A 55,257-nucleotide genomic window follows, 5' to 3' on the forward strand; every position below is an offset into this window, starting at 1 on the left:
TGCCAGCCTTACGGCTGACCAAACTCGAAGAGGAAAATCGCAAAACCCAATGCGCAAGGGGACTGTATTATAGTTAATTTATAGAGGAAAGATACAGAAAAATATTCTAATTCCTACCGTTATCCCGGTAAATCCTAGTATTAATAGTTAATAATAATTGATGAGACCACATATATGGAACACGTAAACTTCAAACTTTTCAAGATTCCAAAGTGGTATAATGGCTATTCGATTTAAGGATTTAAAATTCAAACAAATTCAGTTGGCAAGGTATAAAAAAGACAACCATTAAAAGGCCGCTATTTTTATAGCTTAATCCCACATCACGCTGAAAATTAAATCATGGAATTACATTAAAACTCACTTTTATTTTTCAGAAGAGCAGCAATTATCGCCAAGCTGAATCGGCGGACATTTTACGGTACCATAACTGCAAAATACGCAACAATCTCCGTTTAGAGGTTTTAGCCGAGTGTGGCATTCTTCACACTCATAAAAATACTGGCAAGCATCAGTCGGCATTATTTCCTCCTTTTGATGATTACATACTGGGCAGGTAAGGGTCGATTCTAGTATTATTTTGTTAGTTGACATCTGAAGTTATTTTTTTACTTTATACCCGGTTTTATTTTCAATGATCATTGCTAGTTGTTGTCTTGAAGTTTTTGTGCGGTCAAATTTTATAGTTGATCGTCCTTCATCATAAGAGGTTGAAATTTCCTGGACACCTTCTTCATTTTTTACTGCTTCGTTAACGTGGCCTTCACAGGCAGCACAAGACATACCATCAATCACTAAGATAACTTGCTCCAGATTCGTGTTTTTAACTGAAGAAGCCGCCGTCGTATGATTCCGAAAATACGGTTCATAATAAGGGAAGGAAAATAGTCCAATAGAAATGACTGTCACTATCCATAGAAAAGCCTTCGATTGCATTGGCCTTTTTTTTGTATCGCAACCACAATCGTCTTTTTTTACCGGTTTATAGACACGATAAAAAGCTAAGCCTAACACTAATGCTGTAACAAGCATTAAATACGGCCTTAAGGGTTCGATCCAACTAAACATGGAGAGTGCGCCACCTGCGGCACCAAATAGTGCCAACAATGGGCCGATACAACAGAGTGATGAAGCCAAAGCAAGTATTATACCTGATCCTAAAAGTTTTGTATTATTTATTGGTTTGCTCATGTTATCCGGTTTAAAACTCCTTGTTTATTATACTAAAAAACGGTTGGAGCAACTTTAAATGTACTTTATTTAACGAGTAGTAAATAGTTTGGCCTTCCTTTCGAAAATCAACTATGGTGCCATCTTTAAGCTTGCGCAAATGCTGAGAAACCGCCGGAATACTGATTTCAAGTATATCACTGAGATCACAGGGACATAACTGCTTTTCCCGATCGAGCAAGTAAAGCAATTTTAAACGAACATCACTTCCCGCCAAGGACAGAATTGCGGATAATTGGGAAAATGGAACTTCCTTATCCTTCAATTTTTCCTTACACGCTTTGATTTGAACCGGGTCTGCCTTTTCCCGGATACATTGGTTTGCTGTACTCATATTTTAACGATTGCACAAAATTAAAATATCTTAAGCATTTAAGCAAATACTTAAATACTTAAGATCTCCAGATTTCGCTAACCCTGAAATGAATATTTAGCACCATTAATAAGCCAGCCTAAGCATATCGGCTAGGGAAGAAGGCAACAAGCTTTGTTCCAAGGTAATAGCAGCTTTTTCAATATCATAGTCAAAGCGCCTGAATTCTATCTGGATGCTTTCGCTGTTCAAGGCTGAGCTTTCTTCACTAAGCGTGACCAGAACATAACAACCTCTTGGGTCGCCATCTTTGGGTTTGCCTACAGAACCGGTATTGATGACATGTTTGAACTTATTATCGGCGGCCTGGATAACCCTATGATAAGGCTTATGGGAATGTCCTACAAATAACAAGTCGGCGTCAGCTTCCAGCATCATGTCTAAAACATAAGCTTCATCTGTATCAGCCAATACATACTCATCAACCTTTCGTGTACTACCATGCGCCAATACCAGGTTTAACTTATCACTGTTTTGCTGGTATTCTAATTTAATGTGTGCCGGCAGGCTTTTTAAATAAGATCTGTTACCGTCATTGATAATATGGTAAGCATATTTCTTGCCGCCTTCTTTGAGGTCCTGCTCTGTTGTCTCCAGGCCATGAACTTTTAGGTCGTGGTTACCGGCAATGGTCGCAATATTACGCCTGCGAATTTCAGCGATTACTTCATTCGGCCAGATGTGATAACCTATGAGGTCACCCAGGCAATATACGGAATCAGGCTTTTGCTGGTCCATATCCTGAAGCATAGCTTCAAACGCCGGAAGGTTGGCATGTATATCGGAAAAGAATGCGATTTTCATATTAAGCGTTACGAAGCATATCAGCGTATTCATTGGGCAACGGGCTGTCTTCAACAGCTTTAGCAGCCTTTTCTATTTCATAATCAAAGCGGATGAATTCAACCTGGATGCTATCCTTATCTTTTACAGAGCTGTTTTCATTTATCGTAAGTAAAACGTATCCACCGCGCGGATCTGCGTCTTTGGGTTTACCAACCGAACCGATATTGATTGCATGCCTGTAATGAACATCCTCTGTAATTTCAGTAGGAAGAACTCTATGGTAAGGTTTATGTGTATGGCCGAAACACATTACGTCAGCATCTGCTTGTTCCATAATACGCAGCATACTTTTTTCGTCCCGGTCTTCAAATAAATATTCATTTACCTTTCTCGGACTGCCGTGCACGAGCAAAACATTTAGCTTGTCATTATTCAACTGGAACTCCAATCGGATGTGGGCCGGCAAGGTTCTCAGGTAAGCACGCTGCTGGTCCTTTACAATTTCATTTGTGTAAGCGATGGAGATCTTACCCATTGCTTTTTCTTCGTCAGTCTTGTAGGCGCAGCCACAATCATCACTAGAGCGACCTATGCCAAAATCGTAATTACCCGCTATGGTAGGTATTCCTCTTTTCCGGATCTCGTCAATTACCTCGTTAGGCCAGATATTGTATCCTACCAAATCACCCAGGCAATAGATAGCATCGGTATTGCGGGGTTCAACATCTTTAAAAAAGGCTTCCAATGCTGGCAGGTTTGCATGGATGTCTGAGAAAAGGGCAATTTTCATGTTTTTGGTTTTAAGTTTTCTGTTATTTCATTTATTGTACTTCTTGCAGAACGGCCCACGCCTATAAGTGTTGCAGATGCAAATCCGGTCCAATTTCCATAGCCTACAAAGTATAAACCATCTATAGCTATTGATTTTGTTTCTGCTCTAAACTTATCATCCAAAATACCCAAAGGTTCCAGGTACTGGGTTGCATAACGAAAGCCCGTGCACCAGATAATGACTTCAAAATCTTCCTTTGTTCCATCAGGCCATATTACACCAGTTGGTGTAAGCGCAGTAAATGTTGACCGGTATTGCAGTACACCGAGGTCTCGCGCTTCCAGAACAGAAGGCACCATCACAATATTACCCAGATTGTACTGCTTCGGGTCAAATTCCTTGCCGGATTGTAAAGCATGGTATTTGGCGGATGCGAGTTCAAAAAGTACCCTTCCATCCACTTCATCTGGTAAATATTCCGGCTCTTGCTGCACAGCCCAGGTGGTGTCTGCAACTTTTGATACCTCTGCAAGGATCTGGGCTCCAGAGTTGCCATTACCCACAATAAGTACTTTTTTTTAGCTAATTCCGCTGCATTTCTATAATGTGCGGAATGGATTTGAATACCCTGATATGATTCTATTCCTGGTACAGGGGGGAATAAATGGATTTTGCCAGGAGCCGGTAGCAGATATTACGACCGTGCTTTTGAACTGCCCTGCCGAAGTCTCTACTTCAAAACCAGTTTCTGTCTTGTGAACCGCCCAAACTTTTACCGGCCTTTGCACCTGTATTTTATAGCGTTCTTCGTATGCATGAAGGTATTCGATCACTTCCTGCCGCGAAGGGAATTTACCACTGGATTTCGGCATCATCCAGCCTGGCAGGGAGCTATATTCAGCAGGAGAGAAGAGTGTAAGAGAATCCCAACCATGCTGCCATGCGCCGTCACTACTGGGCTGGTCATCTAAAATCAGATAACTTAATGCGGTGCGTCGTAAGAAATAGGCACAGGCCAGGGCACTTTGCCCTCCCCCGATGATCAGTACGTCATATTCATTCATCGTTTTTGATTCTTGCTATTTAAATTATTCAACGGTCACCTGGCTTTTATAATATTTCTTTCTCAGCCAGAAAGCTACATTTACCAGCGCAATTAATGCGGGTACTTCCACCAATGGACCGATAACGCCGGCAAATGCCTGTCCACTATTGATGCCAAAGACACCGATAGCCACGGCAATAGCCAACTCAAAATTATTACCGGAAGCTGTAAAGGAGATCGCTGCATTTTTAGAATAATCCGCTCCCATACGTTTGCCTACAAAAAAGCTTACCAGGAACATAATGGCAAAATAGATAACCAAAGGAATCGCAATTCTTACAACGTCCATAGGAATCTGTACGATCAGCTCACCTTTCAGGCTGAACATAACTACGATTGTAAATAGCAATGCGATTAAGGTAATTGGAGAGATCATAGGCACAAATTTGTTCTGGAACCATTCTTCTCCTTTTAATTTGATCAGGCTATAACGGCTGATTATTCCCATTGCAAAGGGTATCCCTAAATAAATGCCTACGCTTTCAGCAATCTGACCGATCGAAATATTAACATCAAGCCCTTTCATCCCAAACACAGGAGGCAGAACGGTGATAAATATATAAGCGTACACGCTGTACAATAAAACCTGGAAAATGCTATTGAGAGCGATAAGGCCTGCAGCATACTCCCTGTTTCCCTCTGCCAGCTCATTCCATACAACGACCATTGCAATACAACGGGCCAGCCCGATAAGAATAAGGCCGATCATATACTCAGGATAACCGTGAAGAAATACTATAGCGAGGATAAACATCAAAATTGGCCCGATACTCCAGTTCAGGAGCAAGGAAGCACCCAGGATCTTCGTATCCTTAAAGACTTTGCCCATATTTTCATATTTCACTTTAGCAAGTGGTGGGTACATCATCAGGATCAGGCCTATGGCAAGTGGAATATTGGTAGTTCCACTTGAAAAAGAATTGATAAAATCAGATGAAGAGGGGAAGAGGAACCCAATAGATACTCCGATAGCCATAGCCAGGAAAATCCATAGGGTAAGGTATCGGTCAAGGAAACTCAATTTTTTCCTCTCATGTGCTGGGGCGCAGTTGTTGGCTGACATATTTTTTGTGTGTTAGTGGATATGTTTATTTATCGAGATTTTCATTTACAAATTCTGCGCTGTACGTTTTGATGAGATCACGTACCCTTCTGAATTCATTTATAACTTCTTCATCCGTTCCGGTCGCTTTTGCCGGGTCGGGAAAATTGTAGTGTAGCTTTTTAGCTTTCGACGGAAAATACGGACAGCTCTCTTTGGCATTATCACAAACCGTAATTACATGATCAAAGTCTATATCCGCATACTCATTCACATTATTGGAGGTATGGGCAGAGATATCAATGCCGGCTTCAGCCATAACCTGGATGGCTTTAGGGTTAACCCCATGAGTTTCTATGCCGGCGCTATAAACCTCGGCACGGCTACCTGCGAAATGCCTTAAAAATCCTTCTGCAATCTGGCTGCGGCAACTGTTGCCGGTACAGAGTACCAATATTTTTTCCATTATTTGATGTTTTGATTTCTTCTTTCCAATAAAATAGTATCCCGCCAGATACCGTTTATCTTACCGATTTTTTCCCGGTAGCCCACTTGCCGGAATCCGGCTTTCTCATGCATTTTGAAACTACCAGTGTTTTCTCTAAAGACACCGGATTGTAGCGTCCATAATCCATACTTTTCACTTTCTGCAATCAGTGCCTGAAGTAGAATTGAGCCATAACCTTTCCCGGATAAAACCGGATTGATATAAACACTCACTTCAGCAACACCTGCATAAACGCAACGGGAGGATACCGGTGATAGCGCCGCCCAGCCCAGGATATTTTCTACTTCGTCCAGCACGAAACGACAAGTGCTTAAATGCGATATGTCCCAGTCTTCCCATGAAGGAGCAGCGGTTTGAAAAGTGGCATTGCCGGTAGCAATGCCTTTTTCATATATTTCCTTTACGGCAGGCCAATCACTGGCGACCAAGGTTCTTACTTTCATATGGAATGATTAGCAGCAGCCGCTTCCTGGTGTACAAGCCGGACCTTCTGCAGCGAGATTTACCATTTCTAACTTTACTAGTTCTGCTTTTGCAGCTGGTGTACAGCATTCTTCGCCTTCTGAAGTAGTGCCACAGCTTCCGCCTCGGTTAATGGCTTTGCACTGGGTAAAGTCGGGAGTAAGGTTAACGATCAAATCTTCTCCGGATACGGTAAAATTACCCGGGTACATTTGGCGGGTGTCGAACTGTGAATTGCCAAATTCAATTTTTACAATCGCATTGGGATTTAACGGTAACTTCTTTTCCACGATGTCCACAATAGACATAGCTTTACTTGCCTGCATCGCACGGCCTTCTTCCGTTTCCCTTGGTTCCCATAATTGGACAATGATCTCTGTCCAGGAGTTCATTACGCCACCACAATCGACAGATACGATCGGGGCTTGTTTGATTTCTGTGATATGGTAGGAGGGATCTACCCATTTGCCTTCTGCATATTCAAATTGTAAAATTTGATTCGGATTTTGCTGGAGTTGCGTTTTAAACGTTTCCCAGTTGATAAATTCTGAGTTGTTCATGTCATATTGCAATTTAACGATTAATTGGTATAAATTTTTTAGCAACAGCTTGCGTTCTCGTTATAAGAAGCAAAGAAAGCTGCCAGATTTGTTTTTAATAATTTCCAGGCTTTCGGTTCAATGCAATAGCATACCCGTACACCCTCAATAGTGCCCTGGATAATACCCGCATTCTTCAATTCTTTAAGGTGCTGGGAAATAGTTGGCTGTGCCAATCCTAATTCCTCGACCAGATCACCGCAGATGCAAGAATTTGTACGGATGATAGATTGAAGGATCGCAATACGGGCAGGATGGCCCAATGCTTTGAGCATTGTGGCGAGCTGGTTCTGCTCCTCTGTGAATATTTCTGTCTTAGTAAGTCCCATAATGATATTGCAATATTACGATTAATATTTTGAATTGCAAAATTGAATTTAAAAAAATAACGCTGGTCCCTTACCGAAATTAATTTCGGTAAGGGACCAGCGGAACAATATCTTCTCATAAATCGAGTTCTGCATCAATAAATTCTTTTGCGCCTTTTGGACCCTGTAATAGTCAGCCAGCAAAAAGAATCAGTGTTACTCGTTTTAATCGTAAAATCAAAGAAATCACAACACTGTCTTTCTGTTTTTACAAATTCATTCAATTCGTCCAAAATGGAGTCACTTCCCTTGAATTTGTTGGAATAGCCGTTGATTACCTGTTTTTTTTCAACAACTTGTTTCTTCAGGCTTGAAATGACCGTAGCTTTCCTTTCCTGCAGATCAGGGCTTGTTAACTTACAGGCTAAAATCTTCTTACCATAATTATCAGTGCAACTTGCATCACAGCTAAATTGTTTTTTTGAGTTAGTTTTTACCTGGCTATATCCGATTATGGAAATTGCAATAAGAGGGAACATTAAAATGTATTTCATTTTTTATTGGATTTGACGTGGTGCGTAAAATATAATGCATACCCCAACCAATGCAATCAGGGCGCCGATAATATCATAACGATCTGGTTTAAATCCGTCCACTTTCCAGGCCCAGAATAAGGATAAGACAATAAAAATACCACCATAGGTAGCATAGACTCTTCCAAAATTCGCGGATTGTCAGGTTGCCACTACCGCATAGAATGCCAGGATAATTGCCCCTATTATGCCATACCAAAAGGACTTGTCTTCCTTAAGCCAGTGCCAAACCAGGTAACCACCTCCGATTTCACAGATGCCGGCTAAAAAGAATACAAGAAGAGATTTAACTACTGCCATATGTTTAAGATTAAAAGTATATTTACAAATATAAACCATGGAGTATAGTCTATGGTCAAGTAAAAACTGAATATTTTATGTTAATAGGTGAACTGTCTTCTAAATCTGGACTTTCGCGTGATACTATCCGTTTCTATGAGAAGCAGCAGCTTATTGCTGTAACAAGGAAAGAAAGAAGGGGTAATAATTACAAAGAGTATTCCGAGGAGGTGCTTGCAAGGCTTTTGGCAATAAAACGATTGAAGAACTTCGGATTTACGTTAAATGAAATTGCTGATTTACTGGAAATGATTGAGCAGAAGGAAGCAACCTGCAATAACGTAAGTGAGTTCATTGAACAGAAAGTTACATTGGTAGAGGCAAAGATCCTTGATCTGATAAACCTGCGTAATCAATTAGTAAGTGGTGTCAACAAATGTAAGGACTGCTGTAATCCGGAGCAACCGGAAGAGAATTGTCCCATTCTGGTTACTGACAATTTCCTTGAAAGTTAGCTGTGAAAATTATCAACGATTTCAGCCAATTTAGTAGGTGATATAAAGAAAGAATTACTAATATTGCATTTGTGGAATACATTGCTCTGCTTCTGTCTATTATAGTGATTACGCTTTCGGCTGTACCGTGTTGTGGAGGAGAACATGAAGCAATGGAACTTTCTACATTGAAGCAGCAGAATACTTCCCATCATTCTACTCGGGATGAAGACGATTGCTGTAAAAATTGCTCCCCTTTTTATTCCTGTGGGACATGCGTAGGGTTTGTAAGGTCTAGCATTTTTGTTTTGAACACAACCATTTTTCCAAATAATTACCAAGTTCATTTCCCGGCCTATCTTCAGGCCAGTCAACAAGTATTTACGACACAAATCTGGCAGCCCCCCAAACTAAGTTAAAACGAACGCCACTATCGGCAAATGATCTATTGTTTTAACTTAATCACTTTTTAAAAATGAAAAGAATTGCTGTGCTGTTGGCAATGCTGTTTTCTGCAGTGTTGGCCAATGCCCAATATATTTATAAAGCCGTCGTGAAAGACGCAAACACAAATGAGACATTAGCTGGAGCTACCATTAAAGTTTTAGGAACTGCACTGGGAACAAGTACAGACAAATCCGGGGCGGCAGTTATTAGCGGTATTCCACAAGGAACACAAATTATCCAGTTTAGTTATGTTGGGTTTGAAACAAGAACAGATACCATGGTTTTTCCGCTTACTTTGGATACACCGGCTGTTATATTGCTGCAGGCTGCTGAGGAAGAAAGCGAGTTGGAAGAGGTGCAAGTATCGGCAACTAGGAGTACTAGGACCATTGCGAATATTCCGACCCGAATAGAAGTTATTGCAGGAGAGGAGCTGGATGAAAAGGGAAATATGAAGCCTGGCGATATCAGGATGCTACTGGCCGAAAGTACCGGTATCCAGACCCAGCAGACTTCGGCTACCAGTGGAAATTCCAGTATCCGTATTCAAGGTCTGGATGGCAAATACACGCAAATTATTCGTGATGGTTTTCCACTCTATTCCGGATTTTCCGGCGGTTTGGGATTATTGCAAATTGCACCGCTCGATCTGCAACAAGTAGAAGTAATTAAAGGCTCTTCATCGACCCTATATGGAGGAGGAGCTATTGCCGGTTTGGTAAATCTGGTGTCCAAAAAGCCAACAGAAGAACGCCAACTTAATTTTTTATTGAATGGTACTTCTGCTCTGGGGCTTGATGCCAGTGGTTTTTACGCTCAAAAATTAAAAAAAACAGGATTTACTGTATATGCAGCATACAATCACGGAACAGCTTATGACCCTTCAGATATTGGCTTGACCGCAATTCCAAAATTTAACCGGTTTACCCTAAATCCTAAACTCTTTGTTTATTTCAATGAGAAAACTACCCTTTCTGTGGGACTGAATACAATGACTGAAAAGCGAATAGGTGGGAACCTGGAGTATATCAAAGGTAAAGGAGATGCTGTGCACAGTTATTTTGAAGAGAATCAAACAGGGCGTTACAGCTCACAGACGGAACTAGATTATAGATTAAATGATAATGAAAAATTTGTTTTCAGAAATAGTGTAAGTTATTACGATCGGAGTATAAACCTGCCCGGTTACCGGTTTTCAGGTTTACAGATTTCTACTTACTCGGAAGCTAATTATTCCCGAACCGGAGAGAGGGCCGAATGGGTAGCCGGCGTAAATTTTTTGACTGATAATTTTTCCGAAGATAAGAACAGTACCTTCCCGTTAAGGAATTACAACTATAATACTTTAGGTGCATTTGTTCAAAATACATTTAATGCCTCTGAAAAGATAACGCTTGAATCCGGAATAAGGGGCGACTATCACAACGATTATGGTTTCTTCTTTTTGCCCAGAATTTCTGCTTTATGGAAAATCAATAGCCATTTTTCAACCAGGCTTGGTGGTGGGCTTGGCTATAAAGCACCTTCGGTCTTTACAGAAGATGCGGAAAGAATCCAATTTCGTAATGTCATGCCTATCAATGTCAACGATACGAAAGCGGAACGATCGTATGGAGCCAATTATGATATCAACTATAAAACAGCATTGTTTTCCGACGAGGTTAGCTTTAGTATTAACCAGATGTTCTTTTACACACGCATCAATAACCCTATTATGCTGACTGATTTACCGGGAGGAAATTTGCAGTACGTTCAACCTCGAGGAAATTTAGACACAAAAGGCATGGAGACTAATGTGAAACTTACCTATGGAGACTTTAAATTGTTTGTAGGATATACTTATGCCGACGTCAACCAGCATACGGAAGGAAATACAACTACATACCCATTGGTATCCAAACATCGGTTAAATAATGTATTGATGTATGAAATTGAGGATAAATTAAAGATTGGTTTGGAAGCTTATTATTTCAGTCCTCAGCAATTAAACGATGGGGGTAGAGGGAAGAGCTATTGGACTGCAGGTCTGATGACTGAGAAGATCTGGGAGAAGTTTTCCATTTTTGTCAATTTGGAAAATCTGACTGATACAAGACAAACTAAGTTTGATTCTATTTATACAGGAAGTATTACGAACCCTACTTTTCGTGATATCTATGCACCAGTTGATGGATTTATTATTAACGGAGGCATAAAATTGAAATTCTAAATTTACTTAATAAAAGGCTGGTACTACCAGCCTTTTATTTTCACGGTCCCAATCTCCACGCGTAAAGGCCCTGTCTTTACTTGTCCGAATTAACTTATTCTCACCACGCTGACCACAACTTTTCGATACAGTACTTGAATTTTTCCATCACACAGGGTTTATCTTGATTGTAAAAAATCCGCTTTCTTCGACTAGTTTTTCAGAAATTTTTTTGCAAATTATTCAATAAGTTTTGAGATGGAAACTAATAACCGGAGATATCATTCAGAAATAAAGGAAGAATATATGAAGGATAACCTACCCTTTGATATAGTTAAAACTATTCCTCGTTCTATCAGAAAAAGGTGGCGGGAGCAAGCTGAAAAAGATTTTTGGATGCCGGTTCCGGTTGAGGATAATATTTCAGATGAGTTGACCATACGACGTCTGCAAACCGAAAATAAAATACTAAAAACTAAGGTCAGAGCACTTTTTATCTTGTTGTTCTTTACCGGGAGCTTTTTAAATTTATGGCGTTAAGGTCTTATCATGTCTTGAAAGTAAAAAAGAATGTAGGACTGCTTTTACATTTTTGCCTGGAGCATAAACTGGAGAAATTTGTTTGGAAGCTGTTACCCTTCTCTTTCAAGCAATGGCATTCATGGGACGGGCTAAAGTCATGTCAATTTTCGTTGCAAGGTTATTGTCGTAAACAAAATGTAGCACAGTTGTCCCTTAAGGAACAACAGGATAAGGAGCTTGGCTGTGCTGAAAAAAGAGTTAGGATTTGGACGTTGGTAAATGTCTACTATTATTTGCTGCGGCTGAAAAAGGTCTATTTCAGCCTGGGCGCTTTTACAAATATTGCCGACTCTTGAAAATTACAAAAAGAAAACATACAAGACGGAAAAAATATTATCCTATTGCTGCTACAGCCCCCTTTAAAATTCTTCATCAGGATATCACCATCATTAAAACTTTGAATGGCGTTAAGCACTATGTTTATATTATTAAAGACAATTTTAGGAAGGCCGTTTTAGCATGCAAAGTAACAACAGAGTATAGCAGTATTGTTGCAAGAGAATCTTTCGAAGGAGTTCTGAAAAGGTTTGGTCTTCTTCGTAATCAAAGCTTTTTAATAACGGATGGAGGGGTGGAAAATAAGGTGGAACTCGACCTTTACTTGAACAGACCTGGCATGCTTTGGCAGAAGTTAACAGCGCAGCTTAATATCATTCAAAGTAATGGCATGATAGACGCAGCAAACAGGTTAATCAAACAAAGATATTTACTTTCAAAAACAGTCGATAACACTACGAAACTCAAAAGGGAATTGGAGCAGGAGGTAACCAACATGAATTCTATGCCCAATGGTCAATTATTTGGTTATTCTCCCAATGAAGTTCTGAATCGTGCTATTCCTGATCGAATCCGGTTTAAACAACAAATCTTCGAGGCTACAACTAATCGAATGGAAGAGAATCGAAAGTTTAATTGCAAATTATCTTGTCACTTATGTAGCTGAAGACAGAATGAATTTTCTTCCAATATTGTTTCCCAAGGAAAGCTATAGGAAGAACAATGTTGTAACTTAATTTATGAAATTATTTTTATACGAGAAGCTTCTGTAATAAAGCGTACGCAAACGCGTACAGTAACCTATAAAATGCTCATGAACGGTGCTTGTTAATATACGGAGTCCCAACCTCAGTCAGGTATCCCAGTACAGGGTTAATCAGATATTCTAAACAATATACTAGCGACAGGCTATCAGATTCGTCTATGTGTATATTTTGTAAAATGTACAATCGGCTGACGTTTTTTATTTGTTTTTTAAAATTATTTATTACTTTTGAAAAAAAAAAGAGTGAGGATAACAAGTTTGTTTATAGCTTTCCTGGTTTTGGTACTGAGCTGCATTCCATGCAGAGACGTATCAGCTATGGGTAATAACATTCCTGTTACCGCCATTTCCCAAGGCCAGCTAGCCCATCATCCTAACAAGGGGGAGATCGGAGATTTGTGTTCTCCTTTTTGTACTTGCTCATGCTGTAAAGTTATGAGCGAAGTGTCCCTTTTACTACAGCTTGAACTTATCAAACCTGTAGTTTCTGTCGAATATAATATCGCTGTTGCAGGCGAGGTCATCTCTTTGTCGCTTTCTGTCTGGCAACCTCCTAAATTAGGTTAATTCAAATTGTTCAATGTGTATTCTCCCTTACCAATCAGATTGGTATGGCGGTTTCTGCATTGTTTTTTTTGTTTTTAACTTAATTTATAAGAATAATGCTTCAAAAAATTATTCAGTTCTCCATCAAGAACAAGCTCATTATTGCGCTGTTCACTTTGGGACTGATTGCATGGGGAGTCTATTCCCTTAAGAAACTTCCGATTGATGCTGTTCCCGATATTACCAATAATCAGGTGCAAGTCATCACGCTCAGCCCTTCCCTCGCAACACAAGAGGTTGAAAGACTTATTTCCTACCCAGTAGAACAGACCATGTCCACTATTCCTGAAATTGAACAGGTGCGTTCCATTTCGAGGTTTGGTCTTTCCGTGGTAACAATTGTCTTCCACGACGATGTAGATATTTACTGGGCCCGGCAACAGGTCAATGAAAAACTGGCTGAGGCCAAAAACAACATCCCCCAGGGACTTGGTAATCCGGAGATATCCCCGATATCAACAGGCCTGGGAGAGATTTACCAGTATGTCGTGCACGCGAAACCAGGATTTGAAAAGAAATTCGATGCCAGAGAGCTTCGCAGTATACAGGACTGGATAGTAAGAAGACAGCTTCTTGGTACTCCTGGTATCGCAGAGGTGAACAGCTTTGGCGGATTGCTGAAGCAATATGAGATTGCACTTGATCCTAATAAACTAAGGAGCTTGAATTTAAGCATTAGTGATGTATTCAAGGCGCTTGAAGATAACAATGAAAATACTGGTGGTGCCTATATTGACAAAAAGCCCAATGCCTACTTTATCAGGAGCGAAGGGCTGGTTGGCGATATCGAGGACATCAATAAAATCGTTGTCAAGAATAGCGAAAACGGCGTGCCGCTACTGATACGTGATATCGCGACTGTTCAGATTGGTAACTCGATCCGATACGGGGCTTTGACCCGGACTACAAAATCCAGCGATGGTGAGGCTGTTGGTGGGATTGTGATGATGCTCAAGGGAGCGAATGCAAATAACGTTGTTCAGCAGGTAAAGGCTAAGATAGCGAGGATCAATAAGACCCTGCCAGAAGGTGTGATCATCGAGCCTTTTCTGGATAGAAGTGCCCTGGTGGACAGGGCTATTGGCACAGTAGCGAAAAACTTAATTGAGGGTGCGTTGATTGTGATCTTTGTACTGGTGTTGTTCCTGGGCAACTTCCGCGCGGGTTTTATTGTAGCATCAGTTATCCCGCTTGCCATGCTTTTTGCCATTGCAATGATGAATCTGTTCGGAGTCTCTGGTAATCTAATGAGTCTTGGGGCAATTGATTTTGGTTTGATCGTAGACGGAGCAGTGATTATCGTCGAGGCGACGATGCACCACCTAGGGATGAGGTCCGCAGGAAAACTTACACAGCAGGAGATGGATGAAGAGGTTTTTGAATCTGCTGTAAAGATCCGTTCTGCTGCGGCATTTGGTGAAATCATTATCCTGATTGTGTACCTTCCTATTCTAGCACTGGTAGGGATCGAAGGCAAAATGTTTGGCCCAATGGCGCAAACTGTATCTTTTGCCATCCTGGGTGCATTCATACTCTCGATGACCTATGTACCGATGGTGTCGGCCGTATTTTTAAGCAAGAAGATCACCCATAAAAAGAATTTTTCAGACCGTATGGTGGACTTTCTCCACAGGCGCTATCTTCCTTTGATTAAAGGTGCCTTGAAGTGGAAAAAGACAGTAACAATCACCGCGGTTGCGCTTTTGGTGGTAAGCATTTTTATCTTCACCAGGATGGGCGGCGAGTTTATTCCCACTCTTGAAGAAGGGGATTTCGCTGTTGAGACCAGGTTGCTAACCGGAAGTTCACTTTCACAGACTTTGGACAAGGTCGACCAGGCTTCCAGAATACTGGTAAACAAATTCCCTGAAGTAAAGGAGGTGATCGGAAAGGTTGGTGCAGCCGAAATTCCTACAGATCCAATGCCTATGGAAGCCTGTGATCTTACTATCATATTAAAAGATAAGAAGGAATGGACAACTACCCATAGCCGCGAGGAGCTTGCAGAAAAAATGAGCAAGGCCCTTGAAGATATACCAGGTGTTACCTTCGGTTTCTCTCAACCTATCCAATTGCGTTCCAATGAACTGATTTCTGGTGTTAGGCAGGATATAGGGATAAAGATTTTCGGGGATGACTTACAGACTCTAACCGAGCTTTCGCAGAAAATTGGGAAAATAGTCTCTTCTGTCCAAGGTGCAAAGGATCTTTATCTTGAACAGGCAACAGGTCTTCCACAGATCGTGGTCAACCTAAATCGTGACCGTATTGCCCAGTATGGGCTAAGTGTAAAAACTGTAAATCAAGCTATTAATGCAGCTTTCGCGGGACAGGCCGCAGGACAAGTTTATGAGGGCGAGCAGCGCTACGATATAACTGTGAGGTTCTCCCAGCAAAATCGACAGGGTATCGAGGATGTCAAAAATGTGTATGTCACGGCGCCCAATGGCAACCAAGTGCCCCTTGAACAACTGGCAGATATAAGCTTTAAGATTGGTCCAAACCAGATCCAGCGCGAGGATGCCAAGCGGCGTATCATCGTTGGCCTTAATGTTCGTGGAAGAGATATTCAAAGCGTGGTCGAGGAGATCGAGAGCAAGATCAATCAGCAGATAAAAATGCCTGCAGGCTATTACATCACTTACGGAGGCCAGTTTGAAAACCTGAAACAGGCCAGTGATAGACTTTCGATTGCCGTGCCGGTGGCATTGCTTCTGATATTGCTGCTGCTTTATTTTTCTTTTGGTTCATTTAAACATTCCCTGCTAATCTTCTCGGCAATCCCAATGGCTGCTATTGGAGGGATTTTTGCATTACTATTAAGGGGTATGCCCTTTAGTATTTCTGCTGGCGTAGGCTTCATCGCCCTGTTCGGTGTAGCAGTGCTCAATGGCATTGTATTGATTACCGAGTTCAACAGGCTTAAAAAGGAGGGCAGTTACACGATTGATCAGATCGTACTGATGGGTACAGAGATCAGGTTACGTCCTGTACTGATGACAGCAACCGTGGCGTCGCTCGGCTTCCTTCCTATGGCACTCTCTACAGCAGCTGGAGCGGAAGTTCAGAAACCGCTAGCTACGGTTGTAATTGGCGGGCTTGTTACTTCGACCATACTTACCCTAATCGTTTTACCTGTATTGTATACCTATTTTGAAAATATCAAATTAGGAGGTAAAAAAGGTGTGAACAAAGCTGTTGTAACATTACTTGCCATCACTGGACTGAGCATTGCAGGTAGCAGTGTTTTCGCTCAGGCAAAGCCAGATGAGGGTATCGGTCTGCAGCAGGCGATCCAGGTCGCAGTGTCCAACAACCAACAGATCAGGTCCTCGAATCTCAATATAGGCCGACAACAGGCCTTACGTGGTAGCGCATTGGATATCGGAAAGACTAATTTCAATTTGCAGTATGGACAGTTCAATAGCATTAAGCGCGACAACAATTTCTCCGTAACTCAGAGTATTCCTTTCCCTGGCCTTTTTGCCAAACAAAGGAGTCTTTATGATGCGCAAATACAGAGCGCGGAACTTGGCCTGTCAGTGGTGCAGAAAGAAATCAGTTACCGTGTAAAATCTACATACGGGCGTATAGTATACCTCAATGCTCTCAGGGATTTGTATCTGAGTCAGGACAGTGTCTACAGTAATTTTTACAAGGCGGCCGCTGCAAGGTATAATGCGGGAGAGACCAATTTGTTAGAGAAAACTACAGCGGAGACACAGTACAATGAAGTGCGCAACCGCATTGCACAGAATCAAGCCGACATACTGGCAAATGCAGCAGAACTTAAGCGATTGATGAACACTAGGGACAGCGTCCGTTTCCTATTCGTGGAACTAGAACCAGAACAATGGAACATTACCCAGCGTGATACCAATTCGGTAGGTACCAATCCAGTGCTGGCCTTCCAACGACAACAGATTGAAGTTGCCGAAAGGCAGGTCAAGGTTGAGCGAGCCCGGTCTGGGCCTGACTTTAATGTGGGCTATTTCAACCAGTCTATAATTGGATTGCAGAATGTGGATGGCCAGGACCGTTTTTACAGTGGCGGAACGCGTTTCCAGGGGATAACCGCAGGAATTTCGATACCTGTATTTTTTAAACCATATGCTTCCCGTATCAAGGCCGCAAAGATTGATAAACAGGTTGCGCAGAGCGAGGAGGCCCTTTCAAGGGCCAACCTGCTTGGAAGTTTCGAACAGGCCTACCAGGAGCTTAGCAAGAATGCCAAGAGTATCTCCTACTATAAGGCTAGCGCCTTGCCTAATGCAGATCTTATCCTTAAACAGGCTCAAGTAGCCTTCCAGGCCGGGGAGATCGGTTATGTGGAATATCTGCAAGGGATCAGGACTTACTCAGAGATCCGTCTGGGATATCTTGGTGCCATCAATGACTTCAACCAATCAGTTTACACACTTCAGTACCTCACAGGTCAATAATAACTATCAGTAAAGAAATGAAAAAAGCAATCAAGGTTATCAGCCGCTTATCCTATATATCAGTCATTGCTGTTCTCCTGTCAGCATGTGGCGGCAAAGAAAAAACAGACGCAGGGGCCGCAACACCTCCGAAGGAGGCCAAAGAAGAAACCAATGGGGTAGAACTTACCCAATCGCAGTACAATGCTGCAGGTGTGACGATCGGCAGTCCGGAGATGCGGGCGCTCAGTGGCATGCTGAAGGTAAACGGATTTATCGATGTGCCTCCTCAGAACTTGGTGAGTATTACAACACAGATGGGAGGTATTGTAAAATCCACACCATTGTTACAGGGGAGCAAAGTTTCCAAGGGACAGGTTATTGCCGTACTACAGAATCAGGACTACGTTCAGTTACAGCAGGACTACCTGGAAAGTAAGAGCCAACTCGAACTTTCGCAAGCTGAATATAAGCGTCAGCAAACGCTTTCGGAACAAAATGTTAATGCCCAGAAGACCCTTCAGCAGGCAAAGACCACCTACCAGGTAAATCTTGCAAGGGAAAATGCGCTACGGCAGCGGCTTGAACTGATCAATATTGGTGCCTCGAGCCTGACACCAGGTAACATCCGCAGTTCGATCAATATTTATTCACCCATCAGCGGCTACGTTACCAAAGTCAATGTAAATACAGGCAAGTTTGTGGCCCCCAATGACGTGATGTTTGAGATTGTAAATAGCTCAAACCTGCACGTGGAACTCAATGTTTTTGAAAAGGACGCGCAGAAGGTCCGGCCGGGTCAAAGGGTAAACTTTACCATGGCCAATGATTCGGTAAGTCGCTCGGCTATTATTCAATTGGTTGGTGGGGAGATCAAAGCAGACAAAACGGTTACCGTGCATGCGGTTGCTGGTGCAGGAAATAGCTTTATCCCCGGTACCTACCTCAAGGCAGAAATAGAGACTGGTAGCAGTCGTGTGCTTTCTTTGCCACAGGTTGCAGTTGTTGACTTTGAAGGCAAAAAATACATCTTCCTTGAAAATGGTAAAACAATGGTGAAAGCTGAAGGTGATACAACAAACAGTGTTTACCATTTTCAAATGGTAGAAATTACAGTGGGAATTACCGATGGAGAACTTGTAGAGGTTTCGCTGCCTGGAGGATTGGATTATAACGGAAAGGTTGTTTTGAAAGGAGCTTACGACTTGTTATCGAAGATGAAAAATAGCGAAGAGGAATAAAAAAGGTTATGCCAATTTAGGCATAACACCAGGTGGAGCGATGGGTGCCCCAGTCTTGGGGCACCTTATTTCCCCAACGGGGAACGATCTGGGTTACGTTACCTATTGATTACAGATCATTAAATCTTAACCATATATGGAGAACAACAAGAAAAGCCAGCAAAAAAAAGTAGCCGGGGATACCGGTAAGAAACAGGTCCCAGTTAAAACTGGTGAAGCCAATGATAGGAGCAGCAATGCTTCGATGGAAGAAACAGCGGTCGGGGGCAACCAAGTCTCGATAAAAGAGAAAAAACATGACGAATCTGACTACGAACATGGTGGTGTTTTTGGCAAGAATACAGAAATGATATTTTCTTTGATATGCGGCGCTGCTTTGGCCTTAGGCTACGGGCTGACCTACGTGGGAGGAGTGCCTGAATGGGTGAGTTTAAGCTTGTATATAATAGCCTATTTCTTTGGAGGGTTCTTTACGGCCAAGGAAGCTGTTGAAACTATTTCAAAAGGTGGCTTTGAAATAGATTTTTTGATGTTAGTGGCTGCCATCGGTGCTGCGATCCTTGGTTCCTGGGCAGAGGGGGCGCTACTTCTTGCACTGTTCAGTCTTGGGCACGCCCTTGAACATTATGCAATGGGGAGGGCCAGAAAGTCCATAGAAGCCTTGACTGACCTTGCCCCACCGGTTGCACTTGTTGTTAGAGAAGGAAAAGAATCAATCATCCCAATCGAGGACCTGGTTTTAGGTGATATCATCATCATCAAACCAAATTCGAAAATCCCGGCTGATGGTGTTGTAATAAAAGGTGAGGGCGCCGTAAATCAGGCACCCATAACCGGTGAAAGTGTTCCAGTGGACAAATCGCCAATCGATGACCCACAAAAGGATTATTCCCAAGAAAAGACTATCAAATCAGAACACCGTGTGTTTGCCGGTACGATCAATGGTGCCTCAGTTCTGGAAGTGAAAGTTATACGGGAGGCCAGCGATTCAACTATTTCCCGTCTGGTTAAACTGGTTAATGAAGCAGAAAAGCAGAAGTCTCCGACTCAATTGTTTACAGACAGGTTTGAAAAATATTTCGTACCCTCTGTCCTGATCTTGGTGGCCCTGCTGTGTTTTGCCTTTTTGGTCATAGATGAACCTTTTTCAAAAAGCTTCTATCGGGCGATGTCCGTACTTGTTGCGGCTAGTCCATGCGCTCTTGCGATCTCAACTCCCAGTGCAGTGCTGAGCGGCGTAGCTAGGGCAGCTCGAGGCGGAGTGCTGGTTAAGGGTGGGAAACCGTTGGAGGACCTGGGTACGCTCAATGCTATAGCTTTTGACAAGACCGGTACACTAACTGAAGGGAAACCCAAGCTGACCAATATAATTCCGCTTAACGGCATCGATGAATTTGAATTGATGGGTATTGTAGGTGCAGTAGAAAAGCGGAGCGACCATCCACTTGCACAGGCCATTGTGAAAGGAATTCTGGAAAAAGTTAAAGACAAGGATTTTCCGGAGGCTAAAAGTGTAAAGAGCATTACTGGCCGGGGAGTTGAAGCTGAGGTTGCCGGCCAGAAAATTCAGATCGGTAACAAGGCGCTATTCGGTGATAAGGCAATTAACCAAAAGCTTCTTCAGCAAGTCGAAAAGCTCGAAAAAGAAGGGCACACCTCAATGCTTGTAAGACGTGGTGATGAATTTATCGGTCTATTGTCACTTATGGATGTTCCTAGAGCGGAGGCTGCGCATGTGCTTGAAGAACTATTTGCGCTTGGTATCCAGAAAATGATCATGCTTACTGGAGACAACCAACAAGTCGCCGAAGCAGTAGCCAAACAGATAGGCGTGACCGATGTGTGGGGTAATCTAATGCCTGAGGACAAAGTACAGTCTGTACAGAAACTTGCAAAGTCAGAGAAAATGGTTGCTATGGTCGGTGATGGTGTGAACGATGCACCGGCAATGGCTAAGAGTACCGTTGGAATAGCAATGGGTGCTGCTGGCTCGGATGTGGCTCTTGAAACGGCGGATATTGCGCTGATGGGTGACAAACTAGAGAGCCTTCCATTTGCCATCGGTCTAAGCAGGAAATCCAGGGGTATTATCAAGCAAAACCTGTGGATATCACTGGGAGTTGTCGCTGTGCTAATACCGCTTACCATAGCAGGTATCGCCTCAATAGGCCCAGCGGTCATGGCCCATGAAGGGTCAACACTGCTTGTGGTGTTTAATGCACTCAGGCTCCTGGCCTACAACAATAACCAGCCCGATATAGGAAAGGAAAAAAAGTAAAAGGTAATTATGGCTTAACTGACTTGTGTTTCCATCGCACATTGCTGTAAGAGGTGCTTCGAGTATCTCATTAAAAAGCCGCGCTAGAGCGTGGTAGAGATTCTTTTTGCCATAATTATCTATTGATATTTTTTAACTAATTGATTATTAATATTTTAATCCTATTGGTAAATGAAAATAGCCCAAATGGACTCCCATATAAAACTGTATATATCGATGGGGATGGCAGCTGTAACCTTCGGAATATCCTCACTTATAGCCAAAGATATTTCATTACGCTTGATGGCCTCATGGCTTGCATATTCTGGCACCAGTCTTTTTCTTGCCTGGACAACAATACTTTCCTCCCATCCCAAACAAGTTAGGGTAGAAGCGCATGTCCAGGACTCCAACAGAACGCTGGTGTTCCTCTTTATGATGGCGGCATGTTTTGCGAGCCTCTTCGCCATAGTGATCTTATTGCGGAAAAATGCCGGTAAGCCTGATACTGACGGTCTTCTAGATATAACGATTCCACTTTTCTGCGTTGCCGCCGCATGGTGGCTTGTCCACACCGTTTTTACATTGCGATATGCTCATTTTTATTATTGTAATGTAGATCATGAAACAAATACTAAGATTACTGCGCCTGGCGGACTTTCCTTCCCGGGAAAAGCGCAGCCTGGGTATATGGATTTTGTGTATTTCTCCTTTGTTGTAGGTATGACCTTCCAAGTATCGGATGTTGCAATTACCTCTCCTCGAATACGTCAACTGGCCTGGATGCACGGTGTACTCTCTTTTGCTTTTAATACAATTATCGTTGCCCTTACCATTAATATACTTTCGGGCATGGTGAAAAGCTAGGATTATGAAAAATAAAGAAATTGAAAAACCATTCTGGAGATGGATCAGCTCAATAGAAGGTTTTCCAGAAGGCAGTGAAAATTGTGCTTTCCATGACGTCCCGGAACAGAAAATGAGGAGCTAGCTCCGTGTGCGATCATCTAAGTTGAAGAATAATTTCCTAGGCTTAATGGCTAAAACATTGGAGAGTTGGTCGAGACGCATAAGTTAGGATGCTACTAACGGCTGGCAAAAACATAAGATAGACATGGAAAAGAAGAAAGATCCACAAAGGAAAGCTCCACCTATTAAGGGGCGTCGAGTGAGGGTAGTGAAAAAAAAGAAGAAGAGTAAGGAACGCAAACTGCCACTTGGCATTATAATTATCTTCTGGTTCCTATCCATTTTACTTGTGTTGGCTATGTTTCTGAAAGTTAAGCATTTCCTGGATTTTCACTGGAATAGCCCGGAAATCGATATAGAAAAAGAGCAACTTAAATAACCGCGGTAGCGGTAAAAAATATGGTACATAAAATGAAATACGGACATAACTATGAAATTTTGAGGGGGCAAGTCCGCGAATATGTTGAAATGCTTTTTTCCATGTTCTGGACACCAAAGCTAGTCTATCATAACCTTGGACATACTCAAAGGGTAGTTGTTCGCGCCCTTGAGATCTCGGGTGATTTTAACCTGACCGGAGAAGAACTGTTTATACTGGAGACCGCGGCATGGTTCCATGATACTGGCCAACTGATCGCTGATCCGCAAGGACATGAAGAGCGGAGCGCCGATTTTATGGAAGTCTTTTTCAGGGGCAAAGGGCTTCCCACTGAGATAACCGACAAAATTGAGGAATGCATCTTGGCAACCACAATGCCACAGCAACCGACCGGACAGCTCGAGATGATACTTTGCGATGCAGACACCTACAACTTGGGTACCGAAGAATTTCAGCTGACCGACGCGCTGATCAAACGAGAACTTATGGCCCGTGGATCTATGCCGGTGGGTAATTGGGACATGAATACCCTTGCGCTGCTGCTTAATCACCGCTTTTTTACCCCGTACTGTAAGGAGCTACTTAATTATGGTAAGACCACTAATATACGTATGATCAGGGAGCGTATCCGCGCAGGCAATTGACAGAGATTAAGGACCGGTTTGGGCCACACAAAAGATATGAAAACTAAAAAAACATTTTTTTTAAGCTTTTTTATTATTGCTGCTTTTCACGGCAGCATACTAGGGCAAACTGTTGACAAGGATAGTATCCCGAAAGAAACCAGTCCTGGCACTGGCTCCTTTAACATCAGAATGTCAACCTTGGGCATTGTCGCTTCTTTGACATCAATCAGTTACGGATCTCTAAAGCAGGGAAATCACCAACTGAGAGATATAGATCTTGCTGTCAGGCAGGAGTTTGCATTGGAACATCCTCATCCTAAGTTTAGGGCTGATGATTATCTCCAGTTTGCCCCTGCAGGGACAGTTCTGCTATTGGGCGCCACAGGGGTAAAGGGACAGAACAGTTTGCAGGACCAGGCTGGTCTTTATATCCTTTCCAACTTGTTTTTAAATGCCACCTGTCAGTCTATAAAACGAATTGCCAAAGTCACAAGGCCAAATGGAACAAGCAACGCATTTCCATCCGGACACACGGCAGAAGCATTCGCATCGGCAGAGTTTTTGAGTATAGAATACCGAAGACAGTCGATAGCTTTTCCAGTTGCAGGTTATATTTCTGCGTTTGCCGTTGGATATCTCCGAATGTATAACAACAAGCATTCCAGGCCGATGCATCCAGAAACACAGTAAAGAAGTACCTGTCCTCTTCCAAGGATTCTGGCTTTACCTATGATGAGGTCAATACCTTCAATGACAAAGAGTTGGGGGCTTTTTGGTAAATGCAAGGAGCAGGCCTACTCTGATCGTATGCAATCCATGCTACGTTGTTTTCCCAATGTAGATAGAGAACGTAAGCGTACCGGTGTGAGCCGGCATATGTTATGGCTAGAATATCTCAAAGAATTTCCTGATGGTTAGCAATACAGTCAGTTCTGTTTTTACTTCAACCAATGGAAGGCCAGGGTAAACCCTCTAATGCATATGGATCACAAAGCTGGCCAGAAGCTTTTTATGTGGATTTTGCCGGGGAAGTTATTCATCACCGATAGGGATACTGGTGAGATCCTGGCTGAAGGGTCTTCATAGCGATCCTTGACGCTAGCTAGCTTACATATGTAGAAGCGGTAATGAGCCAACAGAAAGAAGACTTTATTTCTGCCTGCGAAAACACAATGCACTACATAGGAGGCGTTCCGGAAGCCATTGTTCCTGACAACCTGAAGGCAGCCGTAACCAAGACCAGCGGCTACGAACCTACCCTGAATGAGACACTACCGTTCTTCCGGCCAAGGCTTTTCACCCGAGCGATAAAGCTTTGGTGGAAGGAGCTGTCAAGATCATGTATACGGGGATTTTAGCGCCTTTGAGGAAGATGGTCTACCACTCTTTGAAGGAGCTTAATGAAGCTATCCATAGAGAGCTGGAAGCTCATAATAACTGCTTATTACAGGGCCGTAACAATAGCAGACGGTAACAGTTTGAAGAAGTAGAACGGGATGCCCTTGCACAACTTGGCTAAATCAGTATAAAAAAAGGTGAACTAGAATACATATTTCCAGCGTCAAGCCATAACTTATTCAATAAAAAAGACAAGAGCCCCTCGATATCGAAGGGCTCTTGTCTTTTTTATGAAAAATCTTGAGTGGTACCGTGCTCGGAACATGGTTTGAGCACCTCGGGCAATTTATTTGATCATTTAGAGTTGATTTCAAAAAATTACTAGCAAGACCGCTTTTATGTATTGTCAAGATGGAATTACAATTTTTCACAACAGCAGTTTAAAAGATAACATGAAAGATAACGACTGGTGGTATGATGTGCAGATAGAAATTGCCTCCAAATATTCTACGCGAAGATGCCAAGGGAAATAATACTTTCGGAAGCGCTAAGTATGCAGGAAGAGACAAGTAAAGTACGGTTCAAATTTGAAGGAAGATAATGATTGGTTAAGAAGGGAAAAATGAAGTTAAAAACCCGGAAGCGTTTTAGCACTTCCGGGTGAAATGGTCCCATTAATAATACTCAACGCACAATTTTCTATTAAAAAAACCAAATCACACAAATTTATGAGATTTTAATTATTTATCAACGGCAGATGTCTGCGGTTTCTGCTCATTGGTAAATATCCGGGCAGCAATACTCATTAAGGCACTTGCTAACATTATTACTCCTTTTTTTCAGCCTGCTTGCATCGATCGGCATTGCGGCCACCAATACGCCATTGGAAAAGATACTCCGTGAAATCCGGGAGTAAAGCGGCTACGGTTTTATTTTCAGTAGCCGACAGGCGGCGAAGTTCAGGGCGGTTACGATCTATATCAAAAGCGCAAGCAGTTTTTAAGGATCAGCCTCTTATCTGTGAGATCGACAATATTTCTTTCCAGATTCAAGTCTAATACTCTTTAAAAAAATGATTACCACGCAAAAATCGTATTGGGAGTAGCCAATAAAAACTACGGAGAGATTATTTTGAACCGCTTTTCTTCTGCTTATTTATATCCTATTGGCCTCACCAAAGGCTAGCCGCCATCTGTCCATCAATATTATTTTAGAGCTGTCGCAGATTTATCGAATTCGTCAATATGCAATCGTTGCATACATCAATTGCGGATTAAAAGGAAAGTGTCATTTTAATTAATGCACCGAACTTTGGGTGTCCAATGAAGAGATTAGATGTGATGTTGGCCAACTTACTTTAATTTCGGTATCGCATTATAACATGATCTGCATCGTTATAGTTAAATGCCTTAGATGTCTGATAACAAAGCAGTAAAGCAAAGCTGCCCTACACTCCCCGATAGGGGATGATATGTAAAAGTAACAGTCCTGTTATTACAGGACTGTTACTTAAAATAAATCGCTACTTCATGCCATGCTTGTGACTGTGTTTCTTGGTTGCCTCTTCAGCATGATCATTGGCCTTCTTACTGCTCTCAGCTGCCGATTTTGCATGCTCTGCAGCTTTCTCATCATTGCCTTCCTGATGCGCTTTGTGTGCATTTTGATGGTGTTTTGATGCTTCATCATGATGCTTTGCCGCATCATGGTGGTGGTTGTGCTTTGTTTCAGACATAATAAAAAGTTTTAGAGTAGATAGTACACAATCGCGTCACAAAAGTTCGTTGTTTTGTGTTATGGGTTTGTGATTAACATTATTCATGTACATTGCGTTATGTGTAGGGAATTTGCTCAACTGTGATCAGCAAGACGTTACTGGAAATAGAAAAATATGATATCTGAACTGGCTGAAAAAATAAAATCTTTTAACATAGCATTGCATTACAGTTGCTTCGTTGGAGCGGAGTTCGGGTAAATTTTTTAAAGATTAACAGACGACACATAAGAAATTGAAGGTGTCTCCGGTATGTGATCTTCAAAAAGTATAGATGTAAAGAAAGAGTACAGATTTGCTTACCTGCGATAGGATCTTTGATGCGGATTATGGCAATAAAGGCTTTCGGCTGCTTGGTATATGTCATAAAGTATCGTACTGAAAGAAATGTGTTGGATTCCTCGAACTTATTATGGAATTTGAGCGTTAATTTGATAAATGATAGATGACAATTAGTTTGTTGCCGTTAACGTAGTTAAACTGGTTAGTCCATACTATAATATACCCTAAAATATTAACGGCGGGAAGAACTGAACAATTTATTGCGGGTGCCAGTGGTTGTACAGGTTGACATTTATCGATATCTTTTACGGAATTTAGAGCCTACTAGAAGGAGCGTTTAATTAAGGCATTCCAAAAGGAAAAGTTTACTGTCACTTATATTGGGGATGGAGTGAATGATGTGTCTACTATCTATACAGCATTTAACGGCATATCTACCCATAAGGCGGTTGGCGCAGCGCGTGAAGCGGCGGACTTTGTATTGTTGCAGAGGACTTGTCTGTATTGTCCGGTGGAGTACACGAAAGCCGCCCCTGACGAGCAGGTGCGGCAAGTGGTTTCTGATATTGGGGCAGCCTTCGTTTCATGTCAACGTATGGCTCCCTGTACCTGCTTCTACTACGGATTTTTTATGGCTGTCGAATCTAGACACACTTCACGAAATGGTTACTGGAGAATCATTCTTTGTTATGCGATTATCCCCAATATTTTAATACTTATATTTTTCAAATATAGGGCAAAGCACATGAAAGGAGTTAACTGGCCTTATAAAGGAATTGCCTAAAAAATTCCATTATGAAATGAAGACGGTCTATTACATCACGATGTCGGTATTGCTGATTTGCATTCTTTCAAATGCCTATTGTCTACTTATCCTGAAGCATACTACAATACCATTAAAGGTAATTGATATTATAACTCCGGCAGTGGTATTGTTTTATTTAGCATTCATTATTCACCGAAGAAGAACCGACCCAAAAAAACGAAATGAAGAAATCGACCGCCATTTCAGTAAAAATTAAAAGGCGCTAAAAGTTCTCGGACTAGCTGTCACCTTACGAAATCATTATTCAAAGCCAGTTTAATCCTATTCAGCCTCCCGCAAATTTCTCTCAATATCAGTGCCGATATACAAGGTATGCGGAGCCGTGGGCGAAATGCTTTTTCCGAAAACACCTGTAAGCATATTCAGCAAAGAATTTTTAGCCATCCTTATATTCATTATTATTCGATTCCCGTATCAAAGGATTGTTGCCATAGTGAAATGGTAATGCTTTTGCCTATTCCTCCATACAGCAGTTCCACTTTTTGTGCAGCAGGATTGAGCAAAAATGGCTTATAATACAATATTCCTACCAGTACCAGCTCTTAAAAAATAAATGTTCTAGCTAACAGACCATATGAAGAGCCCGAACAATCCTTGCCTATTGCGTTTCTAAGCTGTGTCGTTGTGATCATGCGGGATAAAGACAAAATGGTTGGAAAGACTTATACAGATATTCAATTTATCAGAACATGGGAAAAGGAGCGATTTATATTGTTGAGAGACGAAATACCAAGAGCACTTTCGTCTTAGAGCTTGAACAGGAAATAACATGGCTTGGTTTCAAATTTTAACCGATCTTACTATTAAGCGCTTACATGCTTGCTAATAATTCATTGTTATTAACTTGGCGGTCAATATTGGCTGGAATTTTGATGCTTTAGCTCATTATCCGAAAGGTAACAGATCCAATGATTAATTAAATGGAAAAGTACGTAGTCGATTATAGTGAGATAGCTTATTTCAAAGGAATCCGAATTTTATTCGAACATCTAGAGGAGGGCCTTGATCATGCCGAGAAAAATGGCATTAAAGAAGTTTGCGTATGGACGGATGGCGATTGGAGCAAACAAGTGGTCAATTTAGATTTTCTGAAAGGTCGGGGTTTTATTGAAACTTTTCACTGGCTTGTTCCAATGTCCAAAAAGTCAAACATCGACGGGCTGAAATATCTATCCGAGCTTAAAAACCTGCGCTGGACTGCTGCGGGCGATTTTAAACTTGACCTTTCTATCTTCCCAATTTTGGAGGAACTAAACATAGGTTACGGTCCGAAAATAAAGGGATGGGAACAATTGGTTAAATTAAAGCGGCTACAAATTGCAGCTTTAAAAACAGAAGATCTATCCTTGTTACAACAGGCCCATGACCTGGAATACCTCCGTATAATCGGTGGCTCTATTGTTACAATATCAGGAATTGAAAAGTGTCAAAAGCTAAAGACGCTCTTCCTGCAAAAGTGTACGCAGCTGAGAGGTATTAAAACAACGATTTCGGAATTACATGAATTGGAGCAGTTAAATCTTGAAAGCTGTAAAAACATCGACATCACAAAGGAATTAGCCGGGCATATGGTCAAACATGTTTCAATTATTTAAAGATAGCTGTTCCTGCCTACTTCTTTTTTACAGAACTTTTTTGAGGTTTGTTACTTTGCAAAGCGAGCTTTTTGCGCGCGACTTCTAATCTTTTTCTCCATGTTGCAACCGGTGGGTCTTCATATACAGGTAACCCCTGTTCATTAATTAGCCCCATGCTTTTGGCAAGCTTTAAACTAATATCAGCTGAAGTGGTATTGTCCTTTTGCCATTGACGCCGATCTTCTGCCATTTCTTGTTGATAGGATTCGATTGCTTTACTGATAAGTTCAACTTCCTTTTCATATTTCTTTTGTTTGCGGAACAAAATCATTAAGCGGTTATATGCTACAGGGTAAGTTGGTGCTCTTTTAATCGCTGCGGTATATGATTTTACAGCCTCTTTATAATTACCTTCCTGCTCTAAGGAAAGACCTTTTTCTATCAATTCTTTTAAAGATAATCTTGCTGCCATTTCTCTTAAATAATTAATCAATAGGCGTGCTCCAGTTTGATGCATGTTCGCCCGATTATCGCCAACTCCAACGTTTTTTGTTGTTGATAACTCCTACAACAGGAAACAATCGCTCTATCTGTATTTGGATCGTATTACCCGATGAAATTTATTTTCTAAAGTTAAATAAACCTCTGAGTATATCAAGGCTACAAAAATAGAAAGTGAAAATAATTTTGTTAGATTGATCTAACTTTATATTTTTGTCAATGAATTTTATTTATTAGACTAATGAAAAAGACCTACATTGTATTATTGGGAATCATTACACTGCTAATTGGTATCCAATCTTGTGAAAAATTGGAGCCTGGGGCACCACCTGAAGATGAATTATTAGACGGTCCGATAGAAGGGCTGAATTATGAAGAGAGGCAGCGGTTTTTAAATGGCGATGCTACTTTTAATGATGAGGTTTTTACTGTTGAGAAAGGATTAGGGCCGTTATTTGTATCTAATAGTTGTGTTAGCTGCCATTCAGGGGATGGGAAAGGGCATCCTTTTTCAACTCTGACACGCTTTGGTCAAACAGATGAGACAGGAAATAAATTTCTTCATCATGGCGGCCCGCAGTTGCAGAACCGTGCTATTCCTGGGTATCTGCCGGAAACGATACCGGCCGGGGCAACATTTTCAAAATTTACACCACCGGCAGTTACCGGCTTAGGGTTATTGGAATCTGTTCCTGATGACTTACTATTAGCAATGGCTGATCCGGAAGATGCAGATGGTGATGGTATATCAGGACGGGTAAATTGGATCAACCTTCCCTCGTTTGTAACTCCACGCAGCAATGCTGTTTCCCTTGATGGAAAGTATATCGGAAGATTCGGGAAAAAAGGAAGTGTTTATAATCTTTTACAACAGACTGTTGATGCTTTTGCGCAAGACATGGGTATTGCAACAGTATATAATCCTGTTGATGTTTATTCAGGCGACGAAATTGATCCGGAAATTGAAACTCAAAGAGTAAATGATCTTGCATTCTACCTGAAAACTTTAAAAGCACCGATTCAAAGAAATCAAAATGATCCCGATGTTGTTTACGGAAAATCAATTTTTACTTCTTTAAAATGTACCAGTTGTCATAAACCTCAACTGACTACCGGGGATTCACCAATATCGGCTTTAGCATTCAAGGAATTTTCGCCTTATACAGACCTCTTGTTACACGATATGGGACCAGGTTTAGATGATGGCTATACGGAAGGAACAGCAAGAACGTATGAATGGCGGACTCCACCACTTTGGGGACTTGGTCTTTCTGCTCAATCTCAAGGAGGCAAGTTTTACCTGCTGCATGACGGGCGCGCAAAAAGTATTGAAGAGGCGATAGAAATGCATGGAGGAGAAGCTTCACAGGCTCGACAGCGTTATAGAAATCTTTCCCAGAACGACCAGGCAGCTCTCATTAAATTCCTCAAATCGCTTTAAAATGGACAGGAAAGAATTCATTAAACAATGCGGTTATGCCTGCATTAGTTCCAGCCTTGCCATATTGCTCCTGGAAGGCTGTGCTTCTTCAAAGATCGTTAGTGGTGTTATTGTGGACTCAGATATTGTTGTACCTATCGCTGCTTTTTTAAGCGGTAAAGGAGAAGAATACTATAGAAAGTATATCGTTGTCGACCATACGCTATTAAAATATCCTATCTGTGTATTCAGGTATGGGGAAAATGATTATTCAGCTTTGCTTATGCAATGCACGCACCAGGGGGCAGAGCTCCAGGTGTTTGGAGATCGCCTTCAATGTCCTGCTCATGGAAGCGAATTTGATAACAAGGGCAAAGTTAAGAATGGCCCTGCAGATACGCATTTGCGGACTTTTCCTATAACAATATTCAACAATCAAATTAAAATCTCCCTTAGAAATGTATAAAATAAAAATTTTGTTCATCGTGACATTATTCGTCATGACAGGAACTTCCCAATTGTTGTATGCCCAAATAGATACCTCGCTCTTTAAGCGGGTCGTGCCCTTAGATTCTACAAAAAAAAGCATGAATATGGATGCTATTTATAACCGTCCATTACTATCCTTGGGCAGATTGCCAGTTACTGTAGGTGGTTATATGGAAGCCAACTGGCAGCATATGGGTAAAGATGGAGTTAATGAAGGACATCAATTTCAGTTCAGGAGATTTACCGTTTTTCTTGCTTCAACAATTAGTAAAAAAATCAAATTTATATCCGAACTGGAATTTGAGCCCGCTGATCGTGAAATTTCAGTGGAATTTGCTGCACTTGATATTGAGTTTCATCCGTTACTGAATTTGCGTGGTGGGATGATTGTAAATCCCATTGGGGCCTTCAATCAGAATCACGACGGTCCTAAATGGGAGTTTATAGACCGTCCGATTTCAGCGACCCAAATGCTTCTGGCAACCTGGAGTAACGCAGGTTTCGGCTTGTATGGTAAAAAATATAACGGTGATTGGATGTTTGGTTACGAGGCCTATTTATCCAGCGGATTTGATGGGAGCATTATAAACAATAAACAAAATAGGACTTATTTGCCCGCAGCTAAAGATAACCCGGAACGCTTCGAGGAATCTGTTAGTGGAGAACCTTTGTATACCGGTAAAATAGCTGTGCGAAACAATAAAATAGGAGAATTGGGACTTTCTTACATGGAGGGCGCTTATAATAAATATAGAGATGATGGAAACACCATTGATGACAGGAGAACATTAAACATATTTGCTTTAGACTTTAATACTACCGTTCCCCATTTAGAAACTTTTGTTACCGGAGAATGGGCATGGGTACATGTTGATGTTCCTCGTAATTATACCCAGCAATATGGCAATAGACAGTATGGCGGCTTTGTTGATATTGTTCAGCCAGTTTTAAAAAGAAAAATGTTAGGGTGGGAAAATGCGACTATCAATCTCGCTTGCCGCCTGGAATTTGTAGACTGGAATGTCGGAAGATTCAATGAAACCGGTGAAAAAATAGGTGACCAAACCTGGAGCATGATGGGAGCAATCAGTTTCCGACCTAATGCCCAAACGGTATTAAGACTTAATTACAGGCACCAGCAAACAAGAGATTTATTAAATAATGCTCCTACATTGATGGGGGGATTAAGCTTTGGTATTTCCACATATTTTTAATCATCCGCAATGGTAGGTTTCAATTGTTAAGTGAAGCTAAGAAGTAGCAATCACTAAAAATTCACTATAATATCTGGTTAAAATTAGCTTAAGGAATTTCGCGAATCGTTTCCTCGTTTCGACTAAAAAATACCTCATTTTGACTTAAAAGTGTACAGGTCAATATATGACATTTGTATCATTAAAAATAATAATAAATATGCAAACAGAACAGAAGATTGCGCTTGTGACAGGAGCTAACACCGGAGTTGGCTTTCAGATTGCTAAAGCTTTAACAGAAAACAACTATATCGTTTTTATAGGTGCCAGGAGTATTGAAAAGGGCAAACATGCAGCCTTACAAATTGGAGAAAACGCCGTTGCCATTGAATTGGATGTAACTAAACAAGACACCATTGATGCAGCTGCTAGAGAGATACAGCAAAAATTTGGACGGCTTGATTTATTGGTAAATAATGCAGCGATTTCTCATGCTGGCAAACCCGGTAGAACCGTTGAAGAAATTCTGGCGAGTAATCAGGCAACTGCGCTTAGCGAAATACGGACGGTTTGGGAAACCAACGTGTTTGGTGTAGTTGCCGTAACACAAGCTTTTATTCCCCTATTAAAAAATGCCAAAGCTGCACGTATCGTTAACGTTTCAAGCGGAATGGGATCTTTGACATTAAACTCCAACCCGGACTTTATTTTCCGATCAGGTTTTGATGCTGTATATTCTACCTCTAAAACGGCGCTAAATGCCATTACACTTGCTTTTGCTATCGAACTTGAGAAAGCAAATATTAAAGTTAATGCGGTAAGTCCAGGCTATACGGCAACGGCTTTAAATAATTTTCAGGGAACCGATACACTTGAAGAAGGATCTAAGGAACCTATTCGTATTGCGCTGGATGAAAGTGGTGTTACTGGACAGTTTACGGGGCCTAATCAAGAAATTTTTCCCTGGTAATTATCGATTCGGAACAAATAATCTAAGGAGGACTCCGACTTTCTTCGATTATTTTTTTAGTAAATTTAAATATGAAAAAACAATCCAATGTAGGTCGGTTTGTATCTATTAACGAAATTCATAATGTCTGTGGTTTATCTAAGCCAAAGCATCCATTGATCAGTCTCACTCATTTAGAGAAATCCGCAGTGATTGATGATAAAGGGTTGCCTGCTTATGCTGTGCTTGATTTCTACAAAATAACCTTTGTATTGAATAACAAGGGAAGAGTAAAGTACGGCCAAGATTATTATGATTTTGATGAAGGCAGTATGATGTTTTTAGCTCCAAATCAGGTTGTAGGTCCGACGGAGTATGATGGCAAGGCGGAATTATTTGTATTTCTTATCCACCCTGACTATTTTTTAGGCTCCGCATTGGCAAAAAAAATAAAACAATATGGCTTTTTCTCCTATTCAGCAAAAGAAGCATTGCATTTATCGGAGAAAGAAAAAAATATTATTCTTTCGGTTTTTTATATCATAGAGCAAGAATTGAACGAAAGGATAGATGAATTTAGCCAGGAGGTCATACTTTCACAAATCGATTTGCTGTTAAATTATACTAACCTCTTCTATAAGAGGTAGTTTATCACCCGAATAATACCTAATAAAGATATTCTCCAAAAAACCGAAAATATCCTGGAAGATTACTTTAATTCTACCAAGACACTCGATTTTGGCGTTCCTTCCGTGCAATATATTTCCGAACAGCTCAATATTTCTGCGGGTTATCTAAGTGATATGTTACGGTCATTAATTGGCCAGAATGCACAGCAATATATCCACGGAAAACTAATTGAAAAAGCCAAAGAAAAATTGTCAACGACAAATCTATCCGTTTCAGAAATTGCTTACGAATTGGGCTTTGAACACCCACAATCATTTACAAAACTTTTCAAAAGTAAAACAGACATGTCTCCATTGAAATTTCGGAGCCTGTTTAATTGATACCTTTTTATTGAGTCAGTTAATTTTTTTTTTGAGATAAAAGTATTTACATTTGATGTAATATTTAATATGGCTTTATCGGTATTGCAGTATTTTTACCCATACTAGAGTCATGTTGGAAAATCTAGAAACTTCAGATGTGAATATTATGGAGAATTTATCTCAATACTATGAACGTTTACCATTTGCCAATCCAGAACAACTGTCTGAAAATAACGGTGGCCCAGGGCATTTTAATGTCTTCTTACGAGCGGAATCCAGCACTAATGTACCGTTCAATAGGCGTGACTTTTATAAAGTATCGCTGATCTTAAGCACCGGGCAGCTCTATTATGCCAATCGGTCAATCTTAATCGACAGACCGGCGCTCATGCTGTCCAGTCCTTTAATTCCTTATTCCTGGGAACCTGATACGGTACAGCAAGAAGGATGGTTCTGTATTTTTTTCGAAAAGTTTATTCCCCCAATTGATTTCAAGAATTTCATACTGGACTCCCCTTTATTCAGGACAGGGGGAACATCTCTTTTTTGTGGATGTGGATCGTCAAAGCATTATTACCGGTATCTTCAAAAATATGATGACAGAAATTAAGTCTGATTATCCGTTAAAGTATGAGGTTCTTCGAAACTATCTATATATATTGATTCATGAAGCCTTGAAGTTGAGCCCTCCGCAAAATTACACGAAACCGCTCGGCGCTCCCCAAAGAACGACAGCTCTGTTTTTTGAATTGCTGGAAAGGCAATTTCCAGTAAGTAATCATCATATTATTTTAAAATTGAAGACAGCCAGGGATTATGCTGATGCATTGTCGGTAAATCAAGATTACCTAAATCAAATATTAAAAACCAATACCGGAAAGACGACTACACAGCATATTACTTTAAGGATCATTAAAGAAGCATATCGCTTACTTCAAAATCAAGACTGGAGTATTAATGAAATAGCCTTTGCACTAGGTTTTGAAGAGCCTTCTTATTTAAGCAATTTCTTTCGTAAAAATACCAATGTCACGCCTAGTTCTGTTCGTAAATCAGCACTCTGAAAATTATATTTAATAGTCTGAATATTGCAAGCTGTCTGTTTTACAATTATATAATTTTGAATCTGTAAATTCATCTGAACGATTGATTACTTCAAAATTTAAATTGTAACATGAAAAAAGACATTGAAAATCAAACAATTGAACAGCGCTTAAGGAATATTGAAGACCGTCTTGAAATATACAGCTTACTGGCGTGCCATCCCCTGAGTGCTGATACGGGAGCCGATTATTATACTCGGCAGGTATATGTGGAAGATAGCGTTTTTGATCGCGGACCGCTTCCTGGTGCACACGGTCGAGAAGCTATCGCAATGTTCATCCAAAAACCCGAACACCACCAGGCAATCGAAATGGGGCTCGCTCATTTTACTGGTCTTCCTTATGTTGATGTTCGCGGTGATGAAGCCTTTGTCACTTCTTATCTTCAGATACTAACCCGAGATGTTCACGGAGAAGAAAGAGAATTACCGAATCATGGATTTTCAAAAGGGTATAGAATCCATCGTGTCCTGGCTAACCGTTGGTCACTCATTCGTACGCAGGATGGTTGGAAAATCAAATCACGAAAGTTAATACCACTTGAAGGTTCTTCAGATGCAACAGATATCTTGGCACAGGGACTCGAAGCATTTTCCGAAAAAAAGTCCTAGATATTAAATGTAGATTTTAAAAAGTAAAGATAAAAGATGGAAAGTAAAACTTTGGATCTTGCTCCTAATGGCGGCCGGTTACCTCTTCTGTATCCTAATGAATTGTCATCGCTGCAGAAGGAATTACATCAGCATTTTCAAGATCATCTGATAAGCTGGTCTAAGAAAGTAGGTTTCAAACTAGCATTATCAGATGGGAGATTGCTCGGTCCCCTTAACGGTTTCTTATACAGTCCGGTGATCAGCAAGGCCTATCATCAATGGGTGGATGTAGAACATGAACATACTTCAATTCCGCCAAAAATCCGTACGATGGTAATTCTGATAATCGGAACTGCTTGGAATTCGGAGTTTGAGATTTATGCCCATAGCGAATCTGCCCGATACTTAGGATGGAGTGAAGCGGCTATCACGTCGATATTAAATGGTGAACAACCTGTAGGCTTAACACATACAGAGATGGTTGCCTATCGGTTTGCCAAATGCCTCATGGACAAAAAAAATGTAGACGATGATATCTATAAGCAAGCAATTGAAGCTTTCACTGAAAAAGGAGTAGTTGAACTCGTCCAGTTGATTGGTATTTTTCTAACCGTATCCGTTATGTTGAATGTTTTTAAAGTTCCCGTACCGGGTGTAGATTGCCATTGATTTGAATTCACTTTTTAAAGCAATAATATTGTCTTTTATGCCAATTCCAATTCCAATAATTTGGTAACAAAAACGTGTTCGTTTTCGAGGAAAACAACAACATAATCAAAGGCATTCGATTGGAGCCAGCTTAAATCACGAAATTCACCGTGATTGGTTTCAATCTTGCCTTTGTCATTAAAAACAAATTCATCTTCAAAATCGACGCTGGAATTGCTGCAAAAGTATATTCGGAAATGGTCAGCACCGTGGTTATCGTTATATTTTGAAAAGATAGGTTCTGAGTACTCCTTCAGCTCGACCATTTGACATTCGTATCCGTGTTTACGCTCATCAAAGATTACAATGTCTTTGGCACCTTTTCTTTCCGCATATATTACTAAAGGAACATTTCCTGATGATCCAACAAGACCATCCTCATACCTCATCCCACTAAACCGTATCTTAAATTGATCATTGCCGCTTGCAGGATCAATAATTAGTAATTTTATCCCAAGGTCTTCCAACCAATCTCTATTAATTTCAATGGGAAAATCATTCGAAGAAATTTCTTTCGAAAACGTTGAGAGATGTTCTGGGGTAACGTTGCGCATACGTTTTAAGACAGTTAATTGCTATTAAGTTACCAATTATTTTACAGTAGGAGAAATCATCGCCATGCGCTATAATAAAGGCAGGATAATGTTATCCCGCTCCAAGAAAAAGCTTACTTGAAAAAAGGATACTCAGTGAAAGATACTGGAGGCTATATTGGTGCTTTCGGATTTAATGATCCTTGAACCATCAAATCATTCTCTTTAAGCATGTCAACTTTTAATTTTGGGAAGTTGATAGTCAGTGGCCCTGAAATTAAGTCAGGACCAATGAATTCTTACAACGTTTTGATGCTATAATGTTCTTTTTGTGATAGCGTTAAGGTTATTAATACCATCCCGTTCCATATCCGCAAACGTAACTCATATCGATAGTGGATTCAAGCCGTTCATAATAAGAACTATCAACAAATGCGTAGTAAAAGAAAGAAGTAGCATCTGCCGCAATACCGACGATAACACCCGCTAGTTTCCTAAGCAATCCCCACGTTTCCGCCTGGGGATTATTCTTATAAAATTCCATCCAGAATAAACCTGAATAGCGAAATATAGATGCGGTTGACAAAAGAATTTCTTTCTCCTTTTCTGGCAATTTTTCAAGATATATCTTTTTTTCAAGCGTTACGAATGCTTCTTTGTAAGAACTGTAATCTTCTAATGTTTTAATGCGCTCTAAAATTGCTGACAGTTCTTTAAGAAATACTTTGGAACGGTTCGAAATTCTCTGGGAAAACAATACATCCTTAAAGTCTTTCTTAATTGCCATTTCCAATTTCAATGATTGTTCCGGCTTGGCATGTATGTTATAGAGTTCCTTGAAAAATTTGGCCAGGAAGACGCTTCTACCGTATCTCGTAGTATCTCGGGTTGTCTCCATATAGTTTATTAATGCATCAAGTCCAAGATTGTGGATTTTGCCCACTTCATCGAAAGGATTTTCAGGATTCGCTGCCTGTGCAAAATCCTTTTGCGGTTTTACTGCCGATTTTTTTACAGATGGAAGAGGGGCGGTCTGTTGTCCTTTCTGACAAGCAGCTGTACATAGGAGTAGAGCCGTCACAAAATACCATGTTTTCATATTTTCCTTGTTTATACCGGGCTGTAGTGCCTGGTATTACAAAGATGAAAACCGGTAGTGAGTTAAAGTGATGCTTTATATATAGCTACTATTTTTTTATAAAGATATATCTGAAATAAAGGGCAAGTTAATTGCCCGTGCAATTTTGACGCCAGCTAGCTTCAGAGAACCTAATGATATAATCGAACGACTGATTCAGATTGCCAATACTGCTTACTGTTTACATCCATGATAGTTAGTTTGCCGGTGTGGCCAGCGCCGGTGTCCAAATTAGTAATGTTTATCGCAGTCATCGGAAGATCTGTCTCCCAATTTGTGGTTGAAGTATGACCAATAAAAATCTCCTTAAACGAGGTTGGCATTTGAAAATCTTTTACTGTTCCACCCGCATCCTTATGGATTAATGCATCCGTCCATAAATCCCGGTCCCAATAATATTTACTGAACGCCTGCTGGTCAAAAGCAATTTCGCGATTAAAGCCCCCATGTACAAAACAGCGCTGCTGCTCATCAATATAATATAGCCTTTGATTCTGGAAAAACTGCCGGTGGGCAGCAGGGATGTCTGAGCTGTTTAATGATGTTTTATAACCGCTGCCGGATGGGATGCATATTACCTTTTTACCGGCGTGCTCTAGGTAGGATTCTATCGTAGCTTTACCTCCATAATTCCAATAAGCGGGATGGAAATCCGTTTGTAAAAAATCGTAAAACCAGGCATCGTGATTACCACGTATAGCTATGAGGTTCTTAATTTTCAATAATTCTTCAACACACTCATAACTCTGTCCGTATCCATCAACAACATCACCGAGCTGGATTAATGTATCCATTTCGTAATCGAATCCGGAACGCTCCAAACATTGCATCAACGCCCTATATGCGCCGTGTATATCACCCATTACAAACACCCGTTCTCCTGTCATAATCAATCGTCTCCTTATATACCAGTATATTCGAATTGGGCACTAAATACTTCACCCTCGTAATTACCATCCTTATTGGGAAACACGACCCGCAAAAGCTTGCGGTTATATTCTATAGCTTCGATAAATTCGACGCTCAGGTTGTTTCCAACTTTTTTTTCATATCGTCGATTAGGCTCGAAATGTTCGCCGTTTTTAATCTGATCTATAATACAACTCAATATTTGGTGGGCAACTTCCGTGGAAAGTGGAAAACAGATCTGCAGATCCGGGTGGCCGAAGGATTCTGGCAGACCATGGGTATGATAATTGATGTGGTTCGGAAAATTATCGTCATTCGGGACAAAATGAACATACCAGCCATGCTTGTCCATCATATCCCTGCTCCAGGCGTCAAGTTTTCTTTCGGGATCATCGAAATAAAAGAAGTTCATTATCAGTGGTTTAATTTCTTAATTGCATGTGGCCAAAGTTAAGAAACGTGTTGGCGATTACCTCCTGAACGGCCCATTTTCAGGGCAGGTTGATATAATTATTACTCTTCCATGGCCTTTCTAGCAGGCTATAATCCCTTTTGATACACATTAGAAAAAGTGGCAATTCATGGAGAATTTGCAATATCTAAATCGGATGAAAAATTTTTCCTTATGGCCTGAGCCTAAATGCGACAAGGGACAAGATTTTAGAACTTTATTTTATCCACTCTTTAAAAATCGTTAGTTTCTTTCCGGCTTTACTGTCTGCTGGCGATGAATTTCGCGTTTTAATTCTGGGAGTAAAAAGTAGCTTATCGTGAAAAAGAGTCCGATCGCTATAAGCAGAAATGCAATAATTTTCCCAATCCTTTCCAAGAAAGTGGTGCCTACTGCTTTTCCATAACTTTCAAAATGCTGTAGCCCTCCCGGCCCTCTTCTATAAAACCGTTGGCGGTTAATAGAAATATTGAGCGCTATGCCACCCAGCAACAAAATGATGCCTATAATCAATATAATAATTTCCATTGCTTATTTATCAGTTAGTTACATTATAAAAATAACACTTTATAAATAAAATACCCATAATCAGTTGTTAAAATTAAAAGGTAGCTACTACCAAAGTATCATTTTCCCACTTGCCAGATTTCCACTTTTGCCCTCATAGTTGTACCACCCGGCAAGCCAGCAAGAAAAGGAGGGAAGATGAAAAAGAAAATCAAACATGCGAGTTTATTCAGCGGAATCGGTGGCTTTGATATAGCAGCCAAATGGTCCGGTTGGATAAATGTTTTTAATTGTGAGATCGATCCGTTCTGCCAAAGAACACTGGCCTACCATTTCCCAAGAAGTAAAAGTTATGCGGATATTAAAGCAACAGATTTCAGCGCCTTCAGGGGAAAAATTAATGTACTCTCAGGTGGATTCCCCTGTCAGCCATTCAGTCTCGCAGGAAAGCGGCGCGGCAAAGATGATGAACGATATATGTGGCCGGAAATGCTCCGGGCGATCCTCCAAATCCAACCGGACTGGGTCGTGGCAGAAAATGTTCTCGGCATTACTTCTTGGGCGGGGGGAATGGTACTCGAGGAGGTATGGACTGATCTGGAAAACCAGGGTTACCAAGTCCAACCGTATGTACTTCCGGCTGCAGGCGTCGGCGCTCCCCATAGAAGAGAACGTGTATGGATCGTCGCCTGCCGGAAATTCAAGTGCCCCATATCTCTACCCGACAACATCTGTGGCGCAAAGGATATTGCCGCCTTTATTGCCGACTCCTTTGGCCTCGGACGCACTTATGGGGGCGATATTGGGAAAGGAGGACCGCTTTTGGATAACCAAAACCGGAATACCCAGAAAAATGAACCGAAATGGCAAGTCGGGCAGCGTGGGCCTGGCACGCCTGGTCAAACTGATAACTTCCGATGCAATGCTGATGCCAGAGCGGGAAGGGATAATAACGGGCAGGAGCGTACTTGCGATCCTTGGGCCATGTTCCCTACTGAACCCCCTGTTTGTTACCCAAATGATGGGTTTTCCTACCCAGTGGATGGTCAAACCCTTTTTGAGGGAATCCCATACCCGCAAAAACCCATAACATTTTCAAAATGGCGTCAGGAGAGTATCAAGGCATTGGGAAATGCTATTGTACCACAAGTGGCGCAACAGATCTTTCGAACAATTCAAATGATGTACGATTTAAAATTCTGTTGAGATGAAGAAGCCGGAACATAATCAAACTATAAACGGTAAAGCAAGAGACGCTGAACAGTGTCTGACTTTATTGGCGGGTATTTCATCGTCTTGGCAACCTGTATTTTCAAAATTGCTGCTTTTACGTTCATTTTGGCAGTCCGGCCGCTGCGCTCTGAGATGGACGGTGAAAAAGACCGGTAGCGGCAGGATCTACCCGAAACTGCTTGCCTCCAGTAACGCCACCCGAATGCTACCGACTGTAGTAGCCATCGATAGTTCAAGGAATGGCGAGCAAGTTCAGGGGCGGATGAAATATAGAGCAAACTGTTCCAGATACAGCGCTAATCTTTGCGATCTGGCCAAATCAAATCTGCTGCCCACGCCAACAACCGGATCCAATAGGAATAGTAGAAATGTGATTCAAAAAATCGGGACATCCCACAGCAATCATGGTGTTTCCATTGGCTTGGCACAAGCAGTAGAACTTAGCATGGGGATGCTGCCCAAGGAATTTAAAAGCTGGAGCCAGGTACCTTATATGTTTAGGCTTCTACCGACGCCTACGACAAGGGACTGTAAAGGTGGCAGACATCCGGACACACTTGCATTGGCAGGCAGATCAGCAACCAATTCACTCAATGATGCCATCAACGGTATATCTGGCAGGTGCTGCAAACTCAATCCCCTCTTTGTTGCTGAGATGATGGGTTTCCCTATCAGATGGACACTAACACCATTTCAAAAAATCAATTACAAAACCAAGAGCTTATGAAAATTGAATTAAAACGGATCCAATATTATTCCCGTCAAAGCGAGGAAACGAATGCATTTAATGCTGACTTGTATATAGACGGGAAAAAGGTTGGAGAAGCATCCAATTACGGGCATGGTGATCCTGTTTCTTACGGATCCTCTACAGAGGAGGGACGAAAAGCCATTAAAGAAGCTGAACAATATTGCCTGAGTTTACCAAAGGAAGAATATACCATTGGTGGTAATACCCATACTTATGAGATGAACCTTGAAAGCTACATTGGCCGTATTATAGATGATTTCGTCAATGAGAAGGAACTACAGAAATTCAGAAACCGGGTTGACAAACTTTGCATTGACGGCATCGTTGTCGGAAAACCGGACAAGAACGTTATTGCAGCTTATAGGTATAAGATTACCATCCTGCAGATCCTTTGCAAACCGAAGGGTGAAGAAACAATTATAGAGGAGTTAAAAACAAAGATCATGTCCCTGCTTAAAGATGGTAACATCGTCCTTAATAAAAATATACCGGAACATATCTTGAAAGCAGCGGGGTTGGTAAAAGGTCAATACCTCGATCTCAAGGCGCTGAAAATGCAGAACGTAAAAAATCCAAAACAAAAAGGAGGAAAATCCTTATGACCCAACGAAGTTTTTTTAAGTATTCCCTTTAGAAAACAACATAATTTTTAGAACATGGAAATTGAAATAAAGAAGGTAAGTTTTAATCCCAGGATCGACACACATTCATTTGCTGCGAACCTGGTGATCGATGGTATCAAAGCCGGCAACATTGTAAGCAATCATATGGGGACACATTATTACCCATTAAACGACAAAGGTCATGCGCTCATAGAAAAGGCCGAAAAATACTGTGCCAAATTACCTGCTAAATCTATTGTGGTCGATGGCAAGCCACAGCAAAGCGCGCAAAGTCTAAAAAGCCTAATAGGCGACCTTTTTTCGGCACACCTGGAAAGACTCGAACATGCCAAATACTTTAAAAAAGTTGATGTGGCCATGAAACAGAGCATTGTCATTGGAGAGCCGACAAAATATATCCGGACCGTAAGAACAAAGGCGCCGATAGATATCCTTACCAAAAGCGAAAGTGGAACGGAACTGCTGAAATCTACAATTATTCAGGAAGTGCTTCCAACATTGTCTGACAACGAAAAGCTGCTTAACAGCAATATACCGGTAATTATTTTAAAAGCTGCAGGATTAAAGGAGGATCAATTTATAAAGCAGAGTGTGGAATACCTTATGAAGCCCGTTCCTCAAAAAGCAAAAAGTAAGGGCATTTAAAAAGATCATTTGTAAACCAGAAATGCTGTAGAGATGGAAGAGAAAGCAGAGCAAATACTGGCATACCTGAAATTAAAAGGGTTTGAGCCTAAAGATTTTTTAAAGGAATACCGTAATGCGGGCACTCAGTTCAGTGTAGGGTTCAGAAAAGATTTTGGTGAAGAAAGGATGGATTATCTTTTGGATTTTGGCTGGGATCACCAATTTGACAATTACAGATGGAAGGGATATAGCGCGACTTATAATCCTGGGCAGGAAAACGAAAGAAGCCGCGAATTTGCCGCTTCCGATTGGGGAATTGCCGATGCCAATCTTGCCTTTCATATCCTTTCAGGGAAAATGGAACAGCTTCAGGTTTTGATACTCAGTAGCGGTATCACCGAGTTTACCAATACCGATGTGTATGGATTTTTAGAAAGTATCTTAAGCCGCAATCCGGATCATTTTGTATGCCGGGCATCCAAAAACGGGAGTGAGGGAGTTATCGATTATGAGATCAGGGTCACTTCAGATGGTAAGGAATTTAAGGCCACACAAATAGACGCCACTTTTACCCGATATCCTGACTTCAAACATGGGATTTACAATGGAATTAAGACTGCGGAGTTGGCCGACAAAATGGATGCCATCGATTGGGAACGGGATGATTTATACACGTTCGATGAGCAGGATATGGCCCAACCAACTCCCGAAGCGATGGATATCCTAGATGCTATGGAGCTGCTACTAAGGGATGAAAACGGTAGAGACCTTGCACTTAATCTCCAGCTTCACCATTGGATAGATACTCCATTCTTTGACGCCCATATTCATGCTGACGCCTGGGAGCTCTTCCATAAACTTCCCAAAGTTGCTCATACATTTCCGCTGGATACCGGAGCAAGGAGAATATATAATCTCCTATGCGGCAGGCCAGCCATGCTAGATGGGCTCAAACAGAGCCGGGGATATACTACTTGGCACCAGTTTGTGACACATGAAAATAAAACAGAACTCCAGCCCAAAGAAGGTCCCTCTAAATATGAATTGCGGACATTTCTTGCCATGCTTCCCTTGGACGATATGCATAAGGACCATTTGCTGTCAAAACTATTGTCAGGCGACAGATGCCTGACCACATTGCATGGAATCCAAAAAACCGAGGTCGAAATCAGTATCGACATGGATACCAGGAGCCTCAAACTGACTGCCGCAAATGGCGATATCATCCCTTACAACTTCAGGCTCGAGCAACAATCTCCACCCGCTGCGCAACAAACGTTTTCCCGAACAAAACCTAAGCTGGCTCACATAAAAAAGAATAAAAAACGCAAAGGACGTGGGATTTAACCAATCTTAAAACAGAGACTATGAACGAACAGGAGATGCAGGAAATTTTGGAAAATCTTGCCAGTAGAGGATTTAATGATGATCAGCTCAGATCAGATATTGATAGGAATGAGGCCTATGGCCTGCCGCGTTTTTCTATTTCCAGGAAAAAAGAGTTTGGCGATGAACTTATGGAGTACAGACTCAATTTCCAATGGCTGGAAAGGAGCCTTGCTTATGAATTAACTGCTATCCATGCAAACCATCGAATGCCCTTAGATATAGATCAAAAAATAGTAAATGGCATAAATTCCATCCAACTCGACCAAAAGATGTCGATAATAAACTGGACAAAATATTGGGAGATTAAGCAAAAGGGAGACACTACGGATAGCGAGTTTGAAATGGTAAAGGAATGCATAGATGGCCTTGCTCAACTACTTTTGTCGGAATCTTCTCAAGTAAAATTTACAGCCGATTTGCTCATGTACAAACATTGGCCTGCCGATATGTTTGCCATCTTTTCGGAAGAATCGGAGAGGATGAGGCGCCTATACGAGCATGATTACAATTTCCACCTGGAAGACCATCCCCATTTAACTGCAGATCTTGCTTTCCTCATTATATCCGAAAGGATCGAAGCTATTACTATGCATTTAACTGATCTGGGAGCCATCGCTATTACGGAATCAGCAATCAAGGACGAAGCAATTAAAAGGCTAAAAAAAATTCCGGGAATAACTGAGTTAAATTTTTCTTTTTCTAACCAGGAATACTTTGCTAACCTGGCTGTGCCGATTTTTTTAGATAAAGGATGGTACAATCTGGAAGGATATACACTTGAGGTAGTTCAACTACCAGAGATTACGCATGGAAACTTTAATGGCGTAGATTCTGAAAGGTTAGACAATAAATTCAGTACTATAAATTGGAGGGAAGACAAAGACATTGCCTTTACCGAAAACGATTCTGAGGTTAACTTTCCAAAGGATATTGAGCTGTTACAGGAGGAACTGTTCCGTATAGCATCTGATACGGAAGGAAAACAGGTAGCCGAGTCTTTGATGCTTAAGCACTGGCTAACCGCACCCTATTTCAATGACATGATTACACCTTCTGCTATGGATCGGCTTGCAGGCCTTCCTGTAAAAAAAGCTGTTTTTCCTGCTGAAATTAACATCGATAAAGCAGTTAGACTGCTTTCCGGAAGACCAGTTTATTTAGAAGATTTTAAGAACAATTTGACGATCGGCACCTGGCAACGGCTTTCTGAATCCGTCGACGGCACCACTGCAAACATCGAATACTTCCAGGCAATTTCTAAAAAAGAACTGGAAAAAATCTGGAACATGTTACCTGTTTGGGAATATCGGAAAGATGAAATGTTGCAGCGTCTATTGGATGGTATGCCTGCTAAAGTAGAAGCAAAATCAGGAGATATTATCATCATAGAGCTCACGGAAAAGTTGGACGGGCTAAAAATCTTTGATAAAATCCACCAGGAAATTCCTTTCAATTTCCAGCTGGATCCTAATTGGAGGCAAAACCAAATTCCGCATTTGGATCCGAAAGCATCTCTAAAAAATGACAGCACCGTAAGTAATAAAACTTCCTCAATTAAACGTAGAGGAAAAAGTCTTTAAATCTTTATAGTCACGAAAATGGAAAAAGAAAACTGTAATTACTGCATAGATATTCAATTCAATGAGCCCACGACATATCCCTCAGGTGCAAAAATATATTGCAATGATTTTAAAATTGCAGTGGAGAGAATGATAACATTTGGAAACCTTAACTGGTTATTTGACGGCTCCAGCGCTGAACTGATTAAAGGAAGAGAAATTAAGGAAATGAAGTAGTTCATTGTTAGCGATGGCAGTATTGAACTCGAAAGAAAGATGGAAACTGAAAGGATCGGCAGCAATACAGAAGGTCTCTATTACCATTTTCCCAAGGGAATTTCCGATTTCGAACAGAAATCTGGCCTGGATTTTTCTGGATATAGGGGCTATGACACCAGGGGTTCATTTTTACAGGCTTCTTATCTGGACCTTGAAAGCGGAAAGTATAAAGATTTGCTGGCGCAGGAGGCTATGATGCTAAAGCTTCAAAAGGATCGAGCCGCACTACCATACTATTCCGCTACCATATCCCGGCAACAGTTTGCTTCACCTTTTCCTGAACATATGAATTTGTATCCTTTACCATTTTCTGAAATACTGCTGGACAGGGATCCTAATATAGTACTGAAATCTCTCTTGCAGCATGATTTTAATGAATTGGATAAAGCTTTAGCCTATGAGCAGGATTTTACCACTGCGATTACCAGAGCGACCATGGAATTTAACGGTCACAAACGTGCGAAACTACAATCTTACCGCAGGAACTTCTACCACAATATCATTAAAGAACCCGGAATTTATCTCGAATTTTTATTCTTAAATAATGAAAAAGGTATGTTCAAGTTTCCCTATGATAGTCTAACCCCAATGGGAATGCAGGAGCAAATTTTCAGGGTGGGTAGTTACGATTCTCAGGGAATAAAAGTGCAGAAAGTCCCGGAACTTCTGGAATTTCTTGAGCGGGAAACAATTTCCAATAGTAAAAGTCAAAAGGCAGTCTCCCACAAAGCAAGTCCAAAAAAATTGCTACAAAAAGCCAAAGGAAGATCGTCACGAATGTAAATATCAATAGTTAAGTAATTGCCCGAATCAGGAATTTGGAGGATGCCCCTTTTGAACTGGGTATCCAGCAAGATGTAGGTTTGTCGACAAACCCATCTTGCCCCATTTGCCTACCGGCATAAAGGGGACCGAAAACCCTCCGGAGTCGGGTTTTCTTACGAAACAGGATCAGCGTATTGTATAAGATAAAATTGAAGAAAATGGAACAGAGGCAGAGATTTACACACAGGATACATACGCGTATTACCGCTAAAAAATTCGAGGAACTCCAGAGCCTGCAGCTCAGGTCCCAGGGCATAAAATCGCTGAGCGAACTGCTCAGAAATATCCTGGATAATAAAAAGATCGTTGTTCTTTCCAGGGATGCTTCCCTGGACATGTTCATGGAAGAGCTGTCCAAAATACGGCAGCAGATCCAGGCAATCGGGGTCAACATCAACCAGGTCACCAAGCGGTTCCATAATGCCAGCGGAGCCGAAGCCAAGCTCTTTTCTGCGATGGAAATTACCCGGCTTTACCAGCAGACCGACCTTAAAGTGACCGAGCTACTTGGTATTATTTCCAATCTTTCGAAGGTATGGTTGCCCGGATCGTGAGCGGTAAAAACATCCGCGGTATCCTGAGTTATAATGAACGGAAGGTTCGACATGCAGAGGCCAAAGTGCTCATGGCCTCCGGGTTTGGCCGGGAAATTTCGGAGCTATCTTTCCACAATAAGCAGGAACGTTTTGAAAAATTGACCCAGCTCAATGAACGGACACGAACCAATGCATTGCACATAACCCTCAACTTTTCCCGGCAGGATAAACTCGACGATGAGACGCTCTGCCGCCTGGCCTCCGATTACATGCAGGCTATCGGTTTTGGCGGACAACCGTTCCTGGTGTACCGGCATTTCGATGCCGCTCACCCACATATTCATTTGGCTACTGTCAATATAGATGCTGATGGAAATAGGATTGAAACGCACAATATCGGCAAGCTACTTTCGGAACCTGCCCGTAAAAGTCTGGAGATTTCCTATAACCTGGTCAAAGCAGAAGACCAGCAAAAGGAACAGGCATTTGTTCTAAAGCCTGCTCACCTTCAGGGGGTAGTCTATGGAAAGCGGGAGACAAAGGCAGCGATCTCCGCTATTGTACGCGAAGTTGTCGGCACCTATAAATTCAACTCCCTTCCGGAACTCAATGCTGTATTGGGACAGTTTGGCGTGCTGGCAGATCCTGGAGAGGAGGGATCCTTTATGCACAGCAAGGGCGGTCTTGTCTACAGTTTGTTGGACGAGCATGGCGAGCGTGTTGGTATCCCCGTCAAGGCCAGCTCAATCTACTCATCACCTACCATTAAAAACCTCGAGAAGGTGTATTTGGCTAGTAAGGAGCAGAAGAAACCCTATGTGTTGCGGCTAAAACATTTGCTGGACCGGGAGCTGCGTACCGCTACCAGTAGAGCGGATTTTGAGCTAAGGCTCCACCGTCATGGCATCCGTATCCTGCTCCGCCAGAGCGAAGCCGCCGGGGTCTACGGTGTCACTTTTATCGACAACGCGACCCGGATCGTTGTCAATGGCAGCGCCGTAGGCAAAGACTATGGGGCGAAAGCTTTTATGGAAAAGCTATCAGGGCTCAGGGAAACTACAAATGTTATGGTAGGACGAGCGGACCAAAAAGGACCGCTGAACAAGCCTTCATTGAGCCAAAATACAGCAGTAAAGCCGGCATCTTCAACCGTCGGGGGGGCATCGCCACCCCATCCAGGCAGAGAGCTTCCTGTAATTGAGCAGATACTGGATATCGCTTTTTATGATGAGCATGAGCAGGTCCTATTTGATCCGCAAAAAAGAAAGAAGAAAAAGAAAATGCGGCAACAGTCGCAAACGTGAAGTTGAAATTAAAATCGTGAAGTATGAATACGGGGGAGAATGCGGAAGCATTAAGAAAGATCATTGATTTCATAAGGAAGGTTAGTTTACTGATTCTATTCCTTCATTTTTATGTCTATTGTTACCGGGCATTCGAGCAGTGGGGACTATCCCATAAAGTAGTCCGGCAGGTTTTGGAGCGGATCGGCAATACTGGGCTGTTTGCCAGTTTCCAGGTTTCAAAAATAGGAGCGCTTTTTTTGGTATTGGTTTCCCTTATAGGATCCAAGGGAAAAAAGGATGAGAAACTAAAGATTGCTACAGCGCTGCGCTATTTTATTGTTGGGCTCCTCATCTACGGATTGAGTCATCTGTTACTCGGATTGCAGGCTTCAGTCCAGGTATTGGCCTCCATGTATATGGCTGTTACCGGCATTGGGTTTCTGATGATCCTGCATGGCGGAAGCCTGCTTTCACGCATTATCCGTAACCGGCTGAATACCGATGTTTTCAATAAACTACAGGAAACTTTCCCACAGGAAGAGCGGCTTCTGGAAAATGAATTTTCCATAAATCTGCCAGCGCAATACAATCTCAAAGGCAAGATCCGTAAATCCTGGATCAATTTCATCAATCCTTTTAGGGCTCTTCTTGTGGTTGGCACACCGGGAGCGGGTAAGAGTTACTTTGTTATCCGGCACGTCATTACCCAGCATATTGCAAAGGGCTTTTCGATGTTCGTCTACGATTTCAAGTTTGACGACCTCTCCATCATTGCATACAATGCTTACCTGAAAAATAAGCACCGGTATAAAGTCGAGCCAAAGTTTTATGTTATCGACTTCGACAGCATCTACCATCGATGTAACCCGCTTTATCCGGAGAGCATGACCGATATAACAGATGCCACGGAGAGCAGCCGAACGATAATGTTGGGACTGAACAGGGAGTGGATCAAAAAGGCCGGGGATTTCTTTGTGGAGTCACCAATAAATTTCCTTACTGGCATTATCTGGTATCTGCGCAAATTTAAGAACGGAAAATACTGTACCCTGCCCCATTGCATTGAGCTCATGCAGATGCCCTACGACCAGCTTTTCCCCGTACTAAGGACCGAGCCAGAGATTGAGGTGCTGATCAACCCTTTCGTTACCGCCTACATCAATGGTGCTATGGAGCAGCTCGAGGGACAGATTGCCTCTGCTAAGATTACTATGGCAAGGCTTGCATCTCCACAGCTTTATTATGTACTAACGGGTAATGACTTTACCCTGGACATTAATAATCCAGAGCATCCCAAAATCGTCTGTGTTGGTAACAATCCACAGAAGACCCAGGTTTATGGTGCCGTGCTTTCCCTGTATGTAGCCAGGATGCTTAAGCTGGTCAACCAGAAGGATAAACTGAAAAGCTCTTTGTTATTTGACGAGTTCCCAACCATATATATTGGTGGTGTTTCCGGTATCGAAGGTACCATAGCAACAGCCCGTGGCAATAAAGTGGCGACCACACTGGCGGTACAAGATATCTCCCAATTACGCAAAGATTATGGAAAGGAAAGCGCCGATGTGATTTTCAATATCGTGGGTAACCTGATTTCGGGTCAGGTCCTTGGAGATACCGCCAAGACATTATCCGAGCGGTTTGGAAAAATCATGCAGGAGCGGGAAAGCCTTTCCATTAATGCCAGTGATACCTCTATCAGTAAATCCACCCAGTTGGAATCCGCTATACCGGCATCAACAATTTCGTCACTTTCCTCCGGGGAATTTGTGGGATCGGTAGCTGATAACCCGGAGCAAAAAATCCAGCTTAAGAATTTCCACTGCGAAATTATCAATGACCACGCTGCTATCAAAGCAGAGATGGATGGCTATGTTCCTATTCCCAAGCCCAGGACGGTTACCCCTACGGAGATAGAACAGAATTACCTTCAAATCAAAGAGGACATAGTAATGCTTATCGAGTCTGAAATGGAGCGGATCTATGAGACGCCAGAGCTTGCCCATTTGCTGATAGTAAGAGAATAATATAATAGCAAACACAAAAATAATGGGTTTATGAAAAAGATAGATTTTATAGATGCGCAGCAGATGAAACAAATCCATCCCGATACATTTGACGTCCCGGATCAAAACGACCTACGCGAGTTAAAGATCGGTGATACCGTTAAGGTCTGCGCTTTTAGGGAACGGTTTTGGGCAGAAATAACCGCTATTGAAGGATATAAAATTACAGCCCGGGTCGATAATATTTTACTTACCAACGTAATAAAATATAATGAAACTATTGAGTTTGAAAGTCGACATATTTATGACATCTTAAAAAAAGGACAGTTTCAAAAAAAGGACCAGAAAGCTAATGAGAAAATGAAACAAAGGATAAATAAGAAAGTAAAAAGCCAAGGTAAGGGGCACAGAAGGCTATAGACAGATCGAAAGTTGGATAGCTACCTATGTAATTTCAATGTCGTACCTCCGTATTTTTCATATTTGATCCTGAAATATTTCCGTCAGTTAATGATTAAACATGAAAAAAATCATCTTCTTTGCTGCAATAATAGCAGTGAGTATTATCATCTGTAAGCAGTATCCTGAAGCGCAGCAGCAGAGCCTTTGTACTCTTCGTAAGACTAAATTGGGTTCTACTTTGGAGGTTAATAAGGCAGTTGCAAATCCCTTTGATTTTGCAGGAGAAATTCATAACAGGGGGCTGTAGGAACTCTTTGATTATATGGTTGCCACAGGCAATACTACCCCAAAAGGCAAAAGGGAAGTTTTGAAAAAAATCTTTTAATAATAATTTGATACAGAAGTCAAAGACGAACCGGTTGAACCAAAATATAGAGGGCATTAAATCCCCGAATGAGTTTCATGAATTTAAAATGAAATTTATCGCTATAGAAGTCAGATTTCAAGAGTCACAAAAGTCTAGAACTAAAAAAAGCTTAATAATAGTTTACTAGTGTGTTTAATGGCTAAGATACACAGTATATAACCTCTTCTTTAATATCAGAGCTAGTATCTTTCCTTTAAATCTAGCAAATATTATTGTTGTGTATTTTTATGTAGCCTACAAAAGAGACCAGAAAAAACGGCATCATTGTCAAAAATAAAGTCATATAAATATCATTCGCGAAACTATTTAATGCCCCTTTCCTGAAAGATGGATATATATATGTTTTAATTGTGTTATAATTGCAATAGTTATTACAATAAACAATATTGTAAACTCACCTTGAATACTAACGGTTAAAAGTAGAGTTTTTTGTTAGAGATCATTCAGTTTTGCCCTATAAACCCTGGAGCCAGGGAAAAGAAATTGGTCATACTGTTGAGGCATTTACAAGTTTTTCCCAATTGCAATTTTCGTCTGCAATGAACGTAGGGAAGTTTGATTGTTTTTGATGTTGTTCTAAAAAGGTGACCGGTGGCTTGTAGTTTAACGATTGATGAGGCCGTTGATTATTGTATATCCACATCCATGCATGGGCCATTGCCTGAGCCTCTTTTATCCGGGTAAAACAATATGCATCCAACACTTCCTCTCTGAAGCTTCGGTTGAACCGCTCCATATATCCATTCTGAAAAGGTTTGCCTTTCTCGATAAACTTAAGTTCTACACCCCGGTCATCAGCCCAGGATGCCAATGCCTGGGCCACAAATTCCGGTCCATTATCAACGCGGATCTTTTGCGGCAGGCCACGCCATCCCACCAGCTGATCCAGCTGGCGAATGACACGTTTACTGTTTAATGTTGTGTCAATCGTAATACCCAGGCATTCCCTGTTGTAATCATCAATAATATTCAAAGATCGAAAGTTTATACCTGTGCTTAACACGTCATGCATAAAATCCATAGACCAGGTGATATTGGGATGGATCGGCTGTAACAAAGGCTCCATCACTCTTGCAGGCAAACGCTTCTTACATTTTCGTTTCAGATTTAATCCCATTGAGGTATAAATGCGATATACCTTCTTGTGATTCCAACGATGGTTGAGATGCCGCAGGTGGTAATGCATCATCCAAAATCCCCAACGGTTATGAAGGATCGACAACTCTGACAACAGGTGCCTGATATGATCGTCATCTTTAGGTTGCGGCCGGTAGTAGTACACCGATGGCTGAATATGGAACCAAGTGCAGGCCTGCCGGATACTGGCTTTATAATGCTTATGGCAGTAAGCAACCAGCTCTCGCTTTTCGGCAGGCCCTAAAGCTTTTTTTCGATTACGTCTTTCATTACCGTAATCTGAAAAGTTTGCTCCGCTACAATCCGCTTGTATTGAGCCAACTCCGCTTCAAGTTCCTTCATCCGCTTAAGCTGGTTGAGCTCCAGGCCAGAGTATTTGCTTTTCCATTGGTAGAATGCTGCCTGGCTGATGCCGTGCTCTCGACAGATATCGGCTACGCCCTTGCCCGTCTCCTGCTCCTTTAAAATGCCAAGAATCTGGCTTTCTGTGAATTTTGACTTTTTCATTGCTTCAACTTTAAAGTTAGTGTTTTTATCTACTTTTAAACACTACGGTTTTAAGGGAAGCTTACAATATGACGAGTACGAATGTCATGAACAGTGATCTTTTCATTTTATAAGGTTGATTTCTTTTGCTATGAACTGATACAACTCTCTGTTTTTTTTCTGGCCGTCGTCTTTGAGTTTTTTGTTTTTTTTCATTTTGCATACTTTAAAAAATCAATGAGTAAGACAATCCTAATTTCTTTGACTGATAAAAGGGAACCAAAAAACTTCTAGTGTTCATATTCTTTTTTCTTTTAAATAGGAAATCGGTCTTAGGATACAACCAATATGCTAGCTCTGTTGAAAGAATGCCTACACCTGCGCCCGCAACGACATCTGTCATCCAATGTTTATTGTTTATCACTCTGTAAACTCCTGTGAAAATCGCAAACGGATAACCTGAAAGGCTCAACAGTAGATTATTACCCCTGTATTCTCTGTACATAAATTGAGCGGTAGAGAAAGCTGTAGCAGCGTGTCCCGAAGGAAATGATTTTCTGTTCGATCCATCCGGACGTTCTTCTGCAATTATATTTTTCGCAGGAGTGACGATTGCAGCAGCTATAAGCTGAGACATTGCATATATGATAGTACGATCCTTAAAACCGTGTTCCCCTTTTACCCCGGTCCAATTTAATCCATACACCATTACAGCGGGAAAATACTGCGTATAGTTATCCAGGGTCGTTTTTGCCGGCTTATCATGAGAAATCTCTATCTTGGTTGAAACATCCAGTGCCTTCATCGGTGGGATGGCAAAACTAATGGCGCCGACTGCAATCAAAGAAGTGGGTAGAATCAATTTTTTATAACCAAGATTGTAAATACTTTTATCGCCAAATACTGTATCAGTTTTTTTTAAAACAATTGTGCTATCTTGAGCACACAACAGTATAGGCAAGACTATTAATATATATATTAGAATTATTCTTGAAATCATTTAATTGACCTATCCTTTTGCTAAATAATTTAGTTTTCTTATCTTTAGGTGATTAAATTTAGGTATGGTAGGCAATAAAGAAAAAGAGTTGAGTTTGTT

General features: G+C 41.4%; 61 protein-coding genes and 1 pseudogene. 38 read left to right on the top strand and 24 right to left on the bottom strand.

Features of this window, described 5'->3' with window-relative positions:
• Positions 1–366: 366 nt before the first annotated feature.
• The 14 genes and pseudogenes from L1283_RS23515 to L1283_RS23580 all read right to left on the bottom strand — a co-directional run bounded on the left by L1283_RS23515 (position 367) and on the right by L1283_RS23580 (position 8,117).
• Positions 367–594, bottom strand: coding sequence for a GDCCVxC domain-containing (seleno)protein (locus L1283_RS23515; RefSeq protein WP_083296100.1), 228 nt, complete (start codon positions 592–594; stop codon positions 367–369).
• Between the two features lie 6 nt (positions 595–600).
• On the bottom strand, positions 601–1,191 hold the full coding sequence (merTP, locus tag L1283_RS23520) for a mercuric transport protein MerTP (protein ID WP_070569789.1): 591 nt from the start codon (positions 1,189–1,191) through the stop codon (positions 601–603).
• Positions 1,192–1,201: 10 nt separating this feature from the next.
• Positions 1,202–1,564, bottom strand: a complete 363-nt coding sequence (locus L1283_RS23525) for an ArsR/SmtB family transcription factor (RefSeq protein ID WP_070569791.1) — start codon at positions 1,562–1,564, stop codon at positions 1,202–1,204.
• A 105-nt stretch (positions 1,565–1,669) separates the two neighbouring features.
• Positions 1,670–2,407, bottom strand: a complete 738-nt coding sequence (locus L1283_RS23530; protein ID WP_070569793.1) for a metallophosphoesterase family protein — start codon at positions 2,405–2,407, stop codon at positions 1,670–1,672.
• 1 nt (position 2,408) lies between these two features.
• Entirely contained in the window at positions 2,409–3,179 is a 771-nt protein-coding gene (locus tag L1283_RS23535) for a metallophosphoesterase family protein (protein WP_070569795.1), read from the bottom strand.
• Positions 3,176–3,724, bottom strand: coding sequence for a hypothetical protein (locus L1283_RS23540; protein ID WP_217493569.1), 549 nt, complete (start codon positions 3,722–3,724; stop codon positions 3,176–3,178). The genes L1283_RS23535 and L1283_RS23540 overlap by 4 nt, the downstream gene beginning before the upstream one ends.
• Positions 3,725–3,760: 36 nt before the next feature.
• On the bottom strand, positions 3,761–4,225 hold the full coding sequence (locus L1283_RS23545) for an NAD(P)-binding domain-containing protein (RefSeq protein ID WP_217493570.1): 465 nt from the start codon (positions 4,223–4,225) through the stop codon (positions 3,761–3,763).
• 24 nt (positions 4,226–4,249) lie between these two features.
• A complete protein-coding gene (arsB, locus tag L1283_RS23550) occupies positions 4,250–5,329 on the bottom strand; it encodes an ACR3 family arsenite efflux transporter (protein ID WP_070569797.1) in 1,080 nt (359 codons plus the stop codon).
• 25 nt (positions 5,330–5,354) lie between these two features.
• On the bottom strand, positions 5,355–5,774 hold the full coding sequence (locus L1283_RS23555) for an arsenate reductase ArsC (protein ID WP_070569799.1): 420 nt from the start codon (positions 5,772–5,774) through the stop codon (positions 5,355–5,357).
• Positions 5,774–6,259, bottom strand: a complete 486-nt coding sequence (locus L1283_RS23560; protein ID WP_070569801.1) for a GNAT family N-acetyltransferase — start codon at positions 6,257–6,259, stop codon at positions 5,774–5,776. The genes L1283_RS23555 and L1283_RS23560 overlap by 1 nt, the downstream gene beginning before the upstream one ends.
• A gap of 9 nt (positions 6,260–6,268) precedes the next feature.
• Positions 6,269–6,838 carry a DUF6428 family protein gene (locus L1283_RS23565; protein WP_070569803.1) on the bottom strand — a complete coding sequence of 190 codons (570 nt, stop codon included), beginning with the start codon at positions 6,836–6,838 and terminating at the stop codon, positions 6,269–6,271.
• A 38-nt stretch (positions 6,839–6,876) separates the two neighbouring features.
• The gene (locus L1283_RS23570) at positions 6,877–7,206 is read right to left on the bottom strand and encodes an ArsR/SmtB family transcription factor (RefSeq protein ID WP_070569805.1); all 330 of its coding nucleotides are present in this window, start codon (positions 7,204–7,206) and stop codon (positions 6,877–6,879) included.
• A 134-nt stretch (positions 7,207–7,340) separates the two neighbouring features.
• Entirely contained in the window at positions 7,341–7,739 is a 399-nt protein-coding gene (locus tag L1283_RS23575) for a hypothetical protein (protein WP_070569807.1), read from the bottom strand.
• Positions 7,740–7,742: 3 nt separating this feature from the next.
• Positions 7,743–8,117: pseudogene (locus L1283_RS23580) on the bottom strand (YnfA family protein).
• 38 nt (positions 8,118–8,155) lie between these two features.
• On the opposite strand from L1283_RS23580, the gene L1283_RS23585 reads away from it, so the two are divergent.
• The 14 genes from L1283_RS23585 (at position 8,156) to L1283_RS23650 (ending at position 24,227) form a co-directional block, all read left to right on the top strand.
• Complete coding sequence (locus tag L1283_RS23585) at positions 8,156–8,572, top strand: MerR family transcriptional regulator (RefSeq protein WP_070569809.1); 417 nt, start codon at positions 8,156–8,158, stop codon at positions 8,570–8,572.
• A gap of 454 nt (positions 8,573–9,026) precedes the next feature.
• Positions 9,027–11,207 carry a TonB-dependent receptor gene (locus tag L1283_RS23590; protein ID WP_070569811.1) on the top strand — a complete coding sequence of 727 codons (2,181 nt, stop codon included), beginning with the start codon at positions 9,027–9,029 and terminating at the stop codon, positions 11,205–11,207.
• Positions 11,208–11,444: 237 nt separating this feature from the next.
• Positions 11,445–11,726 (top strand): hypothetical protein, encoded by a 282-nt coding sequence (locus L1283_RS23595; protein ID WP_070569813.1) that lies wholly within the window; start codon positions 11,445–11,447, stop codon positions 11,724–11,726.
• Positions 11,717–12,064, top strand: a complete 348-nt coding sequence (locus L1283_RS23600) for a hypothetical protein (protein ID WP_070569815.1) — start codon at positions 11,717–11,719, stop codon at positions 12,062–12,064. The genes L1283_RS23595 and L1283_RS23600 overlap by 10 nt, the downstream gene beginning before the upstream one ends.
• Positions 12,061–12,711 carry a DDE-type integrase/transposase/recombinase gene (locus L1283_RS23605; protein ID WP_070569817.1) on the top strand — a complete coding sequence of 217 codons (651 nt, stop codon included), beginning with the start codon at positions 12,061–12,063 and terminating at the stop codon, positions 12,709–12,711. Before L1283_RS23600 ends, L1283_RS23605 begins: the two co-directional genes overlap by 4 nt.
• Positions 12,712–13,053: 342 nt before the next feature.
• On the top strand, positions 13,054–13,377 hold the full coding sequence (locus L1283_RS23610) for a DUF6660 family protein (RefSeq protein WP_310889270.1): 324 nt from the start codon (positions 13,054–13,056) through the stop codon (positions 13,375–13,377).
• Between the two features lie 95 nt (positions 13,378–13,472).
• Positions 13,473–17,858, top strand: coding sequence for a CusA/CzcA family heavy metal efflux RND transporter (locus L1283_RS23615; protein ID WP_070569819.1), 4,386 nt, complete (start codon positions 13,473–13,475; stop codon positions 17,856–17,858).
• Between the two features lie 17 nt (positions 17,859–17,875).
• Positions 17,876–19,078 (top strand): efflux RND transporter periplasmic adaptor subunit, encoded by a 1,203-nt coding sequence (locus L1283_RS23620; protein WP_070569821.1) that lies wholly within the window; start codon positions 17,876–17,878, stop codon positions 19,076–19,078.
• 136 nt (positions 19,079–19,214) lie between these two features.
• On the top strand, positions 19,215–21,356 hold the full coding sequence (locus L1283_RS23625) for a heavy metal translocating P-type ATPase (protein WP_083296101.1): 2,142 nt from the start codon (positions 19,215–19,217) through the stop codon (positions 21,354–21,356).
• 171 nt (positions 21,357–21,527) lie between these two features.
• Positions 21,528–22,202, top strand: a complete 675-nt coding sequence (locus L1283_RS23630) for a DUF1345 domain-containing protein (protein ID WP_070569824.1) — start codon at positions 21,528–21,530, stop codon at positions 22,200–22,202.
• 247 nt (positions 22,203–22,449) lie between these two features.
• Complete coding sequence (locus L1283_RS23635) at positions 22,450–22,683, top strand: hypothetical protein (RefSeq protein ID WP_070569826.1); 234 nt, start codon at positions 22,450–22,452, stop codon at positions 22,681–22,683.
• Between the two features lie 59 nt (positions 22,684–22,742).
• Complete coding sequence (locus tag L1283_RS23640; protein WP_312334299.1) at positions 22,743–23,327, top strand: HD domain-containing protein; 585 nt, start codon at positions 22,743–22,745, stop codon at positions 23,325–23,327.
• Between the two features lie 36 nt (positions 23,328–23,363).
• Positions 23,364–23,999 carry a phosphatase PAP2 family protein gene (locus L1283_RS23645; protein WP_070569828.1) on the top strand — a complete coding sequence of 212 codons (636 nt, stop codon included), beginning with the start codon at positions 23,364–23,366 and terminating at the stop codon, positions 23,997–23,999.
• A gap of 39 nt (positions 24,000–24,038) precedes the next feature.
• Positions 24,039–24,227 carry a hypothetical protein gene (locus tag L1283_RS23650; RefSeq protein WP_139145089.1) on the top strand — a complete coding sequence of 63 codons (189 nt, stop codon included), beginning with the start codon at positions 24,039–24,041 and terminating at the stop codon, positions 24,225–24,227.
• A 1,942-nt stretch (positions 24,228–26,169) separates the two neighbouring features.
• On the opposite strand, the gene L1283_RS23655 is transcribed toward L1283_RS23650, so the two are convergent.
• Entirely contained in the window at positions 26,170–26,382 is a 213-nt protein-coding gene (locus tag L1283_RS23655) for a hypothetical protein (RefSeq protein WP_070569832.1), read from the bottom strand.
• Positions 26,383–28,449: 2,067 nt separating this feature from the next.
• On the opposite strand from L1283_RS23655, the gene L1283_RS23660 reads away from it, so the two are divergent.
• Positions 28,450–29,124, top strand: a complete 675-nt coding sequence (locus tag L1283_RS23660; RefSeq protein WP_070569836.1) for a hypothetical protein — start codon at positions 28,450–28,452, stop codon at positions 29,122–29,124.
• A gap of 16 nt (positions 29,125–29,140) precedes the next feature.
• Here the strand turns inward: L1283_RS23660 and L1283_RS23665 are convergent, their stop codons facing one another.
• Positions 29,141–29,623 (bottom strand): tetratricopeptide repeat protein, encoded by a 483-nt coding sequence (locus tag L1283_RS23665; RefSeq protein ID WP_139145090.1) that lies wholly within the window; start codon positions 29,621–29,623, stop codon positions 29,141–29,143.
• Positions 29,624–29,848: 225 nt separating this feature from the next.
• On the opposite strand from L1283_RS23665, the gene L1283_RS23670 reads away from it, so the two are divergent.
• The 10 genes from L1283_RS23670 (at position 29,849) to L1283_RS23715 (ending at position 37,015) form a co-directional block, all read left to right on the top strand.
• Positions 29,849–31,048, top strand: a complete 1,200-nt coding sequence (locus L1283_RS23670; RefSeq protein ID WP_070569840.1) for a di-heme oxidoredictase family protein — start codon at positions 29,849–29,851, stop codon at positions 31,046–31,048.
• 1 nt (position 31,049) lies between these two features.
• Positions 31,050–31,493 (top strand): Rieske (2Fe-2S) protein, encoded by a 444-nt coding sequence (locus L1283_RS23675; protein ID WP_070569842.1) that lies wholly within the window; start codon positions 31,050–31,052, stop codon positions 31,491–31,493.
• Positions 31,486–32,730: a hypothetical protein gene (locus L1283_RS23680; RefSeq protein ID WP_070569844.1), complete on the top strand. Its 1,245-nt coding sequence runs from the start codon at positions 31,486–31,488 to the stop codon at positions 32,728–32,730. Before L1283_RS23675 ends, L1283_RS23680 begins: the two co-directional genes overlap by 8 nt.
• A gap of 166 nt (positions 32,731–32,896) precedes the next feature.
• The gene (locus L1283_RS23685; protein WP_254667767.1) at positions 32,897–33,679 is read left to right on the top strand and encodes an SDR family NAD(P)-dependent oxidoreductase; all 783 of its coding nucleotides are present in this window, start codon (positions 32,897–32,899) and stop codon (positions 33,677–33,679) included.
• Between the two features lie 71 nt (positions 33,680–33,750).
• Complete coding sequence (locus tag L1283_RS23690; protein ID WP_310889256.1) at positions 33,751–34,305, top strand: hypothetical protein; 555 nt, start codon at positions 33,751–33,753, stop codon at positions 34,303–34,305.
• Positions 34,306–34,410: 105 nt separating this feature from the next.
• Positions 34,411–34,668: a helix-turn-helix domain-containing protein gene (locus L1283_RS23695; RefSeq protein ID WP_310889257.1), complete on the top strand. Its 258-nt coding sequence runs from the start codon at positions 34,411–34,413 to the stop codon at positions 34,666–34,668.
• A 148-nt stretch (positions 34,669–34,816) separates the two neighbouring features.
• Positions 34,817–35,260, top strand: a complete 444-nt coding sequence (locus L1283_RS23700; protein WP_217493571.1) for a hypothetical protein — start codon at positions 34,817–34,819, stop codon at positions 35,258–35,260.
• Positions 35,244–35,714, top strand: a complete 471-nt coding sequence (locus L1283_RS23705; protein WP_217493572.1) for a helix-turn-helix domain-containing protein — start codon at positions 35,244–35,246, stop codon at positions 35,712–35,714. The genes L1283_RS23700 and L1283_RS23705 overlap by 17 nt, the downstream gene beginning before the upstream one ends.
• 110 nt (positions 35,715–35,824) lie before the next feature.
• Positions 35,825–36,364, top strand: coding sequence for a nuclear transport factor 2 family protein (locus L1283_RS23710; protein WP_070569848.1), 540 nt, complete (start codon positions 35,825–35,827; stop codon positions 36,362–36,364).
• A gap of 36 nt (positions 36,365–36,400) precedes the next feature.
• Positions 36,401–37,015: a carboxymuconolactone decarboxylase family protein gene (locus L1283_RS23715; protein ID WP_070569850.1), complete on the top strand. Its 615-nt coding sequence runs from the start codon at positions 36,401–36,403 to the stop codon at positions 37,013–37,015.
• Positions 37,016–37,050: 35 nt separating this feature from the next.
• On the opposite strand, the gene L1283_RS23720 is transcribed toward L1283_RS23715, so the two are convergent.
• From L1283_RS23720 to L1283_RS23740, 5 genes are all read right to left on the bottom strand, one after another.
• The gene (locus L1283_RS23720; protein ID WP_070569852.1) at positions 37,051–37,608 is read right to left on the bottom strand and encodes a hypothetical protein; all 558 of its coding nucleotides are present in this window, start codon (positions 37,606–37,608) and stop codon (positions 37,051–37,053) included.
• Positions 37,609–37,936: 328 nt separating this feature from the next.
• The gene (locus L1283_RS23725) at positions 37,937–38,686 is read right to left on the bottom strand and encodes a hypothetical protein (protein ID WP_286777093.1); all 750 of its coding nucleotides are present in this window, start codon (positions 38,684–38,686) and stop codon (positions 37,937–37,939) included.
• Positions 38,687–38,856: 170 nt separating this feature from the next.
• Positions 38,857–39,612 carry a metallophosphoesterase gene (locus L1283_RS23730; protein WP_070569857.1) on the bottom strand — a complete coding sequence of 252 codons (756 nt, stop codon included), beginning with the start codon at positions 39,610–39,612 and terminating at the stop codon, positions 38,857–38,859.
• 14 nt (positions 39,613–39,626) lie between these two features.
• The gene (locus L1283_RS23735) at positions 39,627–40,046 is read right to left on the bottom strand and encodes a DUF4262 domain-containing protein (protein WP_070569858.1); all 420 of its coding nucleotides are present in this window, start codon (positions 40,044–40,046) and stop codon (positions 39,627–39,629) included.
• Between the two features lie 282 nt (positions 40,047–40,328).
• Positions 40,329–40,613, bottom strand: a complete 285-nt coding sequence (locus L1283_RS23740) for a hypothetical protein (protein WP_070569859.1) — start codon at positions 40,611–40,613, stop codon at positions 40,329–40,331.
• A gap of 177 nt (positions 40,614–40,790) precedes the next feature.
• Between L1283_RS23740 and L1283_RS23745 the strand changes: the two genes are divergently transcribed.
• From L1283_RS23745 to L1283_RS23805, 13 genes are all read left to right on the top strand, one after another.
• Positions 40,791–41,798: a DNA cytosine methyltransferase gene (locus L1283_RS23745; protein WP_429626490.1), complete on the top strand. Its 1,008-nt coding sequence runs from the start codon at positions 40,791–40,793 to the stop codon at positions 41,796–41,798.
• A 1-nt stretch (position 41,799) separates the two neighbouring features.
• Positions 41,800–42,552: a hypothetical protein gene (locus L1283_RS23750; RefSeq protein ID WP_070569863.1), complete on the top strand. Its 753-nt coding sequence runs from the start codon at positions 41,800–41,802 to the stop codon at positions 42,550–42,552.
• Entirely contained in the window at positions 42,549–43,178 is a 630-nt protein-coding gene (locus L1283_RS23755) for a hypothetical protein (protein WP_070569864.1), read from the top strand. The genes L1283_RS23750 and L1283_RS23755 overlap by 4 nt, the downstream gene beginning before the upstream one ends.
• Before the next feature lie 54 nt (positions 43,179–43,232).
• Positions 43,233–43,844, top strand: coding sequence for a hypothetical protein (locus tag L1283_RS23760; protein WP_070569866.1), 612 nt, complete (start codon positions 43,233–43,235; stop codon positions 43,842–43,844).
• A 33-nt stretch (positions 43,845–43,877) separates the two neighbouring features.
• Complete coding sequence (locus L1283_RS23765; RefSeq protein ID WP_070569868.1) at positions 43,878–45,173, top strand: hypothetical protein; 1,296 nt, start codon at positions 43,878–43,880, stop codon at positions 45,171–45,173.
• A 20-nt stretch (positions 45,174–45,193) separates the two neighbouring features.
• Complete coding sequence (locus L1283_RS23770; protein ID WP_070569870.1) at positions 45,194–46,795, top strand: hypothetical protein; 1,602 nt, start codon at positions 45,194–45,196, stop codon at positions 46,793–46,795.
• An 18-nt stretch (positions 46,796–46,813) separates the two neighbouring features.
• A complete protein-coding gene (locus L1283_RS23775; protein WP_429626491.1) occupies positions 46,814–47,011 on the top strand; it encodes a hypothetical protein in 198 nt (65 codons plus the stop codon).
• A 39-nt stretch (positions 47,012–47,050) separates the two neighbouring features.
• Positions 47,051–47,836 carry a hypothetical protein gene (locus L1283_RS23780; RefSeq protein ID WP_429626492.1) on the top strand — a complete coding sequence of 262 codons (786 nt, stop codon included), beginning with the start codon at positions 47,051–47,053 and terminating at the stop codon, positions 47,834–47,836.
• A 200-nt stretch (positions 47,837–48,036) separates the two neighbouring features.
• Positions 48,037–48,432 (top strand): plasmid mobilization relaxosome protein MobC, encoded by a 396-nt coding sequence (gene mobC, locus L1283_RS23785; RefSeq protein WP_070569874.1) that lies wholly within the window; start codon positions 48,037–48,039, stop codon positions 48,430–48,432.
• Positions 48,414–49,718 (top strand): relaxase/mobilization nuclease domain-containing protein, encoded by a 1,305-nt coding sequence (locus L1283_RS23790; protein ID WP_070569876.1) that lies wholly within the window; start codon positions 48,414–48,416, stop codon positions 49,716–49,718. Before mobC (L1283_RS23785) ends, L1283_RS23790 begins: the two co-directional genes overlap by 19 nt.
• 23 nt (positions 49,719–49,741) lie before the next feature.
• Complete coding sequence (gene mobC / locus L1283_RS23795) at positions 49,742–51,727, top strand: conjugal transfer protein MobC (protein WP_070569877.1); 1,986 nt, start codon at positions 49,742–49,744, stop codon at positions 51,725–51,727.
• 30 nt (positions 51,728–51,757) lie between these two features.
• Entirely contained in the window at positions 51,758–52,126 is a 369-nt protein-coding gene (locus L1283_RS23800; RefSeq protein ID WP_070569878.1) for a hypothetical protein, read from the top strand.
• Positions 52,127–52,226: 100 nt separating this feature from the next.
• Positions 52,227–52,415 (top strand): hypothetical protein, encoded by a 189-nt coding sequence (locus tag L1283_RS23805; protein ID WP_070569879.1) that lies wholly within the window; start codon positions 52,227–52,229, stop codon positions 52,413–52,415.
• Positions 52,416–53,022: 607 nt separating this feature from the next.
• Here L1283_RS23805 and L1283_RS23810 read toward each other — a convergent pair.
• The 3 genes from L1283_RS23810 to L1283_RS23820 all read right to left on the bottom strand — a co-directional run bounded on the left by L1283_RS23810 (position 53,023) and on the right by L1283_RS23820 (position 55,158).
• Positions 53,023–53,985 carry an IS3 family transposase gene (locus tag L1283_RS23810; RefSeq protein ID WP_312334879.1) on the bottom strand — a complete coding sequence of 321 codons (963 nt, stop codon included), beginning with the start codon at positions 53,983–53,985 and terminating at the stop codon, positions 53,023–53,025.
• Complete coding sequence (locus L1283_RS23815) at positions 53,913–54,179, bottom strand: transposase (RefSeq protein WP_286849002.1); 267 nt, start codon at positions 54,177–54,179, stop codon at positions 53,913–53,915. Before L1283_RS23815 ends, L1283_RS23810 begins: the two co-directional genes overlap by 73 nt.
• A 205-nt stretch (positions 54,180–54,384) precedes the next feature.
• Positions 54,385–55,158: a phosphatase PAP2 family protein gene (locus L1283_RS23820; RefSeq protein ID WP_175442038.1), complete on the bottom strand. Its 774-nt coding sequence runs from the start codon at positions 55,156–55,158 to the stop codon at positions 54,385–54,387.
• Positions 55,159–55,257 lie beyond the last annotated feature (99 nt).

This window comes from Sphingobacterium sp. HSC-15S19, from assembly GCF_050433745.1.
GTDB classification, from domain to species: Bacteria; Bacteroidota; Bacteroidia; order Sphingobacteriales; family Sphingobacteriaceae; genus Sphingobacterium; species Sphingobacterium siyangense.

Excerpts from the sequence above, each read along its gene's own strand:
- L1283_RS23650 (WP_139145089.1), top strand. The coding sequence starts at position 24,039 with ATGATGAGGTCAATACCTTCAATGACAAAGAGTTGGGGGCTTTTTGGT.
- L1283_RS23655 (WP_070569832.1), bottom strand. The coding sequence starts at position 26,382 with ATGTCTGAAACAAAGCACAACCACCACCATGATGCGGCAAAGCATCAT.
- L1283_RS23635 (WP_070569826.1), top strand. The coding sequence starts at position 22,450 with ATGGAAAAGAAGAAAGATCCACAAAGGAAAGCTCCACCTATTAAGGGG.
- L1283_RS23680 (WP_070569844.1), top strand. The coding sequence starts at position 31,486 with ATGTATAAAATAAAAATTTTGTTCATCGTGACATTATTCGTCATGACA.
- L1283_RS23625 (WP_083296101.1), top strand. The coding sequence starts at position 19,215 with ATGGAGAACAACAAGAAAAGCCAGCAAAAAAAAGTAGCCGGGGATACC.
- arsB (WP_070569797.1), bottom strand. The coding sequence starts at position 5,329 with ATGTCAGCCAACAACTGCGCCCCAGCACATGAGAGGAAAAAATTGAGT.
- L1283_RS23820 (WP_175442038.1), bottom strand. The coding sequence starts at position 55,158 with ATGATTTCAAGAATAATTCTAATATATATATTAATAGTCTTGCCTATA.
- L1283_RS23645 (WP_070569828.1), top strand. The coding sequence starts at position 23,364 with ATGAAAACTAAAAAAACATTTTTTTTAAGCTTTTTTATTATTGCTGCT.
- mobC (WP_070569877.1), top strand. The coding sequence starts at position 49,742 with ATGAATACGGGGGAGAATGCGGAAGCATTAAGAAAGATCATTGATTTC.
- L1283_RS23720 (WP_070569852.1), bottom strand. The coding sequence starts at position 37,608 with ATGCGCAACGTTACCCCAGAACATCTCTCAACGTTTTCGAAAGAAATT.
- L1283_RS23770 (WP_070569870.1), top strand. The coding sequence starts at position 45,194 with ATGAACGAACAGGAGATGCAGGAAATTTTGGAAAATCTTGCCAGTAGA.
- L1283_RS23700 (WP_217493571.1), top strand. The coding sequence starts at position 34,817 with ATGGAGAATTTATCTCAATACTATGAACGTTTACCATTTGCCAATCCA.
- L1283_RS23740 (WP_070569859.1), bottom strand. The coding sequence starts at position 40,613 with ATGGAAATTATTATATTGATTATAGGCATCATTTTGTTGCTGGGTGGC.
- L1283_RS23525 (WP_070569791.1), bottom strand. The coding sequence starts at position 1,564 with ATGAGTACAGCAAACCAATGTATCCGGGAAAAGGCAGACCCGGTTCAA.
- L1283_RS23660 (WP_070569836.1), top strand. The coding sequence starts at position 28,450 with ATGGAAAAGTACGTAGTCGATTATAGTGAGATAGCTTATTTCAAAGGA.
- L1283_RS23570 (WP_070569805.1), bottom strand. The coding sequence starts at position 7,206 with ATGGGACTTACTAAGACAGAAATATTCACAGAGGAGCAGAACCAGCTC.
- L1283_RS23730 (WP_070569857.1), bottom strand. The coding sequence starts at position 39,612 with ATGACAGGAGAACGGGTGTTTGTAATGGGTGATATACACGGCGCATAT.
- L1283_RS23715 (WP_070569850.1), top strand. The coding sequence starts at position 36,401 with ATGGAAAGTAAAACTTTGGATCTTGCTCCTAATGGCGGCCGGTTACCT.
- L1283_RS23565 (WP_070569803.1), bottom strand. The coding sequence starts at position 6,838 with ATGAACAACTCAGAATTTATCAACTGGGAAACGTTTAAAACGCAACTC.
- merTP (WP_070569789.1), bottom strand. The coding sequence starts at position 1,191 with ATGAGCAAACCAATAAATAATACAAAACTTTTAGGATCAGGTATAATA.
- L1283_RS23675 (WP_070569842.1), top strand. The coding sequence starts at position 31,050 with ATGGACAGGAAAGAATTCATTAAACAATGCGGTTATGCCTGCATTAGT.
- L1283_RS23775 (WP_429626491.1), top strand. The coding sequence starts at position 46,814 with ATGGAAAAAGAAAACTGTAATTACTGCATAGATATTCAATTCAATGAG.
- L1283_RS23725 (WP_286777093.1), bottom strand. The coding sequence starts at position 38,686 with ATGAAAACATGGTATTTTGTGACGGCTCTACTCCTATGTACAGCTGCT.
- L1283_RS23620 (WP_070569821.1), top strand. The coding sequence starts at position 17,876 with ATGAAAAAAGCAATCAAGGTTATCAGCCGCTTATCCTATATATCAGTC.
- L1283_RS23790 (WP_070569876.1), top strand. The coding sequence starts at position 48,414 with ATGGTTGCCCGGATCGTGAGCGGTAAAAACATCCGCGGTATCCTGAGT.
- L1283_RS23665 (WP_139145090.1), bottom strand. The coding sequence starts at position 29,623 with ATGCATCAAACTGGAGCACGCCTATTGATTAATTATTTAAGAGAAATG.
- L1283_RS23685 (WP_254667767.1), top strand. The coding sequence starts at position 32,897 with ATGACATTTGTATCATTAAAAATAATAATAAATATGCAAACAGAACAG.
- L1283_RS23755 (WP_070569864.1), top strand. The coding sequence starts at position 42,549 with ATGAAAATTGAATTAAAACGGATCCAATATTATTCCCGTCAAAGCGAG.
- L1283_RS23545 (WP_217493570.1), bottom strand. The coding sequence starts at position 4,225 with ATGAATGAATATGACGTACTGATCATCGGGGGAGGGCAAAGTGCCCTG.
- L1283_RS23805 (WP_070569879.1), top strand. The coding sequence starts at position 52,227 with ATGAAAAAAATCATCTTCTTTGCTGCAATAATAGCAGTGAGTATTATC.
- L1283_RS23745 (WP_429626490.1), top strand. The coding sequence starts at position 40,791 with ATGAAAAAGAAAATCAAACATGCGAGTTTATTCAGCGGAATCGGTGGC.
- L1283_RS23800 (WP_070569878.1), top strand. The coding sequence starts at position 51,758 with ATGAAAAAGATAGATTTTATAGATGCGCAGCAGATGAAACAAATCCAT.
- L1283_RS23735 (WP_070569858.1), bottom strand. The coding sequence starts at position 40,046 with ATGAACTTCTTTTATTTCGATGATCCCGAAAGAAAACTTGACGCCTGG.
- L1283_RS23710 (WP_070569848.1), top strand. The coding sequence starts at position 35,825 with ATGAAAAAAGACATTGAAAATCAAACAATTGAACAGCGCTTAAGGAAT.
- L1283_RS23750 (WP_070569863.1), top strand. The coding sequence starts at position 41,800 with ATGAAGAAGCCGGAACATAATCAAACTATAAACGGTAAAGCAAGAGAC.
- L1283_RS23530 (WP_070569793.1), bottom strand. The coding sequence starts at position 2,407 with ATGAAAATCGCATTCTTTTCCGATATACATGCCAACCTTCCGGCGTTT.
- L1283_RS23555 (WP_070569799.1), bottom strand. The coding sequence starts at position 5,774 with ATGGAAAAAATATTGGTACTCTGTACCGGCAACAGTTGCCGCAGCCAG.
- L1283_RS23760 (WP_070569866.1), top strand. The coding sequence starts at position 43,233 with ATGGAAATTGAAATAAAGAAGGTAAGTTTTAATCCCAGGATCGACACA.
- L1283_RS23670 (WP_070569840.1), top strand. The coding sequence starts at position 29,849 with ATGAAAAAGACCTACATTGTATTATTGGGAATCATTACACTGCTAATT.
- L1283_RS23600 (WP_070569815.1), top strand. The coding sequence starts at position 11,717 with ATGGCGTTAAGGTCTTATCATGTCTTGAAAGTAAAAAAGAATGTAGGA.
- L1283_RS23595 (WP_070569813.1), top strand. The coding sequence starts at position 11,445 with ATGGAAACTAATAACCGGAGATATCATTCAGAAATAAAGGAAGAATAT.
- L1283_RS23815 (WP_286849002.1), bottom strand. The coding sequence starts at position 54,179 with ATGAAAAAGTCAAAATTCACAGAAAGCCAGATTCTTGGCATTTTAAAG.
- L1283_RS23615 (WP_070569819.1), top strand. The coding sequence starts at position 13,473 with ATGCTTCAAAAAATTATTCAGTTCTCCATCAAGAACAAGCTCATTATT.
- L1283_RS23780 (WP_429626492.1), top strand. The coding sequence starts at position 47,051 with ATGGAAACTGAAAGGATCGGCAGCAATACAGAAGGTCTCTATTACCAT.
- L1283_RS23515 (WP_083296100.1), bottom strand. The coding sequence starts at position 594 with ATGTCAACTAACAAAATAATACTAGAATCGACCCTTACCTGCCCAGTA.
- L1283_RS23630 (WP_070569824.1), top strand. The coding sequence starts at position 21,528 with ATGAAAATAGCCCAAATGGACTCCCATATAAAACTGTATATATCGATG.
- L1283_RS23705 (WP_217493572.1), top strand. The coding sequence starts at position 35,244 with ATGATGACAGAAATTAAGTCTGATTATCCGTTAAAGTATGAGGTTCTT.
- L1283_RS23585 (WP_070569809.1), top strand. The coding sequence starts at position 8,156 with ATGTTAATAGGTGAACTGTCTTCTAAATCTGGACTTTCGCGTGATACT.
- L1283_RS23765 (WP_070569868.1), top strand. The coding sequence starts at position 43,878 with ATGGAAGAGAAAGCAGAGCAAATACTGGCATACCTGAAATTAAAAGGG.
- mobC (WP_070569874.1), top strand. The coding sequence starts at position 48,037 with ATGGAACAGAGGCAGAGATTTACACACAGGATACATACGCGTATTACC.
- L1283_RS23590 (WP_070569811.1), top strand. The coding sequence starts at position 9,027 with ATGAAAAGAATTGCTGTGCTGTTGGCAATGCTGTTTTCTGCAGTGTTG.
- L1283_RS23575 (WP_070569807.1), bottom strand. The coding sequence starts at position 7,739 with ATGAAATACATTTTAATGTTCCCTCTTATTGCAATTTCCATAATCGGA.
- L1283_RS23560 (WP_070569801.1), bottom strand. The coding sequence starts at position 6,259 with ATGAAAGTAAGAACCTTGGTCGCCAGTGATTGGCCTGCCGTAAAGGAA.
- L1283_RS23535 (WP_070569795.1), bottom strand. The coding sequence starts at position 3,179 with ATGAAAATTGCCCTTTTCTCAGACATCCATGCAAACCTGCCAGCATTG.
- L1283_RS23690 (WP_310889256.1), top strand. The coding sequence starts at position 33,751 with ATGAAAAAACAATCCAATGTAGGTCGGTTTGTATCTATTAACGAAATT.